Origin of the sequence: Bacteroides sp. L10-4 (assembly GCF_013373675.1) — a bacterium.
In the GTDB taxonomy this organism is placed as follows: domain Bacteria; phylum Bacteroidota; class Bacteroidia; order Bacteroidales; family Bacteroidaceae; genus Bacteroides; species Bacteroides muris.
In genome coordinates, this window is the sequence record NZ_JABXJH010000023.1 from 1 (window position 1) to 57671 (window position 57671).

45 protein-coding genes, 1 tRNA gene and 2 pseudogenes (1 of these 48 running past the window's edge) are annotated in these 57671 nt (G+C 48.2%); 16 read left to right on the forward strand and 32 right to left on the reverse strand.

The annotated features are described in order from the left end of the window. Positions 1 to 349: 349 nt before the first annotated feature. The 4 genes from HU824_RS09085 to HU824_RS09100 form a co-directional block, all read right to left on the reverse strand. A tRNA-Arg gene (locus tag HU824_RS09085) sits at positions 350 to 423 on the reverse strand. A 381-nt stretch (positions 424 to 804) separates the two neighbouring features. Next, positions 805 to 2256 carry an AbgT family transporter gene (locus HU824_RS09090; protein WP_136009953.1) on the reverse strand — a complete coding sequence of 484 codons (1452 nt, stop codon included), beginning with the start codon at positions 2254 to 2256 and terminating at the stop codon, positions 805 to 807. Next, positions 2249 to 2977: a DUF5932 domain-containing protein gene (locus tag HU824_RS09095; RefSeq protein ID WP_136009954.1), complete on the reverse strand. Its 729-nt coding sequence runs from the start codon at positions 2975 to 2977 to the stop codon at positions 2249 to 2251. Before HU824_RS09095 ends, HU824_RS09090 begins: the two co-directional genes overlap by 8 nt. A gap of 3 nt (positions 2978 to 2980) precedes the next feature. Next, on the reverse strand, positions 2981 to 7327 hold the full coding sequence (locus HU824_RS09100; protein ID WP_176468670.1) for a DUF5113 domain-containing protein: 4347 nt from the start codon (positions 7325 to 7327) through the stop codon (positions 2981 to 2983). A gap of 124 nt (positions 7328 to 7451) precedes the next feature. Between HU824_RS09100 and HU824_RS09105 the strand changes: the two genes are divergently transcribed. Next, positions 7452 to 8390 carry a ribose-phosphate pyrophosphokinase gene (locus HU824_RS09105; protein ID WP_168354302.1) on the forward strand — a complete coding sequence of 313 codons (939 nt, stop codon included), beginning with the start codon at positions 7452 to 7454 and terminating at the stop codon, positions 8388 to 8390. Positions 8391 to 8488: 98 nt separating this feature from the next. Here the strand turns inward: HU824_RS09105 and HU824_RS09110 are convergent, their stop codons facing one another. The 5 genes from HU824_RS09110 to HU824_RS09130 all read right to left on the reverse strand — a co-directional run bounded on the left by HU824_RS09110 (position 8489) and on the right by HU824_RS09130 (position 14555). Continuing rightward, positions 8489 to 9652 carry a phosphatidylinositol-4-phosphate 5-kinase gene (locus HU824_RS09110; RefSeq protein WP_176468671.1) on the reverse strand — a complete coding sequence of 388 codons (1164 nt, stop codon included), beginning with the start codon at positions 9650 to 9652 and terminating at the stop codon, positions 8489 to 8491. A 74-nt stretch (positions 9653 to 9726) separates the two neighbouring features. After that, positions 9727 to 11016 (reverse strand): pitrilysin family protein, encoded by a 1290-nt coding sequence (locus HU824_RS09115; protein WP_176468672.1) that lies wholly within the window; start codon positions 11014 to 11016, stop codon positions 9727 to 9729. A 15-nt stretch (positions 11017 to 11031) separates the two neighbouring features. Further along, complete coding sequence (gene kdsB / locus HU824_RS09120) at positions 11032 to 11787, reverse strand: 3-deoxy-manno-octulosonate cytidylyltransferase (RefSeq protein WP_176468673.1); 756 nt, start codon at positions 11785 to 11787, stop codon at positions 11032 to 11034. A 58-nt stretch (positions 11788 to 11845) separates the two neighbouring features. Beyond that, positions 11846 to 12211 carry a 2-amino-4-hydroxy-6-hydroxymethyldihydropteridine diphosphokinase gene (locus HU824_RS09125; protein ID WP_136009959.1) on the reverse strand — a complete coding sequence of 122 codons (366 nt, stop codon included), beginning with the start codon at positions 12209 to 12211 and terminating at the stop codon, positions 11846 to 11848. Between the two features lie 13 nt (positions 12212 to 12224). After that, entirely contained in the window at positions 12225 to 14555 is a 2331-nt protein-coding gene (locus tag HU824_RS09130) for a transglycosylase domain-containing protein (protein ID WP_136009960.1), read from the reverse strand. A 444-nt stretch (positions 14556 to 14999) separates the two neighbouring features. Between HU824_RS09130 and pyrB the strand changes: the two genes are divergently transcribed. From pyrB to glyA, 5 genes are all read left to right on the forward strand, one after another. Continuing rightward, positions 15000 to 15932, forward strand: a complete 933-nt coding sequence (gene pyrB, locus HU824_RS09135) for an aspartate carbamoyltransferase (protein ID WP_136009961.1) — start codon at positions 15000 to 15002, stop codon at positions 15930 to 15932. A gap of 42 nt (positions 15933 to 15974) precedes the next feature. Then, positions 15975 to 16439: an aspartate carbamoyltransferase regulatory subunit gene (gene pyrI, locus HU824_RS09140; RefSeq protein WP_136009962.1), complete on the forward strand. Its 465-nt coding sequence runs from the start codon at positions 15975 to 15977 to the stop codon at positions 16437 to 16439. Then, entirely contained in the window at positions 16436 to 17002 is a 567-nt protein-coding gene (locus HU824_RS09145) for a flavin reductase family protein (protein WP_136009963.1), read from the forward strand. The genes pyrI and HU824_RS09145 overlap by 4 nt, the downstream gene beginning before the upstream one ends. Positions 17003 to 17026: 24 nt before the next feature. Further along, positions 17027 to 17797, forward strand: coding sequence for a porin family protein (locus HU824_RS09150; protein ID WP_176468674.1), 771 nt, complete (start codon positions 17027 to 17029; stop codon positions 17795 to 17797). 102 nt (positions 17798 to 17899) lie between these two features. After that, on the forward strand, positions 17900 to 19180 hold the full coding sequence (gene glyA / locus HU824_RS09155; protein ID WP_136009965.1) for a serine hydroxymethyltransferase: 1281 nt from the start codon (positions 17900 to 17902) through the stop codon (positions 19178 to 19180). Between the two features lie 97 nt (positions 19181 to 19277). On the opposite strand, the gene HU824_RS09160 is transcribed toward glyA, so the two are convergent. The 3 genes from HU824_RS09160 to HU824_RS09170 all read right to left on the reverse strand — a co-directional run bounded on the left by HU824_RS09160 (position 19278) and on the right by HU824_RS09170 (position 24484). Then, positions 19278 to 20948 (reverse strand): formate--tetrahydrofolate ligase, encoded by a 1671-nt coding sequence (locus HU824_RS09160; protein ID WP_176468675.1) that lies wholly within the window; start codon positions 20946 to 20948, stop codon positions 19278 to 19280. A 71-nt stretch (positions 20949 to 21019) separates the two neighbouring features. Continuing rightward, a complete protein-coding gene (locus tag HU824_RS09165; RefSeq protein WP_217994191.1) occupies positions 21020 to 22195 on the reverse strand; it encodes a TlpA disulfide reductase family protein in 1176 nt (391 codons plus the stop codon). 135 nt (positions 22196 to 22330) lie between these two features. Next, the gene (locus HU824_RS09170) at positions 22331 to 24484 is read right to left on the reverse strand and encodes a TonB-dependent receptor (protein ID WP_176468698.1); all 2154 of its coding nucleotides are present in this window, start codon (positions 24482 to 24484) and stop codon (positions 22331 to 22333) included. A gap of 201 nt (positions 24485 to 24685) precedes the next feature. On the opposite strand from HU824_RS09170, the gene HU824_RS09175 reads away from it, so the two are divergent. From HU824_RS09175 to HU824_RS19735, 3 genes are all read left to right on the forward strand, one after another. Then, positions 24686 to 26221: a sensor histidine kinase KdpD gene (locus tag HU824_RS09175; protein ID WP_176468676.1), complete on the forward strand. Its 1536-nt coding sequence runs from the start codon at positions 24686 to 24688 to the stop codon at positions 26219 to 26221. 73 nt (positions 26222 to 26294) lie between these two features. Next, positions 26295 to 27014, forward strand: coding sequence for a response regulator transcription factor (locus HU824_RS09180; RefSeq protein ID WP_176468677.1), 720 nt, complete (start codon positions 26295 to 26297; stop codon positions 27012 to 27014). A gap of 150 nt (positions 27015 to 27164) precedes the next feature. Next, on the forward strand, positions 27165 to 27836 hold the full coding sequence (locus HU824_RS19735) for a hypothetical protein (protein WP_255260490.1): 672 nt from the start codon (positions 27165 to 27167) through the stop codon (positions 27834 to 27836). 104 nt (positions 27837 to 27940) lie between these two features. Here the strand turns inward: HU824_RS19735 and HU824_RS09190 are convergent, their stop codons facing one another. Both HU824_RS09190 and HU824_RS09195 read right to left on the reverse strand, forming a co-directional pair. After that, on the reverse strand, positions 27941 to 29677 hold the full coding sequence (locus tag HU824_RS09190) for a RagB/SusD family nutrient uptake outer membrane protein (protein ID WP_176468678.1): 1737 nt from the start codon (positions 29675 to 29677) through the stop codon (positions 27941 to 27943). A 22-nt stretch (positions 29678 to 29699) separates the two neighbouring features. Further along, positions 29700 to 32744 carry a TonB-dependent receptor gene (locus HU824_RS09195; RefSeq protein ID WP_176468679.1) on the reverse strand — a complete coding sequence of 1015 codons (3045 nt, stop codon included), beginning with the start codon at positions 32742 to 32744 and terminating at the stop codon, positions 29700 to 29702. 203 nt (positions 32745 to 32947) lie between these two features. On the opposite strand from HU824_RS09195, the pseudogene HU824_RS19740 reads away from it, so the two are divergent. The 3 genes and pseudogenes from HU824_RS19740 to HU824_RS09205 form a co-directional block, all read left to right on the forward strand. Next, positions 32948 to 33076 (forward strand): annotated as a pseudogene (locus HU824_RS19740) (DNA-binding response regulator); the annotation flags it as partial. A gap of 174 nt (positions 33077 to 33250) precedes the next feature. Continuing rightward, on the forward strand, positions 33251 to 33799 hold the full coding sequence (locus HU824_RS09200) for an occludin (protein WP_176468680.1): 549 nt from the start codon (positions 33251 to 33253) through the stop codon (positions 33797 to 33799). 84 nt (positions 33800 to 33883) lie between these two features. Continuing rightward, positions 33884 to 34783 carry an SDR family oxidoreductase gene (locus HU824_RS09205; protein ID WP_176468681.1) on the forward strand — a complete coding sequence of 300 codons (900 nt, stop codon included), beginning with the start codon at positions 33884 to 33886 and terminating at the stop codon, positions 34781 to 34783. Positions 34784 to 34832: 49 nt separating this feature from the next. On the opposite strand, the gene HU824_RS09210 is transcribed toward HU824_RS09205, so the two are convergent. The 18 genes and pseudogenes from HU824_RS09210 to HU824_RS09295 form a co-directional block, all read right to left on the reverse strand. After that, the gene (locus HU824_RS09210) at positions 34833 to 35723 is read right to left on the reverse strand and encodes a F0F1 ATP synthase subunit gamma (RefSeq protein ID WP_176468682.1); all 891 of its coding nucleotides are present in this window, start codon (positions 35721 to 35723) and stop codon (positions 34833 to 34835) included. 15 nt (positions 35724 to 35738) lie between these two features. Continuing rightward, positions 35739 to 37334, reverse strand: coding sequence for a F0F1 ATP synthase subunit alpha (gene atpA, locus HU824_RS09215; protein WP_136009999.1), 1596 nt, complete (start codon positions 37332 to 37334; stop codon positions 35739 to 35741). A gap of 126 nt (positions 37335 to 37460) precedes the next feature. Beyond that, positions 37461 to 38021 (reverse strand): F0F1 ATP synthase subunit delta, encoded by a 561-nt coding sequence (locus tag HU824_RS09220; protein ID WP_136009975.1) that lies wholly within the window; start codon positions 38019 to 38021, stop codon positions 37461 to 37463. A gap of 11 nt (positions 38022 to 38032) precedes the next feature. After that, a complete protein-coding gene (gene atpF / locus HU824_RS09225; protein ID WP_176468683.1) occupies positions 38033 to 38539 on the reverse strand; it encodes a F0F1 ATP synthase subunit B in 507 nt (168 codons plus the stop codon). An 88-nt stretch (positions 38540 to 38627) separates the two neighbouring features. After that, positions 38628 to 38885 carry an ATP synthase F0 subunit C gene (gene atpE, locus HU824_RS09230; RefSeq protein ID WP_176468684.1) on the reverse strand — a complete coding sequence of 86 codons (258 nt, stop codon included), beginning with the start codon at positions 38883 to 38885 and terminating at the stop codon, positions 38628 to 38630. Between the two features lie 74 nt (positions 38886 to 38959). Continuing rightward, on the reverse strand, positions 38960 to 40030 hold the full coding sequence (gene atpB / locus HU824_RS09235; protein ID WP_176468699.1) for a F0F1 ATP synthase subunit A: 1071 nt from the start codon (positions 40028 to 40030) through the stop codon (positions 38960 to 38962). Further along, positions 40014 to 40244: pseudogene (locus HU824_RS09240) on the reverse strand (hypothetical protein); the annotation flags it as partial. The gene atpB and the pseudogene HU824_RS09240, both read right to left, overlap by 17 nt. 60 nt (positions 40245 to 40304) lie before the next feature. Further along, complete coding sequence (gene atpC / locus HU824_RS09245) at positions 40305 to 40550, reverse strand: ATP synthase F1 subunit epsilon (RefSeq protein ID WP_176468685.1); 246 nt, start codon at positions 40548 to 40550, stop codon at positions 40305 to 40307. Positions 40551 to 40671: 121 nt separating this feature from the next. Further along, positions 40672 to 42192 (reverse strand): F0F1 ATP synthase subunit beta, encoded by a 1521-nt coding sequence (gene atpD / locus HU824_RS09250; protein WP_176468686.1) that lies wholly within the window; start codon positions 42190 to 42192, stop codon positions 40672 to 40674. 670 nt (positions 42193 to 42862) lie between these two features. Next, positions 42863 to 43897 (reverse strand): UDP-glucose 4-epimerase GalE, encoded by a 1035-nt coding sequence (gene galE / locus HU824_RS09255; protein ID WP_176468687.1) that lies wholly within the window; start codon positions 43895 to 43897, stop codon positions 42863 to 42865. Between the two features lie 134 nt (positions 43898 to 44031). Continuing rightward, positions 44032 to 44610, reverse strand: coding sequence for an electron transport complex subunit RsxA (rsxA, locus tag HU824_RS09260; protein WP_136009982.1), 579 nt, complete (start codon positions 44608 to 44610; stop codon positions 44032 to 44034). 75 nt (positions 44611 to 44685) lie between these two features. Next, a complete protein-coding gene (gene rsxE, locus HU824_RS09265) occupies positions 44686 to 45270 on the reverse strand; it encodes an electron transport complex subunit RsxE (RefSeq protein ID WP_176468688.1) in 585 nt (194 codons plus the stop codon). Between the two features lie 16 nt (positions 45271 to 45286). Then, positions 45287 to 45952 (reverse strand): RnfABCDGE type electron transport complex subunit G, encoded by a 666-nt coding sequence (locus HU824_RS09270; RefSeq protein ID WP_136009984.1) that lies wholly within the window; start codon positions 45950 to 45952, stop codon positions 45287 to 45289. Continuing rightward, complete coding sequence (locus HU824_RS09275) at positions 45949 to 46941, reverse strand: RnfABCDGE type electron transport complex subunit D (RefSeq protein WP_176468689.1); 993 nt, start codon at positions 46939 to 46941, stop codon at positions 45949 to 45951. The genes HU824_RS09270 and HU824_RS09275 overlap by 4 nt, the downstream gene beginning before the upstream one ends. Before the next feature lie 6 nt (positions 46942 to 46947). Next, positions 46948 to 48285, reverse strand: coding sequence for an electron transport complex subunit RsxC (rsxC, locus tag HU824_RS09280; protein WP_136009986.1), 1338 nt, complete (start codon positions 48283 to 48285; stop codon positions 46948 to 46950). 60 nt (positions 48286 to 48345) lie between these two features. Continuing rightward, positions 48346 to 49248: a Fe-S cluster domain-containing protein gene (locus tag HU824_RS09285; RefSeq protein ID WP_176468690.1), complete on the reverse strand. Its 903-nt coding sequence runs from the start codon at positions 49246 to 49248 to the stop codon at positions 48346 to 48348. Positions 49249 to 49285: 37 nt separating this feature from the next. After that, a complete protein-coding gene (locus HU824_RS09290; RefSeq protein WP_176468691.1) occupies positions 49286 to 49705 on the reverse strand; it encodes a SoxR reducing system RseC family protein in 420 nt (139 codons plus the stop codon). Between the two features lie 230 nt (positions 49706 to 49935). Further along, positions 49936 to 51375, reverse strand: coding sequence for a DUF3078 domain-containing protein (locus tag HU824_RS09295; protein WP_176468692.1), 1440 nt, complete (start codon positions 51373 to 51375; stop codon positions 49936 to 49938). A 272-nt stretch (positions 51376 to 51647) separates the two neighbouring features. On the opposite strand from HU824_RS09295, the gene HU824_RS09300 reads away from it, so the two are divergent. The 4 genes from HU824_RS09300 to HU824_RS09315 form a co-directional block, all read left to right on the forward strand. Continuing rightward, positions 51648 to 53267: a CTP synthase gene (locus HU824_RS09300; RefSeq protein WP_136009990.1), complete on the forward strand. Its 1620-nt coding sequence runs from the start codon at positions 51648 to 51650 to the stop codon at positions 53265 to 53267. Between the two features lie 31 nt (positions 53268 to 53298). Further along, positions 53299 to 55152 carry a membrane protein insertase YidC gene (gene yidC, locus HU824_RS09305; RefSeq protein WP_176468693.1) on the forward strand — a complete coding sequence of 618 codons (1854 nt, stop codon included), beginning with the start codon at positions 53299 to 53301 and terminating at the stop codon, positions 55150 to 55152. 192 nt (positions 55153 to 55344) lie between these two features. After that, a complete protein-coding gene (locus tag HU824_RS09310) occupies positions 55345 to 56676 on the forward strand; it encodes an MATE family efflux transporter (RefSeq protein WP_176468694.1) in 1332 nt (443 codons plus the stop codon). Between the two features lie 36 nt (positions 56677 to 56712). Beyond that, on the forward strand, positions 56713 to 57671 hold the 5' portion of the coding sequence (locus HU824_RS09315; protein WP_176468695.1) for a S9 family peptidase. It continues 1195 nt past the right edge of the window; the window shows 959 of its 2154 coding nt (coding positions 1-959); it begins with the start codon at positions 56713 to 56715; its stop codon lies beyond the right edge, outside the window.

The following is a 57671-nucleotide window of genomic DNA, read 5'->3' on the forward strand; positions in this document are numbered from 1 at the left end:
ATCCGGTTTCTGATGTATAAAGTGTGGGGGCTAAACATATCTCACGGTCTTTATGACCATGGAAACATCGGTCTTATTCCACACTCTGATGTTGAAACTTTATGCAAAAATATAACGATTAAATAATATACAAAGAAACAAGTACCTCAAAGATGAGGACGAGAATAGAAGGAGAGAAGTGGAATACGCCCCATCTCCCAAAATCAGCGGTGGGGTTAAAACAACAATATAGCCGGAATTATTTCCCGGCTTTTTCTTTCCCTATTCGCGAGTTGTGCAAATGTTGTGCAACTATCATAAAAAGAAAATGCTAACAAGTTATCAATGAACCTATTAGCATTTTCCCTTGTGATTCCGTTGCGATTCGAACGCAAGACCCACGCCTTAGAAGGGCGTTGCTCTATCCAGCTGAGCTACGGAACCAGCCTTAATTGCGGTGCAAAGGTACGTTTTTTTTTACGAATATTGCAAATTTTTGTATCACTTTTTTTTGTTACCTATGTATAAAAGGCTCATTTGTCATATATAAAGTAATGATTAGTTATTTTCATAAACAAGATATACGATATTTATATACAGATACATCAAGACATTTTGCAAATTATCAATGTTATCAATTATGAAAAATAAAAATCTGAAGGAATATTCAAGTAGGGAAAGTAGCATTGATCCATTCGTTCCCCTGTTAACGAAATGGTTCAGTATTATAATGATTCTGCATAGTATGGTATTCCTTATTGGGAACAAAAACAGAAAGCGCCATTACCGATATTATCGAAAGCAGGCTGTTCACCGATTATGATATTACAGTCCTAATGGCAAACCGCTGATGTACCAAAGTACAAATAAGGAAGTCCATGCCAATAGAATGACTAAAGAATATCTCCAAGTATACTTCAGCAGTGAGCCATAAGTAGATTGCCTGTCATATTGCTGCATATAGGTCAAGACAAGCGGCATGTAAAACATAAAAGGAGTAATGGCATTTGTCGCACTATCACCTATACGGAATGCACATTGGGTCATATCCGGCGATATGCCCATACTTGCCAATACCGGAACAAAAATGAAAGACATAAAAATCCATTTAGCTGTGGCAGATACCATAAAAAGATTGACCAGCGCCGTGAAAAGAATAAATAAAATCAATATCCATAAACTACTCAAAGAAGCGGAAGATAACAGATTGGCGCCTAAAATGGCAATGCACTTATCCAAGTGGGAATACTCAAAACAAGCAAACATCTGTGAGGCAAAGAAAGCTATCACAAAATAAACGCCCAACAACTTCATCGGCTGTGTAAGTCCTTTTATCACATCACTGTCTGTGCGATAACGACCGGAAGCGAAACCATAAACCATTCCCATCAAACCTATTCCAAACGAAAGCAAGAACAGAATGCCGACTATAAATGGAGAACGAATCAGTCCACCATTGACACTCCGCAGTATTCCCCACGAAGAGAATGTAGCCAACAAAATAATAACAATATACAATAAGCCAACAAATACAGCTCCCAACATGGCTCTCCGCTCCTTGCGTGACAATTGCTTGTAACCATTAAAATGAATATCCCCTACGTACTCTCCCAAACGTGGTAATAAGCTCCTGCTGGTAATATGATAAATGATGAATACAAGCAAGAACGTGGAAACGAAGAGAAAATAATAATTGCACAACGGTCCTGTCTGCCCCGGAGCGATATTTATCCTATCAGCCGCTTCCTGCGTTACAGAGGCAATCATGGGGTCTAATGTACTCAAAAACACATTAGCGCTATAGCCACAAGAGACTGAAACATAAGCTGTAATTATACCTCCAATAGGATGCAGACCAACGAACTGGAACAAAGTCGCAGCTATCGGCAGCAGAATAATATATCCTGCATCCCCCACTATATTGGACAACAGCCCTAAGACAATGACCAGCAGAATAATGCGCCAGGAAGCACGTTGGTGCCGTACTCCCCTGCGAATACATGCGTCAATGAATCCCGAATGCTCTGCCGCCCCTATTCCAAACATAGCCACAATCACCAGCCCTAACGGAGCGAATCCTGTAAAATTAGTCACGACATGGCGCAGCAGCCAGCGTATGCCCTCTGGACTCAGCAAGCTTTGCACGCGTATTTCTTCTCCTGTCTGCGGTTGCAGCACGCTCAGGCCATAGATATCGAATATCCATGAAAGAAGGATGACTGCCAAAGTTAGCAGAAAGAACATCGTAGCGGGATGTGGCATTCGGAATTTACTCATCGTCAGCTTCCAGATTGTCTATATTCAGGACTCGGAGTTCCAATGCACGCACCACCAGTCGAGTGGCATTCACCCCCACCCGTTCACTGGGTGGGAAAAGACGGCCGACCAAGTCATTCTGCCGTTTCTCCAACGACTTGACCCCAAAAGGAATTCCCCTAAGATTGGCAATCATTTCTTTGGTATAGCCCAATGCCAGATGACGGAGGAAACGCTCGTCATACTCGTCAATATCATAGCTTATGATTGCTTCCTGACGTTTCGCATCATTCAAGACCGATTTCTTGAAGCGCTCCACTATCTTCTCCAGTATCGGATAGTTAAAGACCAGCTTCTTGCCGTCCATCACTGCCTGCACATCGGTTTTGGTCAGCAGTTCTCCGGTTTTCAGGATAATACCGTCGGCACCGGCTTCAAGTACGTCCACCCATAACTTCTCATTTAATATTTCTCCCGTGAATATCAGCACATGAACCCCTGGATAACGTTTAAAGATATTCCGGCAGATGTCCACCCCAATCGTGGTCGAACCTCCCAATCCCAAGTCAAGCAGGACAAGATCTGGCACACCGGCTTCAATCAATGTCCAGAAATCCTGCTCAGTCATAGCAGTACCTATTACTTCCGCATTGGGAATTTCATGGCGGAAGATTTCTTCCGTCCCTTTCAGCTCTAGCTTGACATCTTCAACGATGATTACTTTAAATTTTTTGTCTTCCATATTTCATTTTTTCGGTAGCGTAAAATATATTGTAAAACCTCCTTTCCTTCCCGGTTCGGCATTGATACGGCATCCCCGGCGTCCGGCAAACTCATCATGGTCGCGGATAATCTGCTTGCACACCAGATATTCCGTACCATACAGTTCTCCTTTCTCACCAGCTGCCATGCGGGACAGGTCGGGATAGAACAATTGGTTCAATTCCTCACGGGTCTTTTCCCTGCGCATATCCGTAAACAGAAAACGTATAAACTCCCCTTCTTCTTGAGCCGTCAGACAGACTGTTCCATCCAGAGTTATGCAACAAGCCTCATCTATCAAGTTTTCAAGTAGGAAACGCAACTGGTTCCAGTCACCGGTAATCCGTCCCTCCAACGGTTGTATCCTAAAATCAATATGCGCCTTGTTTCCCTTGTACACTTTGCGGAAATACTTCTCGGCAGTAGCCATAAGCTCCGGCACTGATATTGTCGCACGCCTGAAAGTCACCTCTTCCAGCTGGCGGGAAGCGCATGAACTGAGTATCGCAAAAATACCTTTGTAGTACTCTATCAATTCGCTGATGGCAGCCACCGTTTCCCGCTCCTCCACTTCCGTCTGTCTGCCAGACCGCAGTTTCCCTATCAGTTGCTTTATCTTATTCGGATAATAAATCGTTTCATGCTTGATGGTCGAGAGGCAATTATCCAGCACCATGTTCTGCACATGCAACAAACTGTCCTCCCACGAAGTTCGTCGGGCTTCATCCTGAGCCACTTCGATGTCCCGATATTTCGTAGCCAACTTGACCACTGCATTGAAGATTACAATGGATACATAACGGGCAATCAGTTCCAAAAGCAAATAATCGGTCTCCTGCTCTGTACCTTCCCTGCGTTCCAGACACAGCACACCTATGCAACGGCACATATTGCCCGCATCCACAACAAGCGGCAATGCCTGTATACCTTTTTCCGATATGTACACTTGCCGTTCAAAGCAACTCTCCATACATTTTCTCCAAACAGGCTGTTCATCCATTACAACATCTTCCACCGGATTGGAAGTATATTCCAACTTATGTGTAGTCTCATTGTATACAGCTATACTTAACCGGTCGATACTCAAAAGTTCGTTCACTGCATCAAAAGCGGAATTTACTATCTGCTGTGGAATTTCCTTCAATGTGTCCTCCTCACGCTGCAACATTTCTTCCGTATCCGAAGCCGGAAGCAGGGATGCATTGAACACCTTTCCATTGATTTCCAATACTTGCTCCAGATTCCAGCGGTTGATCAGACGCTTACGGAAATAGAGTATATAATATCCCAACAATAATGCAAACAGCAAAATCACCGCCAGCAAAACACCTACCATTTTGTTGTTGGTGGAGCGTTCCAATTGTCGACAATATTCTTCCAGAGATTGATCTTCTCCCAACAACTTATATAAAGTGGTGTAGGCTGCATTGTTATAACTGTAGTCATCCCATTGCTTCAATGCAAGGAATGAGACTGCCGCTTCATTCCTGATATCCAGAATTACATGGAAATCCGAGTTAAACATCCGGTTCCACCAATCCAGTTCCGCAGGCATCCCATCTCCCGTCAGCGTCATACAGCGATGTGTAGAAGGGGCATATTGTCTGCAATGTTCGTTCAGGCAATACATTGCCGAATCTATGTATTGTAAGGCCAGTTTATATTCTCCATCTACATTGCAGTAATAAGCTTCATTGGCATAATCGGAAGCTTCGTCCAACAAAGCTTCATATTCGTTCTGTGCAAGCAGTGCCAGAGAATCCGGCCGCACTTCTCCGGAAGCAGGCTGCTCCACAGTATGCCGGCAGGACGACATGCACAGAGACAATACGACGAACAACACCGACACGGGCTTACGGATGCCAGCAGGCAGACGGAAATAGAAACGGCTACCCTTCCCCAGCCCGCTCTCTACATTGAACAGACAAACCTTGAACAAATTATTCGTCTTATGATATTTTTCAATGATGCCCTTGCAGTTCATCAGTCCAAAGCCACTTCCTTTGCTCTTCCTTAATTCTTCCTTGTCGGGAGCGTCATTCATGCCAATGCTTTTCGAATCATAGACTTTTTCTCCCACGATACGGGCTACATCTTCCGGTGACAACCCACAGCCGTTATCCTCTACCGAGATTTCCACATAATTCTCCTCCTGCCGTGCATATACTTTCACCACGCCGCCCCGAGGAGTATATTTACGGGCATTCTCCGCCAGCGTATTTATCATGAACAATGTAAGAGCTTTGTCTGCCTTTACCAAGATATCCGTTGGCTGCACCTCCAAAGACTGCTTCTTCATCTCGAACGTATGGCTACCCTTCCTTATCAAATCAAAAAGTTCATTCAGCCCGAAAGTCTCTATGTTCAGGCTAAGGCTTCCTTGCTTCATTTTTATCCAAAGAGCAAGAATATCATTGTATTCGTTGATGGTAGTGACCAACTCGTCAATATACTGGTATTTCTCCTCCTTTATCCGCTCCTCTTTGATGAATCCTTTTTGAATCAGTTTCTGCACTTCGTTGATGATACGGTCTATGTAAGGATGAATCCCATTTACAATAGCCATACATGCTTTCTTTATCAGATTCTGCCGTTTGTTTCCCGCTATGTGCTGCTCGTAAATATAGCGTTGCTTTTCCAGCCTGCGGCGTTCGTCGCCAAGGGAGATGGACGTCATGCCGTTGTCGATTGCCCATTGGATATAGGGAGTTATCACCCGTACCATTGCCTGCTCATCCTTGCTCATCCGACGGGGGAACGTCAATTCTCCGTTCTCTATGTGAATATCCTTCACATCAAACAACTTTTCCAGTTCCGGACAGACAGCCGTACGTATGGAATCGACAATTTCCTCTTCAGCCTGCGCATCGGCAGGAATGGACGCTGTTATTTTCTGACAAATATCCAGCATCAGTTGCAAGCGGTGAAGATGCACTTTATTCCGTTCTTTGGAACGCTTGTTGAAGAACCAGAAAAATAGAGATACGAGAACAAAGCCTGCAATGACCAATGACAGCACAACATTCAGTTGTCCCGCCTCCTTTTCCAATGCCTGATAGCGGCTTTCCAGCTCTTTATCTTGGCGTGTATCTTCAAGGATATCCAGATAAATATTGCGGTTATAGTCTGATTTTTCTTTCATCCCGAGCCCTGCATACGAAACGCTCAACTGTTCACGAATACGTGAAATCCATTCAGGTACGGTCTTCAGTTTCTGCTCCATCCATGCCTTCTCCGCACAAATCGTATCTCGGCGGTCAAATGCTTTCAGCCAGTCCAAACTATCGTGGCAGTCATAGAAAAGGCGGTGATGATCATTTACACATTCCAGAGCAAGTTTTAAAGTATCAAGAGCTTCTGTATAGTGACTGTGGGCATTCAGGTATTTGCCGATGGACACGTATGCTCCCGCTATCTGGTACAAATCCTTGTATTGGTTGAATTTTTGCAATGCCAATTGCCCCAGACGCATTGGCAATAGAGAGTCTACCGGTACTCCTAACCGTGTCAGAGCATGGGAACGGCGCTCTAGAAAAAACTCATAATTATCCGCCGAAGCCATCAGATTGGCAAGCCCCTGCACTCCGTTCCCTTCAAAGTAGAGATACCCCTTACGGGATGCCAACCGCCACGTGATATATAGTTCGTCAAACTCGCACAGTCTCCGTTCATCCGGTGTCTCGCCCTCGCACAAGGCAGCAGAGCCTTTGATGTAATGATAATACAACAATTGGTTGGTATCTGCCAACAGTTCCAGATTTTCGGTTGCTTCATTAATAGAAGCCATCGCTTCCGGACGTTGTTGCAGATAATAATAATAAACGGCAGAAACTATATAAAATTCAGAGCGGGCATAATTCAAGCGCATCAGTTCGTGTTTGTCCACAAAAAGATTGTCATCTTCTGCTATTCTCTTCATACGACGCAAAGCACTGTTGCGATAATCGTAAAACTCCTTGTTCAATGCTGTCCGCTGATAAATCTTCATCAAACCGATGTCGGCAATAAGGAGTTCCAGTTCATTCTTGGTCAGATTATAAACATCTGTATGAAACTTTTCGGCCTGCTCAAAATCCATACGCATGAAAGCACAAAAACCCAGATTATTGGACGCTTCCGCCTTGCCTTGTTTATAGAGGCTAACCTCTCGGTACGCCCTTGATGCCGCATGGCAGGATGAATCCAAGTTCTTGTAACGATAAGCATAAGCCACCTGGTTCAGAGAGTCGACAAGGCGTACTTCCTTCATGGGTGCCGTTCCCACACACGAAACCATTGTTGTACAAAGGCACAACAAACCCGCAAACCATATAGAAGAAAGCTGTTTCATAAAGCAAAGCTACGAATAAATCCGGGAAAGAAAAATATTTTTTATACAATAACTCTTGTTTTATGTAACGGGAAATTCATACCTTTGCACGCAAATTAACAAATAGGTAACATCTATTACACAAATGAGCGAAAAAGCACCCTTTATGGTATTCTCCGGAACAAATTCGAGATACCTTGCAGAGAAAATCTGCGCTAGCCTTGATTGCCCTCTGGGAAAGATGAACATCACCCATTTTGCAGACGGTGAGTTTGCAGTCTCTTATGAGGAATCTATCCGTGGCTCGCATGTATTCTTGGTTCAATCAACCTTCCCTAATTCTGACAATTTGATGGAACTTCTGCTGATGGTTGATGCTGCTAAAAGAGCATCGGCAAAAAGCGTTGTAGCCGTTATCCCTTACTTCGGTTGGGCTCGTCAGGACAGAAAAGACAAGCCTCGCGTGTCCATTGGCGCCAAGCTAGTGGCCGACCTGCTATCTGTTGCAGGTATTGACCGTCTGATTACAATGGATCTTCATGCAGACCAGATTCAGGGGTTCTTCAACATTCCGGTGGATCATTTGTATGCATCAGCCGTGTTCCTCCCCTATATTGAATCCTTGAAGCTTGAAGACTTGGTAATCGCCACCCCTGATGTCGGTGGTTCAAAACGCGCCAGCACATTCTCCAAATACCTCGGTGTCCCTCTGGTATTATGCAACAAGACACGCGAAAAAGCAAACGTGGTTGCCACCATGCAGATTATCGGTGATGTAAAGGATAAGAATGTCGTATTGGTAGACGATATTGTAGATACGGCAGGAACCATTACCAAAGCTGCCAACATCATGCTGGAAGCAGGAGCCAAATCCGTCCGTGCCATTGCCAGCCACTGTGTAATGTCCGACCCGGCTTCTTTCCGTGTACAAGAATCCGCACTGACCGAGATGGTATTCACCGACAGCATCCCCTACTCTAAGAAATGCGCCAAGGTTAAGCAGTTGAGCATTGCCGACATGTTTGCCGAAACCATCAAGCGGGTGATGAACAATGAATCAATCAGTTCACAATACATTATCTAAACGTGAAGCGTTTAGTATTGAAAATTGATAATTAGAAATTAAAGGCTGCGCAGTTCGTCCGAACATTGCGCAGCCTTTAATTTCTAATTATCAATTCTTTAATTTTCCAATCTTCCCATCTTGTACGTTCCTTTCCGTATCACTTTCCCGTTCTTGTCCGTTTCCACAAACGGACCGTGTTTCTTGCCTTGTTTGAAGAAACCTTCATAACGGTTTCCGTTCTTGTCTTCCCGGATGCCGCTACCTTCTTCCATGCCGTTCACAAAACCGCCTTTGTATTTGGTTCCATCAGTCTGAATCAGGGTGCCCTGGCCGTTGAACTTGTTGTCTTTCCATTCACCTTCGTAAGAGTCACCTACATTCCATTTGTAAGTACCGTAACCGTCACGTTGGTTATCCTTCCAATTACCCTCGTAAACGGCGCCGCTTACCCACGTAAATGTACCGTGCCCTTCCTGCTTTCCATCCTTGAAACTACCTACATACTTGTTGCCGCTGGCATGGTAATAAATGCCCTCTCCGGTACGTTCACCTTGAACATAAGAACCTTCATAACGGTCGCCTGTATGGAAAAAGTAAATACCTTTGCCATGTTGCATATCATCCTTCCAATCACCTACATATTTGTCGCCGTTGGCATATTCAAAAGTTCCTTTACCGTCCCGGACATCATTTTTCCACTCCCCGTCATATTTGGAGCCGTCATTCCAGGTCAGTGTTCCTTTGCCGTCTTTCTTGTCATTCTTCCATGAGCCTACATACTTGGAACCGTTCTTCCAGGTATATGTTCCCTGGCCTTCGCGCTTATCATTCACCCAGTCACCTTCATAAATGTCTCCATTGTAATAGTACATGGCTCCTTTCCCGTGCTGGTAATCCTGGAACCACGTGCCGTCATAACGGTTGTTATTCATAAAATAGTAGATGCCCTTGCCATGCTGCTGGTCTTGAAACCATTGCCCCTCATACTTTTCACCGTCGGGAAACATATACGTACCGTAGCCTTCACGCTTGCCCTTCACATACTCGCCCTTGTAAACGTCACCGTTCTTAAAAACGGTCTTTCCCTTTCCATTGGGCTTGCGGCCTTTTATTTCGCCGGTATAGACAGCTCCGTTATCTTTGAACGTATAGGTACCTATCTTTATTTCTGAAGAGAATGTGCTCTTCACTTTATCGAAAAAGCCGCTTTTTTTTTCCTGGGCAGTGGCTTCGCCTTGACATAAGAAAGCCAGAATGAGTGCAGTATATAGATATTTCATTAATTGATAATTGATAGTTGATAATTGACAAAGGTAAGATTTATCCGGTAAAATGATGCGATAACTCCTGCTTTTTATGACATTTTTTTGCCACACACTATTTCTTTTAATTTCTCTTTGCATAAATGACGCCCTGCAAGTTCACGGATTTCTTGCGGGGTAACCTCCTTGACAGCATCCAGTGCTTTAGCAAAGTAAGTATCCTGCAAGCCAAATACCTGCACAAAAATCCAGGCATCTGCCAGCGAGAATGCAGACTCATAACTGCGGCACATGTCGCCCAACATATAGTTCTTCACCATGGAAAGTTCTTCATCGGAAACCAGCTCGTTCTGAAGGCGGTCTATTTCATGATAAACCTCACAGATAAGAGGCTCCACAAATTTGTTGGCAGTTTCAGCACTGACCGCCAACACTCCCTGTCCCGGATAGGGCATGATGGCCGCGGAGATACTGTATGTGTATCCTTTATTTTCCCGAATATTGGACATCAGGCGACTGCCAAAATAGCCCCCGAACAGTGTGACCAGCACGCGGGCCTTCAAGTAGTCCGGATGATTACGGTCCAGGGAAAGCATGCCCATACGGACGGCACTCTGCAGACCGTCCGGACGTTCGATGAAAATGCGTTTTCCAGAAGCAGTAACCGGCTGGAATTCTTTCTTCTCCGGTTTTCGGAGGTCTGTACCGAAAGCCTCGCAACCAAACAAGGACTCTATCCGGCAGATGCAATCGTCGGTTACCTTGCCTGAAAGGTAGATGCTGCAATTATTGAAATGATAGTAACGGTCATAAAACTCGCGTAGCACTGCAGGGGTGATGCGCCGATAATCCTCCTCCTGCACCAGACGTCCACCGGGATGCTGCCCGCCGTACAGAGCCTTCACCAATCCGCGGTGTGCCAGAAAATCCACCTTGGAAGAGTTGACAAGAAACTGCTGGATATTGTTGTCCACAATCACTCCCAGCTCTTGCTCGGGAAATACCGGTTCTTTGACGATGGACTCCAATATGTCAAGCGTTTGGGGAAGGTATTTATTCAGAGAATAAAGGGTGACATAGGCATATTCGGATGCGTTGGACAGTTCCAGCCAGGCTCCATAATAATCCAGCTTTTCCGCTATCTCAACGGCATCGTAACGTCGGGTTCCCTCGCGAAGCATGCGATTCGTAAACAACGCCTGCAATGGCTGTTTCTGTTGCCATCGGCCGCCTGCCATGAGAAGATCGATACGTGTCACTTCATTGTCACCGGCATTGAGCACGCTCAAAGGCACGCCATTAGGCAACTTGATACGCTCCGGTCTTTGCACTGCCAGTTGTTCCGGTTCAAGAATCCGGGGTTGGTCACTTCGGTTCAGCATGGGCTTCCAATGAGTTTACAGCCCACGGCTTTTAAGAAATTCTTCTGCGCGTTCCAAATCCTGGGGAGTATCTATGCCGATAGTTTCCACATCCGTGATACCTGCCTTGACAGTGTATCCGTTTTCCAGCCAACGAAGCTGTTCCAATGATTCGGCAACCTCGAGAGATGACTGCGGAAGAGCAGTTATCTCTTTCAGTACCTCAACGCGATAGGCATATAGGCCAATATGCTTATAATAAGTATGGTTCTTCAGCCAGTCCTCCTTCGCCGCATTGCGCTGGTGGGGGATGATAGAACGGCTGAAATAGAGGGCATTCATGTTTTTGTCGAGCACGACCTTCGGAGAGTTCACGTTTTCCAGTGCCTCGAAACCATTATCAGCCGTAAAAGGTTTCACCAGAGTGGCTATCTGGGTGGCCGGGACGTCGAAACATGCCTTGAGGGCTTGCAATTGCGAAGGCTGGATGAAAGGTTCATCCCCTTGAATATTCACCACGACATCAAACAGTCCTCCTATTTTCGCACAAGCTTCCCGACAGCGGTCAGTGCCGCTTTTGTGTTCGGTGGAAGTCATAACCACCTTTCCGCCGAATGCCCTGACTGCGGCTTCAATACGCTCATCGTCCGTAGCCACGTATGCATCGTCCAAGACTCCTGCCACTTGCTCGTATACCCGCTGTATCACGGTTTTTCCGCCCAACACCGCCAATGGTTTGGCTGGAAAACGCGTAGACGCGTAACGGGCAGGTATGATTCCTAAAAATTTCATTTCTAATCTTCGTCTTTTAATCTCCTCGTTCCCTTAAGGGGAGGGAGAATGGTATTTATCATAACAGTTGCTTCAATCCTCGCAGGATATAACCACGTTTCAGCTCTTTCGGCTTATAGACCGTCTCGTCACAAGACAACAAGTCTATATCCAGCCGTACAATTTCCCGCTCCTTCTCTTCGGGTTTCCTTCCGGCTTCCCGTTCGATGGTTTTCAGGCAGACAGTGATTTCCTCTGCCGGATTATCAGAAACAAAGCGTGCCACCTGGTTGGAGAACAGATTCGGACGGTGAAAGAACAGAGGTTCCGTCTCCTCCTCTTCCGAGAAACGTATTCCGGGAAAAAGTTCCGTCAAGCGTCTGCGTGCCAGCTCCATGTTCTCCCTCCGCTGCTCGTTGCTCCCGATACTAATCGTATAATCCATTCTCGATTCTCAACTAATTAAACAGTTCGTCGAGTCCCTCTATCGGTTCTTCTATATGGGTATCTCCTTCCAGATTTATATCATCTTTACAGGGGTTATAGCCTTCAGGCAACTGGAATGTTTCATTTTCATCATATCCCAGAGATTTGTCACCGAGCACTTTTACCATATATTTAGTCCAGATAGGCAATGCCATGGAAGCGCCTTGTCCGTGAAGCATCGTATCAAAATGAATGTCACGGTCTTCACCGCCCACCCAGCAACCGGATACGAGCGAAGGCGTGAAGCCCATAAACCAGCCGTCGGCATTGTAGTTCGTCGTTCCGGTCTTGCCGCCCATGTCGGCTTTCACACCCAGACGGCGCACACGGGCTCCGGTACCTTCGTTGACAACGGCACGCAACATGACCAGCATCTTGTAAGCGCTGGATACGCTGATGACTTCCTGCATTTCGGGAGCAAAGGTTGCCAGCACGTTTCCATCATTGTCTTCGATGCGGGTCACGAACAGCGGAGCTACCCGGATGCCCTTATTGGGGAATGCGGTATAGGCACTCACCATCTCGCCGACTGAAATCTCGCACGGGCCCAGACAGAGTGAAACGGAAGGTACAATATCACGGTTACGGACACCGAAAGTATGTATCAGACGTTTCAAGTTATAGGGATTCAGTTTACTCATGAGATAGGCCGTAATCCAGTTGTCCGAGTTTGCCAGCCCCCACTTCACCGTCACCATGTCACCAATCAGCTTTTTGTTGGCGTTACGCGGTGTCCATGGTTTCCCGTTTTCATCAAACAGCGTATATTCTACATGGCGTACTTCGTCACACGGAGAGAATCCGTTCTCCATAGCCAGCGTATAGAGGAAAGGCTTGACGGTAGAGCCTATCTGTCGCCGTCCCACCATGGCCATGTCGTACTGGAAATAATGATAGTTCGGTCCGCCCACGTATGCCTTTACGTGTCCGTTGCGCGGGTCCATGGACATGAAGCCGGCGCGAAGGAAGAATTTGTAGTAACGGATGGAATCCATCGGGGTCATGATGGTATCTTTCTCCCCTTCCCAACTGAATACGGACATCTCTGTCGGCGTATCGAAGGCCTTCTCTATTTCAGTTTCAGTGGCTCCGGCTTTCTTCATGAAGCGGTAGCGGTCGGACAACCTCATGGCACGTCTCAAAATCTCGTCCACCTGTTCCTGAGTCAGACGGAAGGTGTAGGGGGCTTTCTTGGCCCCTTTCTTTTCCTTGAAGAAATAGCCTTGCAGCTCCTTCAGATGTTCTGTTACAGCATCCTCGGCATACTGCTGCATACGCGAGTCGAGCGTGGTATGGATTTTCAACCCGTCGGTGTAGAGGTTGTATTTGGTACCGTCTTTCTTGGTATTCTTTTCGCACCATCCAAAGAGCGGATTGTTCTCCCAGTTGAGTGAATCCTCGTAGTACTTCTGCATTTGCCAACCGCGGTAATCGGCCTTGTCGGGCTTCTCGGCGGTGAGCACACCACGCAGATATTCGCGGAAATAAGTGGCGAGCCCTTCCTTGTGGTCCACACGGTTGTACTTCAGTTTCAGAGGCAACGCCTGGAGGGAGTCGCACTCGGCTTCCGTAATATATCCCGCTTTCCGCATCTGGTCGAGCACCACGTTGCGCCGCCCACGGGAACGTTCGTTGTAGCGCACCGGATTATAAAGCGACGGATTCTTGCACATGCCCACCAACGTAGCCGCTTCCTCAATCTTCAAATCCTTCGGTTCGCAACCGAAATAGGTAAAAGCAGCAGTCTTGATACCTACCGCATTGTTCAGGAAGTCGAACTTGTTGAGGTACATGGTGAGGATTTCCTCTTTTGTATAGTAACGTTCCAGCTTTACGGCAATCACCCATTCGATAGGCTTCTGAAACAGACGCTCCATCACATTGTCGGCGCCGGGAGAATAAAGTTGTTTGGAAAGTTGCTGGGTGATGGTACTGCCACCGCCGGCGTTCTTCTGCATCAGGATACCACGCTTCACCACGGCACGCGTCAGAGCGTAGGCATCAATGCCCGAATGCTGGGCAAAGCGTACGTCTTCCGTAGCAATCAAGGCATTGATGATATTGGCAGACAGCTCATCGTAGCCCACAAACACACGATTTTCCTTACTATAGGAATAAGTACCCAATACTTTTCCATCATCGGAAAAGACTTCTGTGGCAAATTTGTAATTCGGATTCTCCAAATCCTCCACCGGAGGCATATAGCCTATCCAGCCCTTGGCTATGGAAAAGAATATAAAGACACACACCAGCGCAATCAGTGCGATAAAAATCCATAGGATTTTGACGACCTTCTTTATCATGTTTCTGTTGCTAAAATCAAAGTTCAATAATAGGGCAAAGGTACGGAAATATATTGGATGTGCCTATGCTTTTTATATCTTTTTCAGGATAAGCTTTACGGAACCTATGAAAACACCCGTTCATTTTAACGGAAATTCTCAATGAATTGCAAAACAACCAGAAAAACTTGAAGAAAAAAAACGAATAGGAAAAACATATCGTAATAAGCAATAAAACAGATTGAAACAAAGAAAACTTGCCATCGCGCCCGTAAAACAGAGACAAGGGAAGAACAGAATAGGGGAAAACGATGTTGTCGTTGACAGAACGACGACGGGCCGCCATCCGAAATGCCACATGGTAAAAACAACCCATATTTCGCAAAAAATTTTCCCGCACATTTCCGTAGCCCGCATATTTTACGTAACTTTACACTCTCGAAAAGTATAAATGAATTCAACGATATGGAAAACAGAAGTTTAGTCACCATTGCCGAGCATAGCCGGGAAAAAATCCTCTATATGCTCGAGATGGCGAAAGAGTTTGAAGCCCATCCCAACCGGCATATATTGGACGGGAAAGTAGTTGCCACCTTATTTTTCGAGCCTTCCACCCGTACACGCCTCAGTTTTGAGACTGCCGCCAACCGACTTGGAGCACGTGTCATCGGATTCAGCGATCCAAAGGCCACCAGCTCATCCAAAGGCGAGACGCTGAAAGACACCATCAAGATGGTGAGCAACTATGCCGACATCATCGTGATGCGTCACCACCTCGAAGGGGCCGCACGCTATGCCAGTGAAGTCACCACCGTGCCCATTGTGAATGCCGGAGACGGTGCCAACCAGCACCCTTCACAGACCATGCTCGACCTCTATTCCATCTACAAGACGCAAGGTACGCTGGAAAACCTGAACATTTTTCTGGTCGGCGACTTGAAGTACGGTCGTACCGTCCACTCCCTGCTGATGGCAATGCGCCACTTCAACCCTACCTTCCACTTCATCGCTCCCGACGAGTTGCGGATGCCCGAAGAATACAAAATCTACTGCCGCGAGCACAACATCAAGTATGTGGAACATACGGACTTTACGGAAGAAATCATCGCAGACGCCGACATCCTTTACATGACCCGTGTGCAGCGCGAGCGCTTCACCGACCTCATGGAATACGAACGGGTGAAGAATGTCTACATCCTGCGCAACAAGATGCTGGAGCATACCCGTCCCAACCTGCGCATACTGCATCCGCTGCCCCGTGTCAACGAAATAGCCTATGATGTGGACGACAATCCCAAAGCATACTATTTTCAGCAGGCACAAAACGGACTATATGCCCGTGAAGCTATTCTGTGCGATGTACTGGGCATCACACTGGATGAGGTGAAAAAAGAGTAAAGGAGTAATTCAGTAGAATCGTCTAATAACAAATATATCAAGATGTTAAGCGAAAAGAAACAAGAATTGCAGGTGGCCGCTCTGGAAAACGGCACTGTAATAGACCATATACCCTCCGAGAGACTGTTTACAGTAGTCTCCCTGCTCAGACTGGAACACATGAGCAACAATATCACCATCGGCTTCAACCTCAAGAGCAAGAAACTGGGCACGAAAGGCATCATCAAGATTGCCGACAAGTTCTTCTGCGACGAAGAGATAAACCGTATCGCCGTAGTGGCTCCCAATGTAAAACTGAATATTATCCGCGACTACGAAGTGGTGGAAAAACGCGAAGTCCGCCTGCCCGAAGAGCTGCGCGGAATCGTGAAATGCGCCAACCCGAAGTGCATCACGAACAATGAGCCGATGCCTACATTATTTCATGTTGTGGATAAGGACAATTGCATCATCAAGTGCCACTATTGCGAAAAGGAACAGACCAGAGAAGATATTGAAATCATATGAAAGAAGACTGGAAACCCGGAACAATGATTTATCCGCTGCCTGCCGTATTGGTGAGTTGCGGAAGCACTCCGGAGGAATATAACATTCTGACTATCGCATGGACGGGAACGATTTGTACGAACCCGCCCATGTGCTACATCTCCGTACGCCCCGAACGCCACTCCTACGACATCATCAAGCGAAATATGGAGTTCGTCATCAACCTCACCACAAAAGACATGGCGCAGGCCACGGACTGGTGCGGTGTACGCTCCGGAAAGGATTACAACAAATTTGAGGAAATGCATCTGACACCCGGGAAAAGCACCGTAGTCAGCGCGCCTCTTATCGAAGAATCACCGCTTTGCATAGAATGCCGGGTAAAGGAGATTATGGCTCTCGGTTCGCACGACATGTTCATAGCGGATGTGGTAAATGTCCGTGCCGATACCCGTAATCTGAACCCTGAAACCGGCAAGCTGGAACTGGCGGAAACAAATCCCCTGGTCTATGTGCACGGCGGATATTATGAGCTGGGGGAAAAGATAGGCAAGTTCGGATGGTCAGTGGAGAAAAAGAAGTAATAATGCAATTAAAGGTTTTAAGAGATGGAGCTGCGACGAATCTTGATGGGTTTATATCTGTTGGCCTTTCCTGCCATGATGTGGGGACAGACTCCGGTTGTGCCCGGCACTGCCGGCAAAGAGCATTCCGGACACCACAAGGAAACTCCGGTCAATTTCGGTTTCAAAGGCGGTTTCACCTCTTCCTTATTCCTTGTATCCCAGTTCAGCGTCAACGGAATGCCCATTGACGAAGTGCAGAACAATTACAAGATAGGATATTTCGGTTCCCTTTTCATGCGGATAAACTTCGACCGCCACTTTCTGCAACCGGAAATTTCCTACAACATCAACCGGTGCAACATCACTTTCGAGAAACCTCTGCCCGAAGACGCCGCATCGGGCGCCCTGCCAGAGGAAGCCTCCATTACATCGTCCATTCACAGCATAGATATCCCCGTCATCTACGGATACAACTTCATCAAGGAGGGGCCGTACAGCCTTGCTGTCTTTGGCGGTCCTAAAGTGCGCTATATATGGGACCGGAAAAGCGACATCGACTTCGAAAATTTCGACCAGATGAATATCCGTGAAAGGCTTCGCCCGCTTAATCTCAGCTTCACGGTTGGCGTATCCGTCACCATATCACGCGTCTTTTTCGACTTCCGTTACGACATGGGACTGCACAACATCTCCAAGAGCGTGACATACGACATGCCGGCCGACAACAACGCTGCAAACGAAAATACGAAAAACGAAATCCGTTTTCACCGCAGGGACAATGTGCTGAGTTTTTCTTTCGGAGTGTTCTTTTGACAGTAAATTTCTTCCTTTTCTTTCAATTTATTCATTTATTTCCCGTAAATTTGTACGCTTAATAAGAGAATACAGATTTATCAAACTTATCTAATAAGCAGAATGAAAAGAGATGATTTAATTTTCGAACTTATCGAAAAAGAACACCAACGTCAGCTCAAGGGCATTGAACTGATTGCATCAGAGAACTTTGTAAGTGACCAGGTTATGCAGGCAATGGGCTCCTGCCTCACCAACAAGTATGCTGAAGGATATCCCGGCAAACGTTACTATGGTGGTTGTGAGGTAGTGGACCAGAGTGAGCTGATTGCCATTGACCGCCTGAAACAAATCTTCGGCGCAGAATGGGCCAACGTACAGCCGCACTCCGGTGCACAAGCCAATGCAGCCGTATTCCTCGCCGTACTCAACCCGGGTGACAAATTCATGGGACTGAACCTTGCACACGGCGGTCACCTCTCCCACGGCTCCTTGGTCAACACTTCCGGTATTATCTATACTCCCTGCGAATATAATTTGAATCAGGAGACCGGACGCGTGGACTATGACCAGATGGAAGAAGTCGCCCTGCGCGAGAAACCCAAAATGATTATCGGCGGCGGTTCTGCTTATTCCCGCGAATGGGACTACAAGCGCATGCGCGAAATCGCAGACAAGATAGGTGCTATCCTGATGATTGACATGGCTCATCCTGCCGGACTGATTGCAGCCGGTGAACTGGATAATCCCGTGAAATATGCCCACATCGTGACCTCTACTACCCACAAGACTCTGCGTGGTCCGCGTGGTGGCGTTATCATGATGGGTAAGGACTTCCCCAATCCCTGGGGCAAGAAAACTCCGAAGGGAGAAATCAAGATGATGTCCCAATTGCTGGATTCAGCCGTATTCCCCGGTATTCAGGGTGGTCCGCTGGAACACGTCATCGCTGCCAAAGCTGTTGCCTTTGGCGAAATCCTGCAACCGGAATGGAAAGAATATGCCAAGCAGGTGAAGAAAAACGCCGCTGTCTTGGCACAAGCCTTGATAGACCGTGGCTTCACCATCGTTTCCGGCGGTACGGACAACCACTCCATGCTGGTGGACTTGCGCAGTAAATATCCCGATTTGACCGGTAAGGTTGCCGAGAAGGCGTTGGTATCTGCCGACATCACCGTAAACAAGAATATGGTTCCCTTCGACAGCCGTTCGGCTTTCCAGACTTCCGGTATCCGCCTGGGTACTCCTGCCATCACAACCCGTGGCGCCAAGGAAGACCTGATGCTCGAAATTGCCGAGATGATTGAAACCGTTTTGTCCAACGTAGACAACGAACAAGTCATTGCAGAGGTACGCGCACGCGTCAATGCAAAGATGAAAGAATATCCTCTGTTTGCTTATTAATAAGCAACAGGAGGAAATTAAAAATTAAAGGCTGCGCGAGCTTTGAACTGCGCAGCCTTTATTTTTAATCCTCCATTCTAAACATGCGCCCGTACGTTTAGCTCAGCCCTTCTATATTTCCATCCACAATGTCAATGCGTTCGGCTTGTGGTTTCTTTGGCAATCCCGGCATACGGAGGATTTCACCGGCAATGGCTACAATCATTTCCGCACCGTTGTTGACTACGATATCTTTGATGTGAAACTCAAAGTTGTTGACTGCACCGTATATCTTCGGGTCGGCAGAGAAGGAATACTGTGTTTTGGCGATACAGACGGGGTAATGGCTGATGCCCATCTGCTCTATCAGTTTGATAACCTTGCGGGAATGGAGACTGTAAGTCACTACGCTTGCTCCGTAGAGGTTGCAGGCCACCTTTTCAATTTTACGTTCCACGCAATCGTTCTCCTCGTAGGTGAAGGTCAGCGGTTCGGATGGTTTGTTCTCGATGGTATCTACCACCAGATTGGCAAGGTCAACGGCTCCCTCTCCTCCTTTGGCAAAGGCATTGTTCACGGCAAAACCTACATTGAGCTTTTCTTCGCAATGGCGGCGGATAGCCTCCACCTCCTCGTCCGTATCACTGGCAAAACGGTTGAATGCCACGATGACCTGCTGGCCGAACGAACGCAAATTGCGTACATGCTTGTCCAGGTTGCCAAAGCCCTCTTTCAGTCCCTCCATATTGGGTTCCTTGATGCAGTCCAGACTGACACCGCCATGCATCTTCAGTCCTTGTGCGGTAGCAACGATTATCGTCAACTTGGGCTGTAGGCCGCTCTTGCGGCACTTGATGTTGTAGAACTTCTCCGCACCGAGGTCAGCCCCGAATCCGGCTTCCGTCACCACATAATCGCCGAATGTCATTGCCATTTTTGTAGCAAGAATGGAGTTGCAACCATGGGCAATATTGGCGAACGGTCCTCCATGAACAAAAGCGGCAGTACCTTCGGTAGTCTGCACCAGGTTGGGATTGATGGCGTCTTTCAGCAAGACAGTAATGGCACCGGCTACGCCTAACTCTTTCACCGTAAATGGAGTACCATCGAAACGGAATCCCAGAATAATGTTCTCGATACGGCGACGGAGGTCATCCAGGCTTGTTGCCAAGCAGAGAATGGCCATAATTTCGGAAGCCGGAGTAATGTCGAATCCCGACTCCTCGGTAATGCCGTTGGTGCTCGGTCCCAATCCGGTGACAATGCTGCGCAAGGAGCGGTCGTTTACATCAAGCACACGCCGCCAGATGATTTCTTTCAGCCCGAATCCGTCCGCCTGATGCTGGTACAAGTAATTGTCGAGCAAAGCGGAAATCATGTTGTGTGCCGAAGTAATGGCGTGAAAGTCGCCTGTAAAGTGCAGGTTTATCTTCTCCATGGGCAGCACCTGGGCGTATCCTCCGCCGGCAGCACCGCCTTTCATGCCGAAACAGGGTCCCAGCGACGGTTCGCGCAGAGCGACAATAGCCTTTTTGCCTATCTTGTTCAGCCCCAGTGCCAGACCGATGGACACGGTTGTTTTACCGATACCCGCTTTCGTAGCCGTGATAGCCGTCACCAGTATCAGATTACTTTTCTTCACTTTCTCTTCATCAATCAGATGCGTAGGAATCTTGGCTATGTAGCGGCCATAGTTCTCTACTTCGTCACGCGGGATATCCACACTTTCAGCCACCTGCTTTATCTTCTTCAGCTCTATGCTGCGGGCTATTTCAATGTCCGATTTCATACAGAGTTTTTTCTTTAAATAACAACTTTAATATTTTGCTTGAAAGTTGCAAAAGTACGAAAAATCCCCTACTATTCCATCAGTTTTTCCAGTTTCTCCAACAAACTGCCTTTTCTATAACCGGACCACATCTCTACAACCTCTCCTTCCGGAGATAAAAATACATAGCGAGGGATAGCACCTGAACTATACCTAGCATACAAACCGTGATTTCCTTTCAAGTCATTCAAATTCCACCAGCTAATGTCATGGTGGCGCGAAGCTATCTCCCGGTTGGTTTTATCATCAATACTCAAACTGACTATCACCAGACAATCTTCGTATTTCTTGCTGATTTCTTTCATTTCCGGCAATGCCATAAGGCAAGGTCCGCATCCACGGCTCCAAAAATCCATTAAGACTGCTTTCCCTTTAAAGTCGGACAGACGGTGTACATTTCCTTGCAAGTCGAACAAATCGCCGTCTGCTGCCTTTTCCTGTGCAGCTACCGCCTTGACAGGAAACAAATAGGCTTGGATGTCCAAAGCTTCCGGTCTATGACGCTGTTCCTCAGTAAGTCTGGCATATAATTCCTCTACTTCTTTACGGTAAGGATAACCTTTTGTGTACTTCACTCCTATTGCCAAGCTTTTCAGGTTATCCATCCAAACTTCTTCTACCGGCAATTGCTTCATTTGGGCTATTACATTGGAGGCTATACGGAATTTTAAATCATTTTCCACTTTTTCCAAACTGTCACGCAAAGCAACGACCTTTGCCAGCACCTCCTTATCATCCGGTTTCCGGGGATATTTGCGCATCAATCGCATGTGCTCCATTCTATTCTCCTGATTATGGTTCCATAAATCCCGTGAATCGTTTACAAAAAGCTGCCATATCTTCTGTTGCGGCATTTCACTTTCCACCTGCCAGGTGTAGATGTTCATATCCTCGCCCGTCAAGCGGATATGGGAACCTTCCTTAGCCCAAAGGGACAATCCCATACTATACAGATTACCGTCACGAATCATCAAACTCAAACGTTCTGTATCTGTTTTAGAGATAGGTATTTCAAAACGAAAACTGTCTCCCTGAAGGGTATCTGTCGCAATACTGTTTTCCACGTCTCCTTCCATCCGAAATAGATTCAGGCAGACTCCTTGCTTCACATTCTTTACTTTTCCTTCAATGACACAAGTACCTTGCGCCTGCATACAAACGCTTATTAATAACAGAAAAACAGCGCTTACTACCTTCCTGCAGTTCATATCCTTTATCGATTTTGATTAACAATGAACAATGATACTAAGAATAAAAGGAATTACGAAAATATCGTACCCCCCTTTTATTTATATTTAACATCGACCTTTTTTATTGGTAACTATTCAGCGAATAATTACTTTTTATTTGAACCGCGACGTATCCACCGCCTCCCGTTGCTTCTCCTTATATCCTCCGAACTTATAGGTGAACGATACACCTGCTTCGCGGAAGCATGAGTAACGGTTCGTCACGTTCTGCGTCCTGAAACGGATGCGGGGAGAAATCTGTCCCGTCTCAAAAAGGTCATTGCAGTAGAGGTTGAGGATGGCTTTGTTCTTGGCGAAGCCGTAGCGCAGGGCGATATTCACATGGCCCGACGCTGGCAGGTCGTAGATGCCCTGGATGGCTTTGCTGTGCACAAATCCGGTCACCGTCAGCTTCAAGTCGGGCTTGGTGGAGAGAGTAAAAGTATTGTTCATCTGGGCAATGCCATAACATTGTTTTCTGTCGAAAGGAATATCCCAGAAATCACCATCCTTTTCGCGGTGCCACAAGCCGATGAGGGTAAGGCGCGAGTTCAACAAATTCTTCACATTAAATGGAATAGAGGCTTGTATGCCTGCTTGTTGCTGACAGTCGAAACTGAGTGTCTTGTAGATTTCAACCAGACGTTCGGAGGATTGGTAGAGCGTCTGTACGGAGTAGTCCTTGGTGTGATTGAACCAGGCGCTGAAGATGTATTTGCTTTTCAAAATATAGGTCATTTTCACCCCATACTCTTGTGCCGGTTTCAGCAACGGATTACCATGCAGCTCGGAATATCCGCCACCGATGTAAGAGACGGCATCCTGCACGGCCCAGTAGTCGGGATAGTCCTTGTCACTGCTCAGGGAGAGTTGGAGGATATGTCCCGGGGCAGGCATATAGTTCAGGTTGAGGATGGGATACCAGTCCCACTGGCTCCAGACGGGAGTCTTGTAATGCTCCACGGCAAGGGAAGCGTCCAAGACAAGGTTGTCGCCGAAACTCTTGCTGAAGCCGGCATAGACATTCCAGGTCTGCTCGCGGCGGTGGGACTTCATATTGCTCAAGGCATCCGACGAGGTCAAACGTTCACCGGTTTCGGGGTCGTAATAATACTGATAACTGTTGTCGATGCCGGTGGTGTAGACGGCTCCGTAGTTCAAGTCCCAGCCTTTGCCCAGACTGTGTTCCTGTGCCAGAAAGAACTTCCAGCGATTGATGCGCTGGCAGTCTTCCGTGTAGAAATCGAGTTCCTCGTCCTGCATGCGGCTATGTAGTAGTTGGTCGGACGGAGAGCGGTAGTAGGTCAGTTCGGCACCGGCTTTGAGGCCGAAAGGAGCGCGGTAGTCCAGACGGCCGTTGTGCAGCCAGTCGGTGCTGTTGCTGCGAGTGGTAGAAACTTGGGTACCGGTGATATCCCTGTGATTGTGACCGGTGGAATAGGCGCCGTCATAGACGAAACTCAGCTGATGGTCTTTGGCGAGGTCATAGTCCGCTCCTGCCCGGAAGCTGTGGGCATGGCTGCGGCCACGGCTCACCTCATCTGTTGTCATGGGGTGAACCGAGCCGTCTGCCAAGGTGTGCACAGCCTCTTTGCCGGTAGTAGAGTAGCCGCGGCCATGGCTGTGCGAGTAAAGAAAGTCTGCTGAGAATTTATTCTTGCTGAAGAGCAGGCTGGCGCGTTGTTCAAAGCCTTCGTCGTGTTTTTGGCGATACTTGGCGTAGAGTTCGCCTTGCCAGGAGCCGGGGCCGTCTGCCGATTGTTTCAGGGTGATATTGACAAGTGCGCCACGCACCTGGTAGCGCGCAGGGGCATTGTACATCACTTCCGCTGTCTCGATGCGGCTGGCAGGAATGCTGCGCAGCAAGGCATAGAGCTGCCCGGTACCGAGGGTGGTTACTTTGCCGTCCAGGATAACGGTGACTCCCTGGCCTGCCAGTTGCAGCCCGCCATTCACCTCGATGACGCCGGGAAGCTCTTTCACGGCATCGTAGGCATTGTCCACGGGGAGATTCCGGATAAGGCGGGGCAGGTCATACACCAGTTTGCCTTGTGCTGCCTTTACGATGGGGCGTTCACCGGTAATCATCACCTCCGGCAAGGTCTGATAAAGACTGTCCAGACGGGCATCGGTCGTGACAAGGCTGTCAGCGCTGAGGATGCGGTTGCCGTCCGCATCGGAGGTGGTTGCAGTGCCGTTGTTCTCTTGTGCCGAAAGACTGATGCTCAATGCACAGCATACAATAGGGAGTAAATAGAATCGTTTCATGTTCTTCTTCATATTCATGTTTATATTCTTCTTCTGTAAATCTTCATCCGCAAAGTACGGCAGAATCAGCAGAAACTTGTGTTATCAGCGGCTTACCAAGTGTTATCCAGTGTTATCGGGAGTGTTATTTAGTCTTATCGGATGTCAGGGTTCACAACATTAATCTTATCTTTGTATGTATAAAAACAACCGGAAACAAACATGAAACTGCCATTCAAATATATTGCCATACTTGTCATCGTCTCCCTGGCCGGCATCTTCGCCTACCAAGCCTACTGGCTGACGGGACTCTACCATACCATGCACGACCAGATGGAGCGCGACATCACCGAAGCCATGCGCATGAGCGACTATAACGAGATGATGATACGCGTGGAAAAACTACGGAATGACAGCATCAAAGAAGGAACCGTGAGTGTATCGGCAGGTTATGACAACGACAAGTCCTACGTCAGCAGCTCCACAAGTATCACCACGGCCACCCCGAAGCAAGAGCCCGAGAAAGCGGACAGCCTCATTGTGGAAGTGACGGGAGACACCATATCCGAGTACGAACCTGCCGACCTGCAGCAATCCGCCATGAGAGTCCACGAAGGCATAGACGTCATCCTCGGCAAGCAGAACAACATGCAGAAACTGACGAACTACTTCCAACGCGGACTGCACTCCGGACTGGACGTCGTCCTCAACCCAGACCTCGCCATCTACGACAGCCTGCTCACCAGCCTGCTGCGCGAGCAGGGACTCGACATGCCCTACCGGCTGGAATACCTGTATGCGGGAGGCGGCAGCGGCAACGTCCTCCCCTACACCGACACCCTTTCCGTGAAGGGCACCGAGGGGTACACGCCCAGCGCCCAAGCCGTGCAGTACGACTATGCCTTCAACCTGCATGGCAGCCAGTTGTACCGGCTGACGATAGAACCCGTCACCGCGATTGTGCTACGGCAGATGTCGGGCATTCTCGCCACTTCCTTCATCATTCTCGTGATACTCTCCTTCTCCTTCTGGTTCCTTATCCGCACCATCTTGAAGCAAAAGACCCTGGAGGAAATGAAGAGCGACTTTACCAACAACATCACCCACGAACTGAAAACACCCATCGCCGTGGCCTATGCCGCCAACGATGCCCTGCTGAACTTCAACCAGGCCGAGGAAAAGACGCAACGCGACAAGTACCTGCGCATTTGCCAGGAGCAGCTTCAGCGGCTTAGCAGACTGGTGGAGCAGATTCTCTCCATGAGCATGGAGCGCCGCCGTACGTTTCGCCTCCATTCGGAGGAGCTCTCCCTGCAAGAAATCGTGGAACGCCTCGTAGAGCAACACAAGCTGAAAGCCGGGAAGCCCGTCCACACCTCCACCGACATCGAGCCCCAGGACCTCACCGTCCTTGCCGACCGTACGCACTTCAGCAACATCCTCAGCAATCTGCTGGACAATGCCATCAAATACTCTAACGGAGAAGCCGAAATAGACATCCGCTGCCGACGGATTGCTACCATGGAGCAAGGCGAGCAGACCGAAATATCTGTCAGCGACCGTGGCATAGGCATCGCACCGGAAAAGCTGAAGCATATCTTCGACAAGTTCTACCGCGTACCCACGGGTAATCTGCACGATGTGAAAGGCTATGGGCTGGGACTGTTCTATGTGAAGACCATGATAGAGAAGCATGGTGGCAGCGTATCGGTAAAGAGTGAGTTGGGAAAAGGAAGTACCTTTACGATAAGGATATGATAACATTATTTGTTAGGGCACTTTACATTACTTGTTAGGGCACTTTACATTACTTGTAACAAAAGCGACAATTATGGAAAAGATAACCGTACTTCTGGTTGAGGACGAACAAACCCTCGCCATGATTATCAAAGACACATTGGAAGGGCAGAACTTCATCATCCACACCGCAGCAGACGGTGAAGAAGGATTGCGCAAGTTCTTCGACCTCCGCCCCGACGTGCTGGTGGCAGACGTGATGATGCCCCGCATGGACGGCTTTGAAATGGTGCGCCGCATCCGGCAGACCGACAAACAGACCCCGGTACTGTTCCTCACCGCCCGCTCCGCCATCAACGATGTGGTGGAAGGGTTTGAACTAGGTGCCAACGACTATCTGAAGAAACCCTTCGGCATGCAGGAGCTGATGATTCGGATCAAGGCGCTGGCAGGTAAAGCCTTCTCCTTTACAGACGAGAAGCCCAAGGAAAGCACCAGCTTCGAGATAGGCGACTACCGACTCAACTCCATCACGCAGCGACTTACGTACGTGGGAGTCGCTGCCTCACCGCAGATGCAGACGGAAGTGGAACTCTCCCACCGCGAGTCCGAAATACTGAAACGCCTCTGCGAGAACCGCAACCAGGTGGTCAATACCCAGAACGTATTGCTCGACCTCTGGGGAGACGACAGCTTTTTCAACTCCCGCAGCCTGCATGTGTTCATCACCAAACTGCGGCATAAACTGGCCGGAGACGAGCGCATCCGTATCGTCAATGTGCGGGGAATAGGATATAAACTGATAGTAGACTAAACTAAAACTAAACTGCCGTCTTCGTCCCTGCCATTCGTATAAAGAAATAGAAGTAATACAAAGATATTTCCGGAAATAGAGGGAAACGAGTATCTTTGTTCAGTCCGCCCCTATGCGGTGGGCAGCAACTGAAATCGTGAACAAAGAACTATGAAACAAATCTTCTTCTGCATCATCACTTTACTTGCAGGCATGTCATCCGTCAGCGCACAGAGCGAGATGCCTGCCGATACGGTACGCTCTGCGTCCGTACGCGACGAGATGTCTCCCGAAGGCATGTCTCCGTCCGAAAAGGAGCTTCTGCCGGACGTGAAGAATTACGACGGCTTCCTGCTGGATATGGGGCTGATGAATCTGTCCGCCCCCACTCTTCCCAGATTCACTTTGGAGATACCGGATGCCAGCAAGGACTACAGCCGCATCTTCCGGTTGAACCCGAACGTGACTTATTCACAAGGCCTTTCGAACCTATTCTCACTCAGCAACTCCCGGTATTTCAGTTCGAACCCTTTCGGGCTGACGGGCTTCCGGGGCTCTGCCGACAACCTGCAAATGATTAGCATCAAAAATCACCAGACTAAAACAATCCGTACCCACTTCCGAAACAGGTACCTCGAAACGAAAGCTGTTTCCCTGCAACGTATCGACAGCAATACTACTCCTACGCCACCTTCCATCCTAAACAGATTCAAGCAGACACCCTACCTCACATTCTTTACCTTACCTTCAATAATAAAACTTCCTTGCGCCTGCACACAAATGCTTGCCAATAATAGAAACACAGCGTTTATTGCCGTATTACAATTCATAGTCCTCTACTGATCTTGATTAATGAAAAACAAAAAGTGGCTGCCCACAAAATGGGCAACCACTCGATTCAAGGTTAGAATTGTGAAATAATGTAATGCAAAACTGTTATATTCCTATTAGTTGAGTACCACTCCGCTATTGTCTGTCGGATTCTGGGTTAAAGTACCCGGATAAGCGTTGATAGCATCTTGCGGAATGTAATAAGTCACACGATAGTCAGTAGCCGAAACGTCTTCAAACTGTTTGTGCGGACCCGGGAAACGACGAGTCAAAGGCTTGCCGTTACGGAATACATCATAGCTACGTTCTGCCTGATATGCCAATTCCAATTGACGCTCTTTGTCGATTTTTTCGACAGCATCCTCTTTATCCAACGATGTATAGCCAGCTCCCGGAATAGAACGTTCACGAATTGTGTTCAGGTCAGTCAAAGCCTGGCTATATTGTCCCAATTTAGCGTACGCTTCCGCGCGGTTCAGGTAAATCTCGCCCAACCGGCTGATGATGGGAGAATGGAGATGTGAATCTTCACCCTCACGAGAACACTTGGTGATATAGAATTGCGGATATACACGGTTCAGAGAAATATAGTAGTCCAATACTCCTTGGTAGGTTGCTCCACCATAATTGATTTCGTAGATTTCCTCTTCTTCGTTGACAGGAGTCAGTGTATAAGAGTTCTTCTCTGCATCTTTGCAAGTCACTGTAGCCCCATTGCGTTCTGCATCGAATTGTGCGTAGTTCAATATAGGGTCGGAGCCTTTTTCTTGTTCTTTTTTGATGAAACGGAACACCAATTTATTCCCATCTTCATACGTCGGTTCGATGAAAGCAGCGCGTGCATCTACAATTCTATAATGGTCCGGACGCCAGTCGTTACGACCTGTCTCATTCAGCAAGTCGATGTATTTGGCACTGGCATACATTTCGCCCCATCCCATACCGCCAATGTTGGCATACATACCACCGATACCGTAGTAATGGTCATATCCCGAGAATTCGGAAGCCACACGTTTTACCACGAAGATAGATTCGTCGTTGTTTTCCGGCGTAAGGGTATTGTATTTCATGAATTGGTCACGATTCAACAGGCTATAATCACCGGAATTGATTACCTTGTCGGCATATTCCACAGCCAAGCGTGCATATTCTTGATTCGGGTTTTCATAAGTACCGCTCATGTACAGGTACACACGTGACAGCATGGCTTGTGCGGCACCTTTTGAAGCGTAAGCAGGACCTTTGTCTATAGTCAGCATTTCTTCGGCTTTCTTCAAGTCACTGATAACTTGTTCGTAAGTCTCCTTCACGGTAGCACGGTCTTCCATAAACAAGTCTGTCATGATGTTGTCAGGAGTACCGTTTACAATGGGCACACCCAAATTTTTTTCCGGTGCCTGATAGTATGGACGTCCATATGCACGTACAAAATAGAAGTAGAGCATACCGCGCACGTAATAGCATTCGCCCAGTTGGTTGTCGATTTCTTCACTTTGTCCTTCTTCAATCATGTTGATGATGTTCGAAGCCTGTGCGATACCTTTGTAACCATAGTCCCAAAAGTTCTGGAGACGATAGTTGTTGGGAGTACGAGAGTATGAGATGAATTCAAAGAAAGCATCCGTGGAACTACCACGAATCATCATGTTGTCTCCGGCGTATTCACCGCAACGGTGCATAGGGTCGGACCATGTCTTCAATTGTGCATATACTCCATTCATCAAGGCATCCAAGGATGCAGAAGGGTCGCTGGTGATTTGCTCAGCAGACATAGAACCATATGGCAGTCTTTCAATGTCGCAACTTGTCAATGCAGTTGCTGCAACAAGTGCGATGGCTAGTATCTTTTTCATTGTTTATTTTCCTTTTTTTAGATTAGAATGTAACATTTAGACCAAGCATGAATCTACGAACAGACGGATAAACCGCCGGACCGGCAGTTCCCATAACGGAACCATCGGATGCAGGAATCTCAGGGTCAACTCCGGAATAATCTGTAACGGTAAACAGGTTCTCGCCCGAGAGAGAAAGACGGAGGTTCTGTATACCGTATTTCTTCAAAACGAAGTTATAGCTCAGAGTCAGTGAGCGTAACTTCAGATAATCGCTATCTTCCAAATAACGTGAAGATGCGGAATTACCCTTGTCGGAATTGTTGTATTTGGCCACAGGGTGTGTAGCAATGTCACCCGGTTTTTCCCAACGGCTCCAGCCCTTTTGCAATTTCATTTGGTTACGGTCGGTATAAGTACCGTCCGAGTCATATTCCTGACGTGAGTAGTTGTAGATTTGTCCACCGAGAGAATAGCCGAATACAGCACTCAGGTCGAAGTTCTTCCATGATAAAGAAGTAGAGAATCCACCGAATACTTTCGGATTGGCTGTACCCAGTTTGTAATAGTCTGCTTCCGAATAATTGGATGTCGTTACTTTATTACCGTTCTCATCGTCCATGTACCACATCGGGGCACCGTTTTCAGGATTTACACCTGCCCATTCTTTTCCATAATAAGTGTCGATAGGTTCACCCACCTCCAGACGTCTGTTGATGGTACCGGCAATGGAACTACCATCGCTAATGATAACGGGAACTATGGCATAACTGCCGTCAGCTTGCTTCTGTGCATAGAGGTCTTTCAACTCGTTTTTGTTGGTAGCGACGTTGAACTCTACGTTCCAGTTCCAGTCTTTGTTGTGGATAATGTCGCCACCTACGGAAAGTTCAAAACCGGTATTACGCATCTTACCGATATTCTTGTAGATGGATGTTACACCAGTCAAACCAGTAACGGGCACATTGTAGAGAATGTTATCGGTGTTCTTCAGATAGTAATCAAAAGTCATGTGCAGACGATTGTCAAAGAACGCACCATCCACACCAATACCGGTGGTGAAAGTTTTCTCCCAAGTCAGGTCTTTGTTCCCGATGACAGAAATCAAAGCTCCTGCCTGTTCGTTATAGCTGGAAGAAACGGAATAAAGGTCGTACTGCGGATAAAGTGAACTAGGACGGTTACCTACAGAACCGTAGGATGCACGGAGTTTCAGATTGTCCACCCAATCTGCGTTGAACCAGTCTTCACGGTTAATAATCCAACCGGCACTGACAGAGAACAAATTACCATACTTGGCATTGTCTCCCAAATTGGAAGCACCATCACGACGAAACATCACTTCTCCCAAATATTTATTGTCATAAGTGTATTTCCAGTTGGTAAAATAAGATTGTACAGCCCATTCAGTGCGTGCACCTCCAATAGATTCAGGAATGGCAGTAACGTCCATCACCTGGAAACCGGGAATAAACCCTGTACCGTTTCCTGCAAAGGTCTTGGCCGTGTAGTCCTTAAACTCGTAGGATACGTGACCGTTGATAGAGTGCTTACCGAACATTTTGCTCACCATCAAGTTCTGGTTGGTATAGCGGCGCACCACTTCACTGCGATATTCATACAAACGTCCATCCACACCGGAACCGCCATTTGAGCGCGGGTCTGTATAGCTATGTAAAGAATAAGAAAGGTAGCGGTAATTGTTTACAGAGGTGAATGTCAACCAGTCTGTAAGACGAATGTCGAAGTCAAAGTTACCCATGAACTCATAGTTGGTAGATTCTCCATAGTTGCCATAGCTTAAGTCCAGCAAATAGTTGGTATTCTGCGCATTTACCCATCCACTATAACGATGAGGCACCAATTCTCCATTTTTGTCATACGGACTATCCCAAGGGAACATGGAATACATGGCGGTAACAGAATATTGCTGGTCGTAAATGTCACGGCGAGAACCACTCAATGACGGTTTTACTGTTAACCAGTTGAACGGCTTATAGGTGGTACGTGTACGGAAGCTGTATCGCTTATAGTCATATCCCTTTACAGCTCCTTCTTCATCGTAGTAGCCAACAGATAAGTAAGACTGGAGTTTGTCTGAACCTCCAGAGATTGAGACGTGATAATCTTGCGTGAAACCGGTCTTGGTAGCCAAATCCCACCAGTTAAAATTACTGTTGCGCAGTTCAGGATTCCAGCGGGTAAACGCAATTTCGTTAACATTCTGGAAAGAAGCGTAATAATCGTACAACTCGGCACCGTTCATCACTTCCAGATTACCGTTGTTCACAGTACTTATACCCATCTTGACGGATGCACTTACATTCAATTTGCCTTCACGCCCTTTCTTGGTAGTGACTACAATCACACCGTTGGCACCTTCCGAACCATAAATAGCAGTCGAAGCGGCATCTTTCAAAACGGTCATACTTTCAATGTCAGCAGGGTTCAAATCACCGGCACTACTACCTACGATAACACCGTCGATAACCCACAAAGGCTGTGTACCACCGCTCAACGAAGCTTGTCCGCGAATCACTACGGCACCATTAGAACCTGGTTGTCCAGAACCCGGAGCCACATATACGCCCGGCACCTTGCCGTTCAGCATATTTTCCACAGAAGGAGTGGTGATGTCCTTCAGTTTGTCACTCTTCACAGTGCTCATGGCTCCCGTCAAACTCTCCTTGCGTTGGGTAGTATAACCCACAACGACTACCTCGTCCAATGTTTCGGTGTCCTCTGCCAACTTGATAATTTGCGTTCCAGAGGTCGCAGCCACCTCGATAGTCTTATATCCAATATAAGATACGACCAACGTGGCGCCTACCGGTGCATTCAATTCATATTCTCCATCCAGATTCGTAATGGTACCATTAGTTGTACCTTTCACCAATACATTGGCACCAATAATGGTTTCCCCATTATTGTCCAAAACCTTACCTTTGATTTTCGTGGTTTGTTGTGTAATTGCAGGCAGCAAATTTACCGCATCTGCCAGAGTAGCAGACACTGGTATGGAAAATATTCCCAAGGCACCTGCAAGCAAGACATACTTGCCAGTCAGAGTTAATCTTTCAACTTTCATAAGTATTACTTTGGGTTAATAAATATGTATAAATTTGATTATCAACAAATAAAACACACTTGTCCGTTCTTTCTAAAGCAGAGAGACCTACCATTTGTTAATAATCAGCGCAAAATTATACAAATATTTAATAATCACAATACCCCTATTAAAAAAATATATAAAAAACATAGAATAATATCGTAATATCTAAAGTTGCTTTGGATACCATCTTCAACACCCGTAGCCAGCACGTGTTCATCAAAAAACTGAGGCGCAAGCTGGCTGGAAACGAGTACATCTGTATTGCTAATATGAGGGGAATAGACTACAAACTGATCATCAACGGCTGAAACTCTCTTTAATAAAGCTTTCTCATTTATAATTGAATTTTGTAGTAACTTTATTCTTTAGAAAGATTAAAGTCTCATATATTCCAACTACCTTTGTATTTGAAACCCAATGAATCAATTATAAAACGGCAAAGATTATAATAATATAGAATAATAATTATGTACCAAAATGGAATGATAAAACGGATGCTGCTTTGCGTCCTTGTCTTATTTACAGGCACTTTGTCCGTCCATGCACAAGAAGAAGTGGCGACCGACACGATAAGCGGCCTACCGGCAACCGTAAAAAATTACGACGGCTTCCTGCTGGATATGGGACTGATGAATCTGTCCGCCCCCACTCTTCCTAAATTTACTTTGGAGATACCGGATGCCAGCAAGGACTACAGCCGCATCTTCCGGTTGAACCCGAACATGACTTATTCACAAGGCCTTTCGAACATATTCTCACTCAGCAACTCCCGGTATTTCAGTTCGAACCCCTTCGGACTGACGGGCTTCTGGGGCTATACTGACAACCTGCAGATGGGAAGTTTCACTTTGAAGAACGGCATGCGCATCCATACCTACGGCGAATATGACAAAGACGGATGGCGAGTGCCCAACCCTTCCGCACTGCCTTGGGAAAAGAACAATTTCAAAGGGGCGTTCGAGCTGAAATCGGCCAACGGAGCCTTTGGCATACGCATCGAAGTGCAGCAGGGAAGGAACTATCCATATTGAAAGGGGCCGAAGTGACAATGTGACTCTGGCAGCCCCAGCATGCTTCTTTTGTCTGTCTTCAATCACGCATTTATAAACGTAATTATGAAAAGGAAAATACTGGTGATAGGCGCCAACGGTTTTACCGGCAGACGCATCCTGGACGATTTGTCCCGCAATCAGGCTTATCAGGCAACGGGCTGTTCCCTGCACGATGACATCTGTCCTCATTCGGGCGACTATCGCTTTATCCGTACGGACATATGCAACCGATCCGCAGTGGAAAAGCTTTTACAGGAAGTACGGCCGGATGTCGTAATCAATACCTCCGCCCTTTCCGTCCCCGATTATTGCGAAACACACCATGCAGAAGCGGATGCCGTCAACATTACTGCCGTGGAGCATCTGGCAGAATGCTGTGAGGCGGGAGGCAGCCGTTTTATCCATCTTTCCACCGATTTCGTTTTCGGTGGTGATATGGACCGACCCTATACGGAGGAGGATATTCCCGCTCCTGTCAATTATTACGGCTACACCAAACTGGAAGGTGAGAAACGCATCGCTGCCGTTTGCGGGAATTATGCCATCGTCCGTGTAGTGGTGGTGTACGGTGCTGCCCTGCCCGGACAGCATGGCAATGTGCTCCAACTGGTGGCAAACAGATTAAGGAGCAATGAGGAAGTGTTCGTCGTGGCCGACCAATGGCGTACGCCCACCTTCGTGGGAGACGTGTCGCAAGGAGTGGAGAAACTGATAAACCACCCGCAAAACGGCATCTACCACCTCTGTGGCAGCGAGTGCCTGACCATTGCAGACATCGCTTATCGGGTAGCGGACGTATTGGGGCTGAATCGCTCGCTCATCCGTCCCGTCACCACAAAGGAGATGAATGAAAAGACGCCACGTCCCCGTTTCAGCGGGCTGAGTATAGAAAAGGCACGCCGGGAACTGGAGTATCGGCCACACACGCTGGAGGAAGGAATAAAGCTGATGTTCGGATGGTGAATAATGCAGGTTCGGATGGCAGCAGATTCCCTTTACGGAGCAATCCGGGCTATCTCAAGCTACCGCCGATAATATCGAGCAGCTCATTCGTAATGGCCTGCTGACGACTCTTGTTATACTGCTTCGTCAAATCCTGAATCAGCTCGTTGGCGTTGTCCGTCGCCGTCTGCATGGCAAGCATGCGGGCAGCATGTTCCGAAGTGCTGGAATCAAGAAGTACGGTAAATATCTTCTGGCTCAACACCTTGGGCAGGAGTTCCGCTATCAGCTCACCGACGGAAGGCTCCACGATATAGTCATTATTAAAACTGCGGGCATCTTCCGGCATACCCTCCTCCGCCTCCTGCACCACTTGTGTCAGGTCAATGGGAAGATAATTCTCACGGAACAACACCTGCGAACCCATCGACTTGAAGTGATGGTAAATCAGTTCCACATGGTCAATCCGCTTTTCCACAAACTCCCGCATCAGCTTCTCTGCCAGTCCGTACGCTTCGACATACGAAGGCTTGTCCGCCATCACCTGAAAGCTGCCTTGCGACACATATCCCATCTTCCTGACGGCTTCCTCCACCTTTCTCCCAACGGGATATATCAGAATATTCTCCTTGCCCAGCGACTGGTAGTCTTCCAAAGTCCGTTCCAGCATCTTCGCCACGTTCGAGTTGAATGCACCACACAAGGAACTGTTGGACGAAAACGCCACGACCGCTACCCTCGTCACGGGCCTTTTCTCGGTATAGGGCGACTGGAAGGAAGCATCCGTACGCAGAAAGTTCGTCAGAATCTCATTCAGCTTCCGTTGATAAGGCAGCATATTCTCAATCCGCCCCTGCACCTTGTGCAGCTTGGCAGATGCCACCATCTTCATAGCCGATGTTATCTGGCGTGTACTCTTGACGGAGCTGATTCTATTTTTTACCTCTTTCAGTGAAGCCATATATTTATTTACGATTTAGTTATTTACGATTGAGAATTGCCTTGCAACCGCCTCTGCCGTCTCCTCAATCTTCTTGCAGACATCATCGTTGATGACACCCGTCTTTAAAACGTCGAGCACCTCCATGCGATAGTTCATCTCAAGAAACTCAAGGAAGTTGCGTTCAAATTCGCCGACCTTGTCCAAAGGAACATCCCTCAGCAAGCCGTGCGTGCCGCAATAAAGAATGGCAATCTGCTTTTCCACCGGCATGGGGCTGTATTGGGGCTGTACCAGCAGGCGTGTATTCTTCTGTCCTTTGTCGATGGTCAATGCCGTCACGGGATCCATATCGCCACTGAACTTGGCAAATGCTTCCAGCTCACGGTATTGTGCCTGGTCAATCTTCAATGTACCTGCCACCTTCTTCATAGCCTTGACTTGGGCATTGCCACCCACACGGCTCACGGAGATGCCCACGTCGATGGCGGGACGGTTGCCCTGATTGAAAAGGTTCGTATCAAGGAATATCTGCCCGTCGGTAATTGAAATCACATTCGTCGGGATATAGGCGGATACGTCTCCTGCCTGAGTTTCGATGACGGGCAATGCAGTCAGCGAACCGCCACCCTTCACCTTGCCTTTCAGACTGTCCGGCAGGTCGTTCATCTCCCGTGCCACTTCCTCCTGACTGATGATTTTTGCCGCACGTTCCAGCAAACGGGAGTGCAGATAGAAGATGTCGCCCGGATATGCCTCACGTCCCGACGGACGGCGCAGAATCAGAGACACTTCGCGATAGGCCACTGCCTGCTTGGACAAGTCGTCGTAGACCACCAGTGCATGACGACCGGTATCACGGAAATACTCTCCGATGGCTGCTCCTGCAAACGGGGCATAGTACTGCAATGCGGCCGGGTCGCCCGCCGTGGCAGCCACCACGATGGTATAGTCCATCGCACCGTACCGGTGCAGGGTGTTCACAATAGAAGCTACGGTAGAACCTTTCTGGCCAATGGCCACATAAATGCAATACACCGGATCACCTGCTTCAAAATTGGCACGCTGGTTGATGATGGCATCAATGGCAATGGCCGTCTTACCGGTCTGGCGGTCACCGATAATCAGCTCACGCTGTCCGCGGCCAATAGGTATCATGGCATCCACAGCCTTCAGACCGGTCTGCAGCGGCTGGTTCACCGGCTGACGGAAGATAACTCCCGGTGCCTTACGTTCCAGCGGCATTTCATAAAGTTCTCCGCCTATCAGCCCTTTGCCGTCAAGCGGTGCGCCCAAGGGGTCTATTACACGCCCCAGCATACCCTCTCCCACCATGATGGAAGCAATACGCTTGGTACGCTTCACAATGAAGCCTTCCTTGATTTTATCCGTAGGGCCAAGCAACACAGCACCCACATTATCTTCTTCAAGGTTCATCACAATGGCCTTGATGCCGTTGTCGAATTCCAACAACTCGTTGGCTTCGGCATTGCGCAGCCCATAGATACGGGCCACACCGTCACTGACTTGCAGTACCGTGCCAATTTCGTCCAGCTGCACGCGGGTATCAATCCCTTCCAGTTGCTTGCGGAGAATATCGGAGACTTCGCTTACTTTTATATTTTCAGACAACATCTTAGTATTTATTATTTTACGATTTACTATTTTGAAAGAATCCGGACCACATACTGTTTGACCTCTGCAACTTACGCATCGTAAGACCATTAGATAGCAAATTGCAAATTGTCAAATCGTAAGTCACACGATTCTTCTATTCTTATCAATGAACTGCTGTTTCACTTTCTTAAGCTGCGTAGCAATACTGGCATCCAGACGGAAGTCGTTGATGTCGAAGATAAAACCACCTTCAATGGAGGAATCCACTTCGGTCTGCAACTCCATGCTGGCATGCAGCAGAGCGGAGGCACTGTCATGGATACGTTCCCGCACTTCCCGGCTGACGGGAACGGCTGTTATCAGCCTTCCTACACCGATATGCTTGTCTTTCCGGTACAAATCCAGAAAGCTCAAGCAGATGTACTGGAGAAGGTTTTCCCGCCGGTTCTTCAACACCAGGGCCATGAAACGTGCAAACTCACGGCTGGCAGGAGCATCCCCCACAGCAGCGGTACAGATAAGTGCGAACTTCTCACGTATCGTCAGGATGGGGTTTTCCAATGCCATGCGCAAATCCGGATGTTTCCTGAAGCTGCGGTCGAGCATACAAAATTCCTTGTACAGCGTATCTTCTGTCCCCATGCTCTTGGCATATTCCATCAATGCTTTCGCATAACGCATCGAAACGATTCCTATATCCATTTCTTTGAGAATTAATTGTTTTTACTTGCGGCCAGCACTTCATCCAGCATCCGGTCTATCATCTTCATCTGCTCATGTTTATCGTCCAGATTCTTGCGGATAATCTTCTCGGCTATATCCACGGACAAGACTGCCACCTGGCGGCGAATATCGCGGATGGCCTCTTCCTTCTCTTGCCGTATCTGCTTTCTAACTTCGTCCAGCTCCTTCTGCGCGGCGGCTTCCGCCTGCTTGCGTGCTTCGACGATAATCTTGTCACGCTCATGCATCGCCTCCCGCAGAATGCGTCCTTGTTCTTTGTTGGCAGAAGCAATCAGCGCTTCACTCTCCTCTTTCAGTTTGGAGAGCCGGGCATTCGCTTCGCGTGCCACTTCCAAAGACTGGTCGATGTAGGTCTTGCGACCTTCCACCATCTTGGTGATAACGGGAAAACCGTACTTGGCAAGCACCGCAAACACCACACCGAAGGAAAGGAGCATCCAAAAAAGCAGACCACTATCGGGTAATAACAATGACATAATCTTATTCAGTATTTTACAATTTTACAATTTGAATGCGCAGTGATGCCGCACGACAAATTAAACTTTGCAAATGGTAGATTGTACATCATAAAAAGAATACCAATAAACACACAACTACTGCCAACAAAGCAACACCTTCAATCAAGGCAGCGGCAATAATCATGTTCATACGGATATCTCCGGATGCTTCCGGCTGGCGGGCAATGGCCTCCATGGCAGAACCGCCGATTTTACCGATACCTACACCAGCACCAACAACAGCCAGACCGGCGCCAATGGCCGCACCCAGTTTACTAACTCCCATACCTGCCGCAGCAGCTTGCAATAATACAGATAGTAACATAACTTTTAGTTTTTAAATGATTATTTTTATTCATATTCTATATTCCCACACAATTTTATCCTTCTATCACCTCATCACTTTACCGCCTCCTCCTTATGCTCTTCCTGCGCCAGACCGATGAATACAGCCGACAGCATGGTGAACACGTATGCCTGGATAAAGGCAACCAGCAGTTCAAGCGCATTCATAAAGATATTGAACAACACCGAAGCTACGGTCAGCGTTCCGTTCAAAGCAGGTCCCATACTGGCCGAGATGAATATCAGGCAGGTAAGCACCAGCATTGCCATGTGTCCTGCCAGCATATTGGCAAAAAGACGTATCATCAAAGCAAACGGCTTGGTGAAAATGCCGAAGAACTCGATAAACGGCATCATGGGGACCGGCACCTTCAGCCACCAAGGTACGTCCGGCCAGAAGATATCTCTCCAATAGGTTTTAGTTCCAAAGATATTCACGGCCAAGAAAGTACAGATGGCCAGTACCATCGTAACGGCTATATTTCCCGTCACGTTGACCCCTCCGGGAAAGAAAGGAATCAGCCCCATGATGTTGTTGATGAAGATAAAGAAGAAGGCCGTCAGCAAGTAAGGCGCAAATTTACGGTACTTCGGACCGACACAACTCTTTATAATATCATCGTTCACCATCATGATGAACATCTCCATAAACCCAATGAAACCACCGGGAGCGGCACTTCCCTGCGGGTGCTTACGATACCAGTGCGCCACACTCAAAATGATGACAAGCAGCAATGCACTGTTGATGAGCAAAGCCAGAGTTACCTTCGTGATGGAGATGTCCAACGGGCGCGTTTCGTTTCCGGCGGCATCATGCTCCACCAGTTTGCCTTCGTACTTGCTTCCTGCGGGAGCGATGGAAAAGCCTTCATAACTTCCGCCATTTTCCTCCAGACGTGAGGATAAGAAGGCATGCCATCCGGTAGCCGGGCTATGTACGATTACCGGCAACGGAATCGTAACGTGAGTCTCACCCCACGTCGTGATGTGCCATTCGTAAGAATCGCCGATATGCCCGAAGACAATCTCCTTCACGTCCACCGTGTTCCCGGCCCGCACCGTGGCAGGCAGCAGCATGCCCAGTGCCAGCAGAACAACAGTCAGTATGTCACGCAATCTTTTCATCATTACTTTTCTTTTTCAGTTTCCTGCCCGCTTCAAAAGTGAAGAAGAACCAGGAATCATAAATCAAATATATCGAAACCAGCATTCTCATCACACGTATCAGCAAATAAATCTGCAACATCCGTCCCGGCATCCGCCGGCGGCAGCTTTCGGACATATTAATCATCAATGCACCGAAAACAAAGAAGAAAAACGGAATCAGCGGATAACTCCCGATAACTCCCCTTTAACTCTCCCGGACTTGCGAAACTTGAGTTAATAATCAAATCAGGGGTTATTCTATACAAACGGAAACGTTGTTGCCGTTCATTTCAATAAAACCACCGTTAATCTCCCTGCTATGCTCTTCGCCGTCCTTTGTCACGTAAGACAGCGTGCCGGCCCTCAAGGCCGATATAATAGGCGCATGCCGGGGCAGAATGGTAAACGAACCAATCTCACCGGGCAGTGTCACGTAGTCCACCTCTCCATCAAAGAGTTCCTCTTCCGGTGATACTATATTTAGCTGTAATCCTTTCATCAGATATTATTTACGATTTAGTTGTTTTACTATTTACGATTGGAATTCTTTTGTTTGTATCCGATTTGCCATTCACAACGCAGAGTAACCCGAATCGTGAATCGTCCAATCGTAAACCCATTTATTTCTTTGCCTGCTCCAGCAGTTTCTTACCTTTCTCAATGGCTTCTTCAATGGTTCCCACATTCAGGAAAGCCGGTTCGGGCAGGTAATCCACCTCTCCGTCAAGAATCATCTTGAAGCCCTTGATGGTGTCCTCGATGGAAACCATTGTGCCGGGAACACCCGTAAACTGCTCGGCAACGGCAAACGGCTGCGAAAGAAAACGCTGCACGCGACGCGCACGGTTCACCAGCGTACGGTCGGCATCCGACAATTCCTCCATGCCAAGGATAGAGATAATATCCTGCAATTCCTTGTTGCGCTGCAGTATCTGCTTCACACGTTGTGCCACTTCATAGTGCTCCACACCCACGATGTGTGGGTCAAGAATGCGTGAAGTGGATTCCAACGGGTCTACAGCAGGGTAAATGCCCAGCTCGGTAATCTTACGGCTCAATACCGTGGTGGCATCGAGGTGCGTAAAAGTGGTGGCGGGTGCCGGGTCTGTCAAGTCATCGGCAGGCACATATACAGCCTGCACGGAAGTAATGGAGCCGTTTCTTGTAGAGGTGATACGCTCCTGCATGGCGCCCATTTCCGTAGCCAGTGTAGGCTGATAGCCCACAGCAGAAGGCATACGCCCCAACAATGCTGAAACCTCGGAACCGGCTTGGGTGAAACGGAAGATATTGTCGATGAAGAACAGAATGTCACGCGGACCGTCTGTCTCCGCTCCCATGTCGCGGAAGGACTCGGCCACCGTCAACCCGGACAATGCCACTGACTGACGCGCACCGGGAGGCTCGTTCATCTGGCCGAAAATCAGGGATACTTGCGACTTTGCCACTTCGTCATAGTCTACCTTCGATAAATCCCAGTGACCTTCTTCCATTCCTTTCTTGAACTCCTCTCCGTAGCGGATAACACCGGACTCAATCATTTCCCTCAGCAGGTCGTTGCCTTCACGTGTACGTTCTCCTACACCGGCAAACACAGAAAAACCATGCTGCTTCTTCGCAATATTGTTGATGAGTTCCTGGATAAGCACGGTCTTGCCTACACCGGCACCGCCGAAGAGACCGATTTTACCACCCTTGCTGTATGGTTCCAGCAGGTCGATAACCTTGATTCCCGTATAAAGAACTTCTTGTACGGTAGTCAAATCTTCAAATTTAGGGGGGTCGCGGTGGATGGGATAGGCACCGGTACGGTCCAATTCTTTCATGCCGTCAATAGAGTCGCCCACTACGTTCATCAGGCGACCTTTGATTTGTGTGCCTATCGGCATGGTGATAGGTCCTCCCAACGGATACACTTTCATTCCTCTCTGCAGGCCGTCCGTACTGTCCATGGCAACAGTCCGCACCGTGTTTTCACCAATGTGCTGCTGCACCTCTACAATCAGTCTTCTGCCGTTCGACCTTTTTATTTCCAGTGCGTCGTGAATACTCGGTAACATCATTTCTGCCTCCGTACCTTCGAAATAAACGTCTACTACAGGTCCGATTACCTGCGAGACATGTCCGACAATCTGTGACATAAGCAATCTTTTTTATTCTATATCTTCTTAATTATTTTTCCCAATGCCAAGTTGTAAGTCGCGTATATCCTCATAAATAAGTCAGCCAAGTCGCGTCTTTCATCAGCTCTGCATGTACTCATACCTATTAACGTTTGTCTGCTATGGTTTGTTCATCCCAATAGTTACATAAACAACTACACAAATGTACAGACAAATTGTGCGTAATTGTTATCGGATATAGCATTTTTTGAACAAAAAGTGCCATTTGGACGATTAATGTTACAATTAGAACAATTCATTACAGATATTATAACTTCGATTAACAATTAGTTTATAAACTATCCATAGAATCCCACCTAACTCATCCTACTCGCTTTTGACAGGCAAATCTTCCTATTTTCCTTACTTGACAGCGTTATAACAGAACAGCCGTAGCTACCCGCTTTTCCCTGCATTCAAAAAAAATAAGCCTTGTCTCTCGACAAGGCTTATTCACAACACAAACACAAAATAAAACACGACAAAACTACTATGCAATCTTACCTGTCTATGCCGGGGAGGCATACGTACTAGTTACGGATATTCACATATACATAAATAGCTTCAGGTTGATTTACACATTATAAACAAATGCGGGGAGGCATTTGTTTATTGCCTATTTATTAAAAAACACAAATTTCAAAGTTTGTCATTGAATACCTCTTTCACGAAGCTTCAACTGCCATTTCCATGCAGAAAGTAAAGTATCTTCAATACTTGTTTCTGCCTTCCAACCCAGTTCATTGTTTGCCAATTCCGGGTTGGCCCATACCTTCACAATATCACCGGCACGCCGGCCAACTATCTGATAGTTCAGTTTTACACCGGTAGCCTTCTCGAAGGCATCAATCAGTTCCAATACGGAAAGTCCACGACCTGTACCGACATTGAATACTTCCACTTTCTCTTTCTGCTTGTTCTCCAAGATACGGCAAATAGCCACTACGTGTGCTTTGGCCAAATCTACTACATTGATGAAGTCGCGGATACAAGAACCGTCGGGAGTGTCATAATCGTCACCAAACACGCTCAGTTTCTCACGGATGCCGATAGCGGTCTGGGTAAGATAAGGAATCAGGTTTTGCGGTACACCGTTAGGCAACTCTCCCAGCAATGCTGTGGGGTGTGCACCTATCGGGTTGAAGTAACGCAACAGGATGGCGTTTATCGGCGCACCGGAAGCAACCGTATCACGAACAATCTCTTCATTAATCTGCTTCGTGTTTCCATACGGAGACTCGGCTTTCTTGATAGGTGCCTTTTCCGTTACCGGAAGTTCGTCCGGCTGACCGTAAACCGTGCAGGAAGAAGAGAATACGATACCTTCCACTCCGTGTTTCGGCATCAATTCCAGCAGGTTAATCAGTGAAACCAGATTATTACGATAGTAAAGCAACGGTTTCTGGACAGACTCACCTACAGCCTTACTGGCCGCAAAGTGAATGATGGCTTTAATGCCTTTATATTTAGCAAACACAGCGTCAAGACCGGCATAATCCAAGCAATCCAATTTCTCGAATGCAGGACGGATGCCCGATACCTTCTCTATGTTATCTACAACATCTGCGCTGGAGTTTGACAAATTATCAATAATAACGACTTCATAACCTGCGTTTTGAAGTTCCACCACCGTGTGAGAACCAATATAACCGGTTCCACCCGTAACTAAGATTTTCTCTTTCATATTAAATATAGATAATTTAGCTTTTAGGTTATCAATACGCCACAAATGTAAGGAAATAAATTAATAAAAACAGAAAAAGGGGGATAAATTTTAGTTTATCCCCCTCTTTCACTTTATTTCCGTTTTTTCTTCTTTTAAATCTTCACAACCCCCGAAAAGCCCATGAACGCCATTGCCAGCAGTCCGGCGGTAATCAAAGCAATCGGAGTGCCCTGCATACCTTTCGGTACACTAACCAGGCTCATCTGCTCGCGCAAGCCTGCAAACAGTGTCAGCGCCAAGCCGAAACCAAGTGCCGTGGAGAACGCATAAACCACTCCCGTCAGCAAATCGTAGTCTTTCTGGATAACAAGGATAGCCACACCGAGAATACAGCAGTTGGTAGTAATCAGCGGCAGGAATACGCCCAAGGCCTGATACAGAGAAGGAGAAACTTTCTTCAGGACAATCTCTACCATCTGCACCAAAGCGGCAATCACCAGGATAAAGGTAATGGTCTGCAAATAGCCCAGACTAAAAGTGTCGAGCACATACTTCTGAATAAGGAATGTCACGATAGTGGCTATGGTAAGCACGAATGCCACCGCTGCCGACATGCCCAATGCAGTCTCCACTTTCTTGGAAACCCCCAGAAACGGACAGATTCCCAAAAATTGCGACAATACGATGTTGTTTACAAAGATTGCCGAGATAAATATCAATATATATTCCATTTCTTTAATTTATTAATTGAAAATTGAAAATTGACAATTGACAATTATCCATCATCAACCATCCATTATCCATTGTCAAGCCTTCTTCATACTGTTGATTAAAGCGATGAGGTAGCCCAATGCGATGAATGCGCCCGGAGCAAGGACAAATACCAGCATGCCGTATTCTTCGGGAAGAATACTCAGGTTGAATATCTTGCCGGTTCCCAGAAACTCACGCACGGCGCCCAGCAATGTCAGCGCAAGGGTAAAGCCCAATCCCATACCCAGACCGTCGAACAGGGAAGCCACCGGATTGTTCTTGGCGGCAAATGCCTCGGCACGTCCCAGTACGATGCAGTTTACCACAATCAGCGGAATAAACAGCCCCAACGTGGCATACAATGCAGGAACGTATGCCTGCATCACCATCTGCAACAGAGTTACGAACGATGCGATAACCACAATGAAGGAAGGGATGCGCACCATGTCGGGAATCAGATTCTTGATGGCTGAAATCACGACATTGGAACATATCAGTACAAACATCGTGGCCAGTCCCATACCCATACCGTTAATGGCAGAGGAAGTGGTGCCCAGTGTAGGACACATACCCAGCAGGAGTACAAACGTAGGATTCTCTTTGATAATCCCGTTCATCATAACTTTAAAATTATTCATATCTTCTACTCCTTTCTTATTTAGCGCCGAGTGTATCCGCAGCTTCGGGAGCTGCGGAATCAGCAGGTTGTTCAACATTCTTGGAGGTAGCACCGGTAGTGCCGTCGGCAGTTTCCTGACCGGCGTATGCTGCATATGCCGCATTCACCGCACTCAAGAAAGCACGCGAAGTGATGGTAGATGCTGTAATGGCATCTACTTTACCACCGTCCTTGCTCACTGTCAGTGCCGCCTCACCCGGATTCATGCCGGTGATGTCACCTCTATTTCCTTTCTTAAACCAGTCGGCAGCTTTGGAGCCCAAACCCGGAGTTTCCGCATGCGACAACAACGAGTAGTCGATAATTTTGCCTTCGGCATCGAAACCGACCAATACCTTCAGCTCGCCGCCGAATCCCATCGCTGTGGCTTCTACCGCAGCACCTATATATTCGCCGCCCTTGGTGGCAGGATATACGGCATACTGCACTCCGTTTACCTCCTGCATCTTCTTTTCGGCAATAGGGTCATTGTCAAAACCCGGAACTACCGCACTTACGGCATCGCTCAAAGTCTTTGCATTGGCCTGCTCGATGGGCTCCTTTGTCAGTTCGTTTACATAAGCTAGCAGCGCCACGGAGATTGCGGTAACGCCCGTAAGTACCAGCAACATGTTCTTCAAGGATGATTCTAACTTTTTCATTTCTTCTTCGCTACCTCCCCAAAGCGTTTAGGTTTAACATAGGTGTTGATGAGCGGAGTGAACGCATTCATAATCAGAATGGCGAACGACATACCTTCAGGATATGCGCCGAACAGACGGATTACGACAGTCAGCAGACCGATACAAACACCATAAATCAACATTCCTTTGTGGCTCATCGGAGAAGTCACATAGTCCGTAGCCATGAAGACAGCACCCAGCATCAGACCACCGGAGAGCAACTGCACCACCGGAGACACGTAAAGTTCCGGATTGACCAGATACATGATGCCGGAGAACACGAATACCGTCGCCAGAATAGATATGGGGATATGCCAGGTAATGATTTTCTTCCATAACATATAGAACAGTCCCAACAGCAGAGCCAACGCGCTCACTTCACCGAGACACCCTCCATTGTTTCCTATCAACAAGTCGAAAGCTCCCGGAAGGTCGCTCAATGATATGCCCGGAGCGCCGTTGATGACGCCTTTCATGACAGCCAGCGGCGTAGCGGCCGTCACGGCATCCGTATAGGCTGCAAACTGGCCCACGGCCGGCCATGTCGTCATCTGCACGGGGAAGGAAAGCAGCAGGAACACACGTCCTGCCAGTGCGGGGTTAAAAGGATTGCAACCCAAACCTCCGAAAGACATCTTACCTACACCGATGGCAAACAAGGCGCCGAGGATGATGATCCAGACGGGCAGGTTGGAAGGCAGGTTGAAGGCCAGCAACACACCGGTAATGATGGCAGAACCGTCGGTAACGGTCGTGGTCTCTTTTTTCAAAAGGAATTTGCCGATGGCCCATTCAAAGAACAGGCAGGCTGCTACGGAAGTAGCCGTAACAATCAGCGCACCCAGTCCGAAAAAGTAAAGCGAAATGAGGAATGCCGGAATCAATGCGATAAGCACACCGTACATATTCTTCTTCACGCTGTCACCGCCATGAACGTGGGGCGAAAGGGATACGATTAATTTATTCATACTTCGTTATTTTTTAGCTTGACGTGCACGGATCATCGCTCCTACCTTACCCTTGCCCAAGCGGATGTAATCCAGCATCGGGCGGTTGGAAGGACAAGTGAACTGGCATGAACCGCATTCGATACACGACATAATGTCTTCTTTCTCTACTCTTTCAAAATCTCCGTGGGCCGAAACGGTAGCCAGCAGATACGGCTCCAGCCCCATCGGGCAGGCTCCCACACACTTGGCACAACGGATACAAGGCTGCGCCTCGCCGCGCTTGGCCTCTTTTTCGTTCATAATCAGAATGCCTGAGCTGCCTTTGGCAGTCGGAACATCCGTATTCACCAAGGCTTTACCCATCATCGGACCACCGCCGATAATCTTGCCCGTATCTTCGGGCAGGCCGCCGCAGGCTTCAATCAGCTGCTTCATCGGCGTGCCGATACGTGCCAGGAAGTTGGACGGCTTGGCCAGAGACTTGCCGGTCACGGTAATGACACGCTCGAACAGAGGCTTGTTCTTCTGCACGGCCTGGTAAACGGCAAATGCGGTACCCACATTCTGCACCACGGCTCCCGTGGAGATAGGCAGCGCACCGGCGGCAACCTGACGGTTGATGACTGCATCGATCAACTGCTTCTCACCTCCCTGCGGATATTGTACTTTCAAGGGCACCACCTCGATACCGGCATAGCTGGAGGCGACTTTCGTCATCAGCTGGATGGCATCGGGCTTGTTGTTCTCAATGCCGATGAATGCTTTGTTCACCTTTACCGCTTTCATCAGAATGGATACACCTACCATAATTTCTTCCGCATGTTCCAGCATCAGCTGATGGTCGGCGGTCAGATACGGCTCGCACTCTACAGCGTTGATGATGACGCATTCTGCCTTGAATGCAGGAGGAGGACACAGCTTGACCTGTGCAGGGAAGCATGCACCGCCCAGACCTACGATACCGGCATCGGCGATTTTCTTCACGATTTCCTCGGAAGTCAGACTGCATTCCTTTACCAATATTTCGGAACGGTCAATGGACTCTTCCCACTCGTCCCCTTCCACATCAATGAATATGGCAGGCTTGGCGTAGCCGCTGGCATCGACAATCGTGTCAATCTTAGCGACCTTTCCGCTGACAGACGAATGGATGGCTGCCGATACAAAGCCGCCGGGTTCGGCAATCTTTGTACCCACTTTCACAACATCACCTTTGGCAACGATGGGCTTGGCCGGGGCACCGATGTGCTGTCCCAGCAAGATAGCGACCTTGGCCGGAATCTCTGCCTTGATGATAGGCTGATGTGCTGAAAGTTTATTTTCGTGTGGATGAACTCCACCAATTGAAAATGTCTTCAACATACAATTCTGTATTTTTAGTCGTTTATTTACTTTATTAATTCATACCTCAGCTTGGGAAGTCTAAGCCTCTGCTCTGGGAGTCTCAACCTCTGCTTTAGGAGCCGCAACCTTTGCTTGGGGAGCCGCATCGTCAGCCTTCGGTTTGCGCGGCGGGAAGTTGAGGGCAATGATTGTGTTTTGCGGACAAGCCTCTTCGCACTTGCGGCAGGATTTACACTTGTTGGGATCGATGTAAGCCAGATTGTTTTCCAGCGTGATAGCCTCGAACGGGCAAACCTTCATACACTTGCCGCAACCGATACATGCCGCCGTACAGGCTTTGCGCGCTACGGCACCCTTGTCCTTGTTTACGCACTGTACGTATACACGGCGTGACTTCTTGCCCTGAGGACGGATTTCAATGATAGACTTCGGACAAGCCTTGGCACAAGCTCCGCAAGCCGTACACTTTTCTTCGTCCACTTCGGGAAGTCCGGTCTCGGGGTTCATGCGGATAGCATCGAACTGGCAGGCAGCCACACAGTCGCCGCATCCCAGACAGCCATAACTACAACCCGTTTCGCCACCATAGAGCGAGGCCGCAATGGCACAACTCCGGGCACCGTCGTATTGGTTCACACGAGGACGGTTGGCACAAGTTCCATTACATCTCACCACCGCAACCATAGGTTCGGAGGCAGCAGCATCCAAGCCCAGAATGCCAGCAATCTTTGTCATGACGGGCTGCCCGCCCACCGGACAAAGTTTACCATCCAGCGAACCTGCCTTTACGCAAGCGTCTGCAAATCCGCTACAACCGGGATAACCACATCCACCGCAATTTGCCTGAGGCAACACCTCTGCCACCTGGGCAATCCGCGGATCTTCATACACGGCGAATTTCTTGGAAGCCACGTAAAGAATAGCGGCCGATACCAGCGCTATAACTCCCAATGAAATCACTGCAATCAGAATTACATTCATAAATTAGTTGTTTATTAATTATTTGTTTTATTATTAGTTAATTCATCGGTCGTACGGAAAATGAGAATTTCTTACCCAGCCGCGACTTGTTCAGCCACAAGATATAATAATAAGGTATAAGAAGTGACAGCGAACAAAGCGCGGAACGCAGTTCGTCATCCCAGATGGCCATAAAGACAAACAGTGAGATTATCAGAATGAGAAAAGGAAATATGAAAGCTAACAGAAGCGCCATCACTCCCATTGAAAGTTCGCCCGTCACCCATACGCGGTCGCCGGGATGGTAGGATGCGGCATGAGCATCGGTTACATCGACAAGTTTCTCTTTCGTATCCGCAGAGGTGCAATGTCCCTTGACACTACACGAAGCGCATGCTGAAGTCTGAATGATTCTCACTTGGAGATGAACACCGCTTATGTTTTCCACAATACCCTGATGTCTTATAGTATTCGCCATTTTGCAAAGTGTGCATTACAAATCTCGGCAAATTTACGCATTATTTGTGAACTGCAAGCCTTTCCTCTGCATTTTCTGTGTTCGTAAACGTGCTTTTTCTATGTTTTTATGTTTTTTCACTTGCCGCAGACTACAAAAAGACAAAAAACAGACGGCCTGTCGAGGAAAAACAGACCGTCCGACTACTTGAAACATATAATCCGCTCGCTCCGAACAGACCATTTGTTTATTTACCATTTGTAATTGATACCGAAGCTGAGCAATTCTTTTACCTGAAAATAGCTGTCCCCTTCCGTCGGCTTGGCACTATCGTCATAGCGAGCGTGCACATAGAGCTTGGTGGAAAGATAGCGGTTCAGCACAAAGTTCACCGTGTTTTCCCATTCAATACGTGTCCACTCATAACTGGTCTGGAAGTCCAAGCGGGAATCCAGCGTGATGGAAGGAATGATAGTCCATGAAAGTGTAGGCTGTATCTGCGAACCAAAGTTATGCTTCACGCATTTGCCCTCATCAAGACCGAAACTCACTTCATTCACCCCCTTATTTCCTACATAGCGCAGCATGTACGTCAGCGGAGCCATGAAAACGGACAAGCTGAATTTCTGCTTCTTCAACTTGTAGTCCATACCGATACTGCTCGACCAGTCCGCCGGAGCAAAGAAAGCCGAAACCAGCTCTTCACTGTTGGCCTTGTAGCCATTGCAGAACTGGGTCTTAAACTCAGTCGTGATGGTATAATACCACTTGGACGCAGCCTGAATACCCAGTTTACTGTACAGCCGGAGTTGGTCGGTACTTACCAGATAGTTATGAAACTCGTCAGAAGGTGCGGAGCTGAAGCCCAGCTTGGCATCGAGCAGATTTTCCCACTGCACCTTTTCACGGTCATTATAGTTGGCAAACAATTGCAGGTTGGCAAGCACGGCGTTAGTGCTCTCACCTCCCTTGTACCAGTTGTCGGAGATATAGTTCTGGGTAATCTGCAATGAACCGTTTCCACCCGTCACCCACCAGTTGGGCTTGTGGATAATCACGTCGGCTTCCTCCTTCACTCCCACCATATTCTCTTGTGCAAACAGTTTCACGACGGACGGCTTGGAAGAAGCCTCCTTCTCTATATCATCCTTGAATATCCTCCCTTTCATCACCTGCTTCTCGGTCATTACAACCAGACCGGGACAATCCACATACGTGTTCAGCAACGTGCGGTCTACCAGCTTGTTGGCACGTTCCTTCGAAGTGAAGCTCAGCGTATCGAACGGCAGCATCTCGCGCGTCAGGGCGGGCACCGTATCGGGCATCTGGAAACGCCAGTCTACCTTGGAAAGACGTCTCATGGGAGCATAATAATAGGTAAGGGGAAGGAACAACCTATAGTAGTTCGGATTGGAAGGTATATAACGTTCCGGGGTCGTGGGGTCATTCAGATAACCCAGTACTCCGAAATACCTTTCATATAATATGGAAACCGTATCCAGCTTGTAACCCATATCTTCCGGCTTCAGTTTCAGAATCATATATTCTTTCATTATCTCCGGCAGGGTATCGGTTTTTACTGTTGTTTCCTGTCCACTCTTCTTCGAGGTGGCATCCAGCGTATTCTGTGCCATCACCGACGAAGAAAACATCGTAGCAATCAACCAAAATGCAATGTGTCTATTCTTCATAATGCCCTAAAGTCTATGTTTCGAGCGCAAATTTAGCTTAAAATGTTTAGAAAACATAGAAAAGCCATAAGAAAAAGGCAAGAAGGACTTTCTTCGATGAAATCGTATTTTTTAATAATTGTTTCATCGAAACTTTCTCTACTTCCTCTTTTTTTTATAATTTTGCGCTTTTTAAGTTCCATGCGCACTGAGGGGAACAGCATGCAGCCTGAACGGACAAAGTCGTATAGGCTCCTGGCATTAGATTAAACAATTAATAAAACAATATAGTTGTGGGAGAAACAAAGTATATTTTCGTCACCGGTGGCGTTGCCTCTTCATTAGGTAAAGGTATCATCTCATCCTCCATCGGTAAATTGCTGCAAGCAAGAGGTTACAAGGTAACCATCCAGAAGTTTGACCCGTATATCAACATCGATCCGGGTACACTGAACCCATACGAACACGGCGAATGCTACGTTACCGTGGACGGTCATGAAGCCGACCTCGACTTGGGCCATTACGAGCGCTTCCTGGGCATCCAGACCACCAAGGCCAACAACATCACTACCGGACGCATCTACAAGAGCGTCATCGACAAAGAGCGCCGGGGCGACTATCTGGGAAAAACAATCCAGGTTATTCCCCATATTACAGACGAAATCAAGCGTAACGTGAAACTGTTGGGAAACAAATACAAATTCGATTTTGTCATTACCGAGATTGGCGGCACAGTGGGCGACATAGAGTCTCTGCCCTATCTGGAAAGCATCCGTCAGCTGAAGTGGGAACTGGGGAAAGATGCCTTGTGCGTACACCTTACTTATGTTCCCTATCTGGCTGCTGCCGGCGAGCTGAAGACCAAGCCCACCCAACACTCCGTGAAGGAACTGCAAAGTGCCGGTATCCAGCCCGATGTACTCGTACTGCGTACGGAGCACGAGCTGAGCACCACCCTGCGCAAGAAGGTGGCTCTATTCTGCAATGTGGACGAGAATGCCGTGGTGCAGAGCATCGACGCTCCTACCATCTACGAAGTACCCATCTTGATGCAGGCCCAGGGGCTGGACGTCACCATTCTGAAGAAAATGGGGCTTCCCGTGGGCGACACTCCGGGACTGGGACCGTGGCGTGCTTTCCTCGAACGCCGTCATAAAGCCGAAAAGACTGCCCCGCTGCACATCGCACTGGTGGGCAAGTATGACTTGCAGGATGCCTACAAGTCTATCCGCGAGGCCCTTTCACAAGCAGGGACCTACAACGACCGCAAGGTATCGGTGGACTTCGTGAACAGTGAAAAGCTGACGGACGAGAATGTGGCGGAAGCCCTGAAAGGCATGGCAGGCGTGCTTATCGGTCCGGGATTCGGCGAACGCGGCGTTGCCGGCAAGTTCGTAGCCATCAAATATGCGCGTACGCACGACATACCCACCTTCGGTATCTGTCTGGGCATGCAGTGCATCGCCATCGAATTTGCCCGTAATGTATTGGGCTACGCCGATGCCAACTCACGTGAGATGGATGAAAAGACACCGCACAATGTCATCGACATCATGGAAGAGCAGAAGTCCATCACCAATATGGGTGGAACCATGCGTCTGGGTGCCTATGAGTGTATTCTGCAGCAAGGCAGCAAGGCATACGAGGCATACGGGGACGAACATATCCAGGAGCGTCATCGCCACCGCTACGAGTTCAACAACAGCTTCAAGGATGCCTACGAGGCGGCAGGCATGAAGTGTGTGGGCATAAACCCCGAATCGGACCTGGTGGAAATCGTCGAGATACCCGCATTGAAGTGGTTTGTCGGCACCCAGTTCCATCCCGAATACAGCAGTACGGTATTGCATCCGCACCCGCTGTTCGTAGCATTCGTGAAGGCCGCCATCGAAAACGAAAACGAAAAGAAATAATTTGTAAATAGTAATCTGTAATCAACAAAGAATGGATAAAAATACCATCACAGGTCTTGTTCTGATAGCGATATTGTTAGTAGGTTTCAGCTTTCTGAGCCGTCCCAGCCAGGAGCAGTTGGAAGCACAGCAACGTTACTACGACTCCATAGCCCAGGTGCAACAGCGCGAGGCTGACTTGAAAGCCAAGGCGGAAGCAGCCCTGGCCAATGAAAACGGAGCGGAAGCAAGCGTTGACTCCACCGCCCTCTTCTTCGACGCCCGTCAAGGAACCAACTCGCAAGTAACCATCCAGAACAACCTGGCAGAGATAACCGTAGATACAAAAGGCGGACGCATAGCTTCGGCCACGCTGAAGGAATATATGGGACAAGACAAAACGACTCCCGTCACACTGTTCAGCGGCAACGACGCCTCCATGAATTTCCTCTTTTACAACAAAAAGGAGACCATCCAGACGGAAGACTATTATTTCACCGCAGTGAACCGTACGGACAGTACCGTCACCATGCGTTTGTCGGCAGACGGCAACAGCCATATCGACTTTACCTACAGCATGCACAACGACACATACCTGATAGACTTTACTATCCAGGCAGTCAACATGGAAGGCAAGCTGGCGGCTACCAACAATTATGTGGACATCGAGTGGTCTCAGCGTGCCCGTCAGATAGAAAAGGGATATACCTACGAGAACCGTCTGGCTGAACTGACTTACAAAATCACCGGAGAGGGTACCGATTATCTGTCGGCCAACAACAACGATGAAAAGGAAGTTCAGGAACGTCTGGACTGGATTGCTTTCAAGAACCAGTTCTTCTCTTCGGTATTCCTGGCAGATGCCGACTTTGAAAAGACCAAGCTGAGTTCCAAGATGGAGACTCAAGGCAGCGGCTACATCAAGGACTATTCTGCAGAGATGAGCACGAAGTTCGATCCTACCGGCAAGGAACCTACCCGGCTGGTCTTCTACTTCGGCCCCAATCACTACAAGACTCTGACCGCACTCGACAAGGGACGCGACGAGAAGTGGGAGCTGAACCGCTTGGTCCATCTGGGCTGGCCGCTCATCCGCTGGATAAACAAATGGTTCACCATCAACATCTTCGACTGGCTGTCCAGCTGGGGCCTGAGCATGGGTATCGTACTGTTGCTCATGACGCTGATTGTAAAGGCGGTGGTATTCCCGACCACGTGGAAGACCTACATGTCTTCTGCCAAGATGCGCGTACTGAAACCGAAAATCGACGAGATAAACAAGAAGTACCCCAAGCAGGAAGATGCCATGAAGAAGCAGCAGGAAATGATGGGACTTTACAGCCAGTACGGGGTCAGCCCCATGGGCGGATGTCTGCCTATGCTGATACAGTTCCCTATCTTGATGGCCTTGTTCATGTTCGTGCCGAGTGCCATCGAGCTCCGCCAGCAGAGCTTCTTGTGGGCAGACGACCTTTCCACTTATGATGCGTTCATCAACTTCCCGTTCCATATCCCGTTCCTGGGCAGCCACCTCAGCTTGTTCTGCCTGCTGATGACGGCTACCAACATATTGAACACGAAGTACATGATGCAGCAGCAGGATACGGGTGCCAATCCGCAGATGGCTGCCATGAAGTGGATGTCATACCTGATGCCTGTCATGCTCCTCTTCATATTGAACGACTATCCTTCGGGATTGAACTATTACTACTTCATCTCTACTCTGATCAGTGTGGTAACAACGCTCATCATGCGCAAGACAACCAATGAGGAAGCCCTTCTTGCCCAGTTGGAAGCCAACAAGAAAGACCCGAAGAAGATGAAGAAAACCGGTTTTGCAGCCCGTCTGGAAGCCATGCAGAAACAGCAGGAGCAGATGATGAAAGAAAGACAGAATAAAAAGTAGTTGACGAGGAAACAAGTTGACCGGATAAAAAAGGCTGCGCTGTAATATGGGGTACATATAAAGCGCAGCCTTTCGTCTTTTTACATATATTGTAAAGTACCCTGACATATATTGTAAAGCAATCTAACATATATTGTAAAGTACCCTGACATATATTGTCGTATTTTCCATATTCATATTAACCATTTAACTATGCAGACTAAATACACTTACAAACAAATCTGGCTCATCGCCTACCCTATCCTGATCAGCCTCCTTATGGAGCAGATGATAGGTATGACGGACACCGCCTTCCTTGGGCGCGTGGGCGAAGTCGAACTGGGGGCATCTGCCATCGCCGGTGTCTTCTACATGGTCATCTTCATGGTTGCCTTCGGCTTCAGTATCGGGGCACAGATACTCATTGCCCGGCGCAACGGCGAACGGCAGTACAAGGAAATCGGTGACTTGTTCTATCAAGGCATCTACTTCCAGATAGGGCTGGCAGCCCTCATGTTCCTGCTCTCCTACTGCTTCTCGCCGCTCATCCTGAAACAGATTGTCTCATCCGAGCACATCTACGAAGCAGCTGCCAGTTATCTGCACTGGCGGGTATTCGGAGCTTTCTTCTCTTTCAGCGCCGTTATATTCCGTGCCTTTTTCCTGGGAACCACCCAGACCAAGACTCTGACGCTGAACTCCATCGTCATGGTACTGAGTAATGTCGTATTCAACTATACCCTAATCTTCGGCCAATTCGGCTTCCCGGCGCTCGGCATTGCCGGAGCGGCTATCGGTTCTTCGCTGGCCGAGCTGGTTTCACTGGTATTCTTCATCCTCCATACCCGCAGCCGTATCGACTGCCGCAAGTATGGGCTGGACCATATTCCGAAGTTCCGGATGGACGTATTGAAACGGATGCTGAACGTCTCCTTCTGGACCATGATACAGAACTTCTTTTCCCTCTCCACCTGGTTCCTTTTCTTCCTCTATGTGGAGCATTTGGGAGAGCGCTCGCTGGCAGTGACCAACATTATCCGCAATGTGTCCGGCATACTGTTCATGGTACTCATGGCGTTTGCCTCTACCTGCGGTTCGATAGTAAGCAACCTCATCGGCGCAGGCAACTCCGATTGCGTGGCAGGCACCATCCGGCAGCACGTACGCATAGCCTACGTTTTCGTACTTCCGCTGGCATTGCTTTTCGCGCTGTTCCCCAGGCTGATTCTGGGAATCTATACCGACATGCCCGACCTGCAGGACGCAGCCGTGCATTCGCTCTGGGTGATGTGCTCCACCTATCTGTTCCTGGTTCCTGCCAATGTCTATTTCCAGGCAGTTTCCGGAACCGGTAACACGCGTACGGCATTGGGGCTGGAGATGGCAACGCTGGTCATCTACACAGTCTATATCACCTACATTATCCTGATTCTCCAACTCGACGTGGCCATCTGCTGGACTTCGGAAATGGTTTATTCCGGCTTTATTCTCATATTCAGCCGGCTATATATCAAACGTGGGAATTGGCAAGGAAGGAAAATTTAGTATCTTTGCGCTGAATAACCGAAACAAAAAACATATATGAAACAAGTAAATCTACTACTTATGTCAGCAGCTATGACATTGGCCTCCTGCGGAGGAACAAAAGATGCCGGACAGCAGCAGGACGCAGCAACGCTCATCCAGCGGTCGGACATTAAGATTGAAGGAAAGCGCATGACACCCGAGGCACTCTGGGCCATGGGACGTATCGGCAGTGTGTCCGTATCCCCTGACGAGAAACAGATTGCCTACACGGTATCCTATTACAGCGTGCCCCAGAACAAGAGCAACAGCGAAGTCTTCGTCATGAATGCCGACGGTAGCGGCAACACCCAGATAACCCGGGATGCCTGGCAGGAAGGACAGCCCACGTGGTTCAAGGACGGCAAGAAGCTTGCCTTCCTCTGTAACGAAGGCGGCAGCAGCCAGATATGGGAAATGAATCCCGACGGCAGCGGACGCAAACAGCTGACCCGGTACGAGGGAGACATCGAAGGATTCTCTTTCTCGCCCGACGGCAGGAAACTCCTCTTCATTGCCCAGGTAAAGACCGTGAAGAGTACGGCCGACAAACATCCGGACCTTCCCAAAGCCACCGGCATCGTCGTTACCGACCTGATGTACAAGCACTGGGACGAATGGGTGACCACTGCCCCCCATCCGTTCGTGGCCGATTTCGACGGCAACGCCATCAGCAATGTAAAAGACATCCTCGAAGGCCTGCCCTACGAAAGCCCGATGAAGCCCTGGGGAGGCATCGAACAACTTGCCTGGAGCCCGGCATCGGACAAGGTAGCCTTCACCTGCCGCATGAAGACCGGACTGGCATACGCCATCTCCACCGATTCGGACATATACGAATACGATGTGAACAAAGGCGGATTCATCAACCTTTGCAAGCAGAATGCCAAAGACTCTGACGGCAAAGACGAAATGGCAGGCTACGACACCAACCCGCAATACTCGCCGGACGGCAAATACATCGCCTGGCAGAGCAT

Coding starts and splice junctions, on each gene's coding strand:
- HU824_RS09310 (WP_176468694.1), top strand. CDS start 55,345: ATGCAGACTAAATACACTTACAAACAAATCTGGCTCATCGCCTACCCT.
- HU824_RS09160 (WP_176468675.1), bottom strand. CDS start 20,948: ATGAAATCGGACATTGAAATAGCCCGCAGCATAGAGCTGAAGAAGATA.
- HU824_RS09170 (WP_176468698.1), bottom strand. CDS start 24,484: ATGAAACGATTCTATTTACTCCCTATTGTATGCTGTGCATTGAGCATC.
- HU824_RS09180 (WP_176468677.1), top strand. CDS start 26,295: ATGGAAAAGATAACCGTACTTCTGGTTGAGGACGAACAAACCCTCGCC.
- atpB (WP_176468699.1), bottom strand. CDS start 40,030: ATGAAAAGATTGCGTGACATACTGACTGTTGTTCTGCTGGCACTGGGC.
- HU824_RS09165 (WP_217994191.1), bottom strand. CDS start 22,195: ATGAACTGCAGGAAGGTAGTAAGCGCTGTTTTTCTGTTATTAATAAGC.
- HU824_RS09290 (WP_176468691.1), bottom strand. CDS start 49,705: ATGGCGAATACTATAAGACATCAGGGTATTGTGGAAAACATAAGCGGT.
- HU824_RS09095 (WP_136009954.1), bottom strand. CDS start 2,977: ATGGAAGACAAAAAATTTAAAGTAATCATCGTTGAAGATGTCAAGCTA.
- HU824_RS09110 (WP_176468671.1), bottom strand. CDS start 9,652: ATGAAATATCTATATACTGCACTCATTCTGGCTTTCTTATGTCAAGGC.
- HU824_RS09125 (WP_136009959.1), bottom strand. CDS start 12,211: ATGGATTATACGATTAGTATCGGGAGCAACGAGCAGCGGAGGGAGAAC.
- HU824_RS09115 (WP_176468672.1), bottom strand. CDS start 11,016: ATGCTGAACCGAAGTGACCAACCCCGGATTCTTGAACCGGAACAACTG.
- HU824_RS09175 (WP_176468676.1), top strand. CDS start 24,686: ATGAAACTGCCATTCAAATATATTGCCATACTTGTCATCGTCTCCCTG.
- HU824_RS09145 (WP_136009963.1), top strand. CDS start 16,436: ATGAAAGAAGACTGGAAACCCGGAACAATGATTTATCCGCTGCCTGCC.
- HU824_RS09195 (WP_176468679.1), bottom strand. CDS start 32,744: ATGAAAGTTGAAAGATTAACTCTGACTGGCAAGTATGTCTTGCTTGCA.
- HU824_RS09210 (WP_176468682.1), bottom strand. CDS start 35,723: ATGGCTTCACTGAAAGAGGTAAAAAATAGAATCAGCTCCGTCAAGAGT.
- HU824_RS09295 (WP_176468692.1), bottom strand. CDS start 51,375: ATGAAGAATAGACACATTGCATTTTGGTTGATTGCTACGATGTTTTCT.
- HU824_RS09220 (WP_136009975.1), bottom strand. CDS start 38,021: ATGGATATAGGAATCGTTTCGATGCGTTATGCGAAAGCATTGATGGAA.
- HU824_RS09275 (WP_176468689.1), bottom strand. CDS start 46,941: ATGAATAAATTAATCGTATCCCTTTCGCCCCACGTTCATGGCGGTGAC.
- HU824_RS09190 (WP_176468678.1), bottom strand. CDS start 29,677: ATGAAAAAGATACTAGCCATCGCACTTGTTGCAGCAACTGCATTGACA.
- HU824_RS09270 (WP_136009984.1), bottom strand. CDS start 45,952: ATGAAAAAGTTAGAATCATCCTTGAAGAACATGTTGCTGGTACTTACG.
- pyrI (WP_136009962.1), top strand. CDS start 15,975: ATGTTAAGCGAAAAGAAACAAGAATTGCAGGTGGCCGCTCTGGAAAAC.
- HU824_RS09090 (WP_136009953.1), bottom strand. CDS start 2,256: ATGAGTAAATTCCGAATGCCACATCCCGCTACGATGTTCTTTCTGCTA.
- HU824_RS19735 (WP_255260490.1), top strand. CDS start 27,165: ATGAAACAAATCTTCTTCTGCATCATCACTTTACTTGCAGGCATGTCA.
- HU824_RS09100 (WP_176468670.1), bottom strand. CDS start 7,327: ATGAAACAGCTTTCTTCTATATGGTTTGCGGGTTTGTTGTGCCTTTGT.
- HU824_RS09130 (WP_136009960.1), bottom strand. CDS start 14,555: ATGATAAAGAAGGTCGTCAAAATCCTATGGATTTTTATCGCACTGATT.
- rsxA (WP_136009982.1), bottom strand. CDS start 44,610: ATGGAATATATATTGATATTTATCTCGGCAATCTTTGTAAACAACATC.
- yidC (WP_176468693.1), top strand. CDS start 53,299: ATGGATAAAAATACCATCACAGGTCTTGTTCTGATAGCGATATTGTTA.
- HU824_RS09200 (WP_176468680.1), top strand. CDS start 33,251: ATGATAAAACGGATGCTGCTTTGCGTCCTTGTCTTATTTACAGGCACT.
- HU824_RS09150 (WP_176468674.1), top strand. CDS start 17,027: ATGGAGCTGCGACGAATCTTGATGGGTTTATATCTGTTGGCCTTTCCT.
- atpF (WP_176468683.1), bottom strand. CDS start 38,539: ATGTCATTGTTATTACCCGATAGTGGTCTGCTTTTTTGGATGCTCCTT.
- galE (WP_176468687.1), bottom strand. CDS start 43,897: ATGAAAGAGAAAATCTTAGTTACGGGTGGAACCGGTTATATTGGTTCT.
- kdsB (WP_176468673.1), bottom strand. CDS start 11,787: ATGAAATTTTTAGGAATCATACCTGCCCGTTACGCGTCTACGCGTTTT.
- atpE (WP_176468684.1), bottom strand. CDS start 38,885: ATGTTACTATCTGTATTATTGCAAGCTGCTGCGGCAGGTATGGGAGTT.
- rsxC (WP_136009986.1), bottom strand. CDS start 48,285: ATGTTGAAGACATTTTCAATTGGTGGAGTTCATCCACACGAAAATAAA.
- glyA (WP_136009965.1), top strand. CDS start 17,900: ATGAAAAGAGATGATTTAATTTTCGAACTTATCGAAAAAGAACACCAA.
- HU824_RS09285 (WP_176468690.1), bottom strand. CDS start 49,248: ATGAATGTAATTCTGATTGCAGTGATTTCATTGGGAGTTATAGCGCTG.
- HU824_RS09105 (WP_168354302.1), top strand. CDS start 7,452: ATGAGCGAAAAAGCACCCTTTATGGTATTCTCCGGAACAAATTCGAGA.
- pyrB (WP_136009961.1), top strand. CDS start 15,000: ATGGAAAACAGAAGTTTAGTCACCATTGCCGAGCATAGCCGGGAAAAA.
- rsxE (WP_176468688.1), bottom strand. CDS start 45,270: ATGAATAATTTTAAAGTTATGATGAACGGGATTATCAAAGAGAATCCT.
- atpC (WP_176468685.1), bottom strand. CDS start 40,550: ATGAAAGGATTACAGCTAAATATAGTATCACCGGAAGAGGAACTCTTT.
- atpD (WP_176468686.1), bottom strand. CDS start 42,192: ATGTCACAGATTGTCGGACATGTCTCGCAGGTAATCGGACCTGTAGTA.
- HU824_RS09205 (WP_176468681.1), top strand. CDS start 33,884: ATGAAAAGGAAAATACTGGTGATAGGCGCCAACGGTTTTACCGGCAGA.